This window comes from Phenylobacterium sp. (assembly GCF_030680185.1).
In the GTDB taxonomy this organism is placed as follows: domain Bacteria; phylum Pseudomonadota; class Alphaproteobacteria; order Caulobacterales; family Caulobacteraceae; genus Phenylobacterium.
In genome coordinates this window covers 111126-167202 of record NZ_JAUXVZ010000030.1, presented here as the reverse complement: position 1 = coordinate 167202, position 56077 = coordinate 111126, and the positions used below count along the sequence as shown (strand labels likewise).

At 68.4% G+C, this 56077-nt stretch carries 50 protein-coding genes and 1 other RNA gene (1 of these 51 running past the window's edge); 12 read left to right on the top strand and 39 right to left on the bottom strand.

All coding sequences use genetic code 11. The features are described 5' to 3' along the window. The 5 genes from ispG to Q8L83_RS06640 all read right to left on the bottom strand — a co-directional run. Nucleotides 1-1018, bottom strand: the 5' portion of a protein-coding gene (gene ispG, locus Q8L83_RS06660; protein WP_305285535.1) for a flavodoxin-dependent (E)-4-hydroxy-3-methylbut-2-enyl-diphosphate synthase. 125 nt of this gene lie to the left of the window's left edge; 1018 of the gene's 1143 nt are visible here — the first part of the coding sequence; its start codon is at nt 1016-1018; its stop codon lies off the left edge, out of view. 56 nt (nt 1019-1074) lie between these two features. Next, nucleotides 1075-2076 carry a RodZ domain-containing protein gene (locus Q8L83_RS06655; RefSeq protein WP_305285534.1) on the bottom strand — a complete coding sequence of 334 codons (1002 nt, stop codon included), beginning with the start codon at nt 2074-2076 and terminating at the stop codon, nt 1075-1077. Between the two features lie 150 nt (nt 2077-2226). After that, a complete protein-coding gene (gene ptsP, locus Q8L83_RS06650; protein ID WP_305285533.1) occupies nt 2227-4488 on the bottom strand; it encodes a phosphoenolpyruvate--protein phosphotransferase in 2262 nt (753 codons plus the stop codon). Nucleotides 4489-4575: 87 nt separating this feature from the next. Continuing rightward, nucleotides 4576-4854, bottom strand: coding sequence for a metal-sensitive transcriptional regulator (locus Q8L83_RS06645; protein WP_305285532.1), 279 nt, complete (start codon nt 4852-4854; stop codon nt 4576-4578). Between the two features lie 83 nt (nt 4855-4937). Next, nucleotides 4938-5576: a metalloregulator ArsR/SmtB family transcription factor gene (locus Q8L83_RS06640; protein ID WP_305285531.1), complete on the bottom strand. Its 639-nt coding sequence runs from the start codon at nt 5574-5576 to the stop codon at nt 4938-4940. A gap of 95 nt (nt 5577-5671) precedes the next feature. Here Q8L83_RS06640 and Q8L83_RS06635 point away from each other — a divergent pair, with 95 nt between their 5' ends. Next, on the top strand, nt 5672-7084 hold the full coding sequence (locus tag Q8L83_RS06635; RefSeq protein ID WP_305285530.1) for an MFS transporter: 1413 nt from the start codon (nt 5672-5674) through the stop codon (nt 7082-7084). On the opposite strand, the gene Q8L83_RS06630 is transcribed toward Q8L83_RS06635, so the two are convergent. Continuing rightward, nucleotides 7081-8331, bottom strand: a complete 1251-nt coding sequence (locus tag Q8L83_RS06630) for an aspartate kinase (protein WP_305285529.1) — start codon at nt 8329-8331, stop codon at nt 7081-7083. The genes Q8L83_RS06635 and Q8L83_RS06630 overlap by 4 nt on opposite strands. A gap of 157 nt (nt 8332-8488) precedes the next feature. Between Q8L83_RS06630 and ubiG the strand changes: the two genes are divergently transcribed. From ubiG to Q8L83_RS06615, 3 genes are all read left to right on the top strand, one after another. Next, nucleotides 8489-9247, top strand: coding sequence for a bifunctional 2-polyprenyl-6-hydroxyphenol methylase/3-demethylubiquinol 3-O-methyltransferase UbiG (gene ubiG / locus Q8L83_RS06625; RefSeq protein ID WP_305285528.1), 759 nt, complete (start codon nt 8489-8491; stop codon nt 9245-9247). A gap of 93 nt (nt 9248-9340) precedes the next feature. Further along, complete coding sequence (locus Q8L83_RS06620) at nt 9341-10279, top strand: alpha/beta fold hydrolase (protein ID WP_305285527.1); 939 nt, start codon at nt 9341-9343, stop codon at nt 10277-10279. 153 nt (nt 10280-10432) lie between these two features. Further along, nucleotides 10433-11518, top strand: coding sequence for a Zn-dependent alcohol dehydrogenase (locus Q8L83_RS06615; RefSeq protein WP_305285526.1), 1086 nt, complete (start codon nt 10433-10435; stop codon nt 11516-11518). Nucleotides 11519-11757: 239 nt separating this feature from the next. On the opposite strand, the gene Q8L83_RS06610 is transcribed toward Q8L83_RS06615, so the two are convergent. The 5 genes from Q8L83_RS06610 to ctrA form a co-directional block, all read right to left on the bottom strand. Next, the gene (locus tag Q8L83_RS06610) at nt 11758-12990 is read right to left on the bottom strand and encodes a TetR/AcrR family transcriptional regulator (protein ID WP_305285525.1); all 1233 of its coding nucleotides are present in this window, start codon (nt 12988-12990) and stop codon (nt 11758-11760) included. 83 nt (nt 12991-13073) lie between these two features. Further along, on the bottom strand, nt 13074-14447 hold the full coding sequence (locus Q8L83_RS06605) for a peptidoglycan DD-metalloendopeptidase family protein (protein WP_305285524.1): 1374 nt from the start codon (nt 14445-14447) through the stop codon (nt 13074-13076). A gap of 189 nt (nt 14448-14636) precedes the next feature. Then, nucleotides 14637-14993: an arsenate reductase (glutaredoxin) gene (arsC, locus tag Q8L83_RS06600; protein ID WP_305285523.1), complete on the bottom strand. Its 357-nt coding sequence runs from the start codon at nt 14991-14993 to the stop codon at nt 14637-14639. 43 nt (nt 14994-15036) lie between these two features. Further along, complete coding sequence (locus tag Q8L83_RS06595; RefSeq protein ID WP_305285522.1) at nt 15037-17433, bottom strand: M20/M25/M40 family metallo-hydrolase; 2397 nt, start codon at nt 17431-17433, stop codon at nt 15037-15039. Between the two features lie 159 nt (nt 17434-17592). Then, a complete protein-coding gene (ctrA, locus tag Q8L83_RS06590) occupies nt 17593-18288 on the bottom strand; it encodes a response regulator transcription factor CtrA (RefSeq protein WP_305285521.1) in 696 nt (231 codons plus the stop codon). Between the two features lie 328 nt (nt 18289-18616). Between ctrA and Q8L83_RS06585 the strand changes: the two genes are divergently transcribed. From Q8L83_RS06585 to Q8L83_RS06570, 4 genes are all read left to right on the top strand, one after another. Beyond that, on the top strand, nt 18617-19759 hold the full coding sequence (locus Q8L83_RS06585) for an SDR family oxidoreductase (RefSeq protein WP_305285520.1): 1143 nt from the start codon (nt 18617-18619) through the stop codon (nt 19757-19759). A gap of 102 nt (nt 19760-19861) precedes the next feature. Further along, on the top strand, nt 19862-21199 hold the full coding sequence (gene fliI / locus Q8L83_RS06580; protein ID WP_305285519.1) for a flagellar protein export ATPase FliI: 1338 nt from the start codon (nt 19862-19864) through the stop codon (nt 21197-21199). Continuing rightward, complete coding sequence (locus Q8L83_RS06575) at nt 21196-21609, top strand: flagellar FliJ family protein (RefSeq protein ID WP_305285518.1); 414 nt, start codon at nt 21196-21198, stop codon at nt 21607-21609. The genes fliI and Q8L83_RS06575 overlap by 4 nt, the downstream gene beginning before the upstream one ends. Next, nucleotides 21606-22679: an endo-1,4-beta-xylanase gene (locus Q8L83_RS06570; RefSeq protein ID WP_305285517.1), complete on the top strand. Its 1074-nt coding sequence runs from the start codon at nt 21606-21608 to the stop codon at nt 22677-22679. Before Q8L83_RS06575 ends, Q8L83_RS06570 begins: the two co-directional genes overlap by 4 nt. A gap of 15 nt (nt 22680-22694) precedes the next feature. Here the strand turns inward: Q8L83_RS06570 and Q8L83_RS06565 are convergent, their stop codons facing one another. From Q8L83_RS06565 to miaA, 17 genes are all read right to left on the bottom strand, one after another. After that, on the bottom strand, nt 22695-23090 hold the full coding sequence (locus Q8L83_RS06565) for a DUF4282 domain-containing protein (protein WP_305285516.1): 396 nt from the start codon (nt 23088-23090) through the stop codon (nt 22695-22697). Between the two features lie 113 nt (nt 23091-23203). Beyond that, entirely contained in the window at nt 23204-25291 is a 2088-nt protein-coding gene (gene flhA / locus Q8L83_RS06560) for a flagellar biosynthesis protein FlhA (protein ID WP_305285515.1), read from the bottom strand. A gap of 26 nt (nt 25292-25317) precedes the next feature. Further along, nucleotides 25318-26688 (bottom strand): sigma-54-dependent Fis family transcriptional regulator, encoded by a 1371-nt coding sequence (locus tag Q8L83_RS06555; protein WP_305285514.1) that lies wholly within the window; start codon nt 26686-26688, stop codon nt 25318-25320. Nucleotides 26689-26717: 29 nt separating this feature from the next. Further along, a complete protein-coding gene (gene fliN / locus Q8L83_RS06550) occupies nt 26718-27056 on the bottom strand; it encodes a flagellar motor switch protein FliN (protein WP_305285513.1) in 339 nt (112 codons plus the stop codon). Between the two features lie 19 nt (nt 27057-27075). Further along, nucleotides 27076-27726, bottom strand: coding sequence for a flagellar assembly protein FliH (locus Q8L83_RS06545; RefSeq protein WP_305285512.1), 651 nt, complete (start codon nt 27724-27726; stop codon nt 27076-27078). Then, on the bottom strand, nt 27726-28769 hold the full coding sequence (gene fliG / locus Q8L83_RS06540) for a flagellar motor switch protein FliG (protein WP_305285511.1): 1044 nt from the start codon (nt 28767-28769) through the stop codon (nt 27726-27728). The genes Q8L83_RS06545 and fliG overlap by 1 nt, the downstream gene beginning before the upstream one ends. Next, nucleotides 28766-30406 (bottom strand): flagellar basal-body MS-ring/collar protein FliF, encoded by a 1641-nt coding sequence (gene fliF / locus Q8L83_RS06535; protein WP_305285510.1) that lies wholly within the window; start codon nt 30404-30406, stop codon nt 28766-28768. The genes fliG and fliF overlap by 4 nt, the downstream gene beginning before the upstream one ends. A 172-nt stretch (nt 30407-30578) precedes the next feature. Then, nucleotides 30579-32711 (bottom strand): serine hydrolase, encoded by a 2133-nt coding sequence (locus tag Q8L83_RS06530; protein ID WP_305285509.1) that lies wholly within the window; start codon nt 32709-32711, stop codon nt 30579-30581. Between the two features lie 73 nt (nt 32712-32784). Then, entirely contained in the window at nt 32785-33564 is a 780-nt protein-coding gene (locus Q8L83_RS06525; RefSeq protein WP_305285508.1) for a C13 family peptidase, read from the bottom strand. Between the two features lies 1 nt (nt 33565). Continuing rightward, nucleotides 33566-34033 (bottom strand): PaaI family thioesterase, encoded by a 468-nt coding sequence (locus tag Q8L83_RS06520; RefSeq protein ID WP_305285507.1) that lies wholly within the window; start codon nt 34031-34033, stop codon nt 33566-33568. 8 nt (nt 34034-34041) lie between these two features. After that, the gene (locus Q8L83_RS06515; RefSeq protein WP_305285506.1) at nt 34042-34545 is read right to left on the bottom strand and encodes an SspB family protein; all 504 of its coding nucleotides are present in this window, start codon (nt 34543-34545) and stop codon (nt 34042-34044) included. Nucleotides 34546-34688: 143 nt separating this feature from the next. Beyond that, nucleotides 34689-35049, bottom strand: a transfer-messenger RNA (tmRNA) gene (gene ssrA / locus Q8L83_RS06510). Nucleotides 35050-35064: 15 nt separating this feature from the next. Further along, nucleotides 35065-35892 (bottom strand): hypothetical protein, encoded by an 828-nt coding sequence (locus Q8L83_RS06505; RefSeq protein WP_305285505.1) that lies wholly within the window; start codon nt 35890-35892, stop codon nt 35065-35067. Between the two features lie 8 nt (nt 35893-35900). Beyond that, entirely contained in the window at nt 35901-36449 is a 549-nt protein-coding gene (ilvN, locus tag Q8L83_RS06500) for an acetolactate synthase small subunit (RefSeq protein ID WP_305285504.1), read from the bottom strand. Beyond that, nucleotides 36449-36784, bottom strand: a complete 336-nt coding sequence (locus Q8L83_RS06495; protein WP_305285580.1) for a GIY-YIG nuclease family protein — start codon at nt 36782-36784, stop codon at nt 36449-36451. The genes ilvN and Q8L83_RS06495 overlap by 1 nt, the downstream gene beginning before the upstream one ends. A 242-nt stretch (nt 36785-37026) precedes the next feature. Further along, nucleotides 37027-38826, bottom strand: a complete 1800-nt coding sequence (locus Q8L83_RS06490; protein WP_305285503.1) for an acetolactate synthase 3 large subunit — start codon at nt 38824-38826, stop codon at nt 37027-37029. Nucleotides 38827-39015: 189 nt separating this feature from the next. Further along, a complete protein-coding gene (gene miaA / locus Q8L83_RS06485; RefSeq protein WP_305285502.1) occupies nt 39016-39936 on the bottom strand; it encodes a tRNA (adenosine(37)-N6)-dimethylallyltransferase MiaA in 921 nt (306 codons plus the stop codon). Here miaA and serB point away from each other — a divergent pair. Both serB and Q8L83_RS06475 read left to right on the top strand, forming a co-directional pair. After that, on the top strand, nt 39935-40828 hold the full coding sequence (gene serB, locus Q8L83_RS06480) for a phosphoserine phosphatase SerB (protein WP_305285501.1): 894 nt from the start codon (nt 39935-39937) through the stop codon (nt 40826-40828). The two genes, miaA and serB, sit on opposite strands and share 2 nt — an antisense overlap. Nucleotides 40829-40877: 49 nt before the next feature. After that, complete coding sequence (locus tag Q8L83_RS06475; RefSeq protein WP_305285500.1) at nt 40878-41549, top strand: HAD family phosphatase; 672 nt, start codon at nt 40878-40880, stop codon at nt 41547-41549. Between the two features lie 55 nt (nt 41550-41604). Here Q8L83_RS06475 and hflC read toward each other — a convergent pair whose 3' ends face one another. Continuing rightward, nucleotides 41605-42501 (bottom strand): protease modulator HflC, encoded by an 897-nt coding sequence (gene hflC / locus Q8L83_RS06470; RefSeq protein WP_305285499.1) that lies wholly within the window; start codon nt 42499-42501, stop codon nt 41605-41607. Further along, nucleotides 42498-43511: an FtsH protease activity modulator HflK gene (gene hflK / locus Q8L83_RS06465; protein WP_305285498.1), complete on the bottom strand. Its 1014-nt coding sequence runs from the start codon at nt 43509-43511 to the stop codon at nt 42498-42500. Before hflK ends, hflC begins: the two co-directional genes overlap by 4 nt. Nucleotides 43512-43845: 334 nt before the next feature. Between hflK and Q8L83_RS06460 the strand changes: the two genes are divergently transcribed. Further along, nucleotides 43846-45027 carry an Mrp/NBP35 family ATP-binding protein gene (locus tag Q8L83_RS06460; protein WP_305285497.1) on the top strand — a complete coding sequence of 394 codons (1182 nt, stop codon included), beginning with the start codon at nt 43846-43848 and terminating at the stop codon, nt 45025-45027. A gap of 18 nt (nt 45028-45045) precedes the next feature. On the opposite strand, the gene Q8L83_RS06455 is transcribed toward Q8L83_RS06460, so the two are convergent. The 6 genes from Q8L83_RS06455 to Q8L83_RS06430 form a co-directional block, all read right to left on the bottom strand. Continuing rightward, nucleotides 45046-46425 (bottom strand): MFS transporter, encoded by a 1380-nt coding sequence (locus Q8L83_RS06455; RefSeq protein WP_305285496.1) that lies wholly within the window; start codon nt 46423-46425, stop codon nt 45046-45048. Between the two features lie 118 nt (nt 46426-46543). Next, nucleotides 46544-47986 carry an MFS transporter gene (locus Q8L83_RS06450; RefSeq protein WP_305285495.1) on the bottom strand — a complete coding sequence of 481 codons (1443 nt, stop codon included), beginning with the start codon at nt 47984-47986 and terminating at the stop codon, nt 46544-46546. A gap of 172 nt (nt 47987-48158) precedes the next feature. Beyond that, nucleotides 48159-49064: an SDR family NAD(P)-dependent oxidoreductase gene (locus Q8L83_RS06445; RefSeq protein ID WP_305285494.1), complete on the bottom strand. Its 906-nt coding sequence runs from the start codon at nt 49062-49064 to the stop codon at nt 48159-48161. A 101-nt stretch (nt 49065-49165) separates the two neighbouring features. Beyond that, complete coding sequence (locus Q8L83_RS06440; RefSeq protein WP_305285493.1) at nt 49166-50119, bottom strand: HlyD family secretion protein; 954 nt, start codon at nt 50117-50119, stop codon at nt 49166-49168. A 3-nt stretch (nt 50120-50122) separates the two neighbouring features. Continuing rightward, a complete protein-coding gene (locus Q8L83_RS06435) occupies nt 50123-50869 on the bottom strand; it encodes an ABC transporter ATP-binding protein (protein WP_305285492.1) in 747 nt (248 codons plus the stop codon). Beyond that, on the bottom strand, nt 50866-52008 hold the full coding sequence (locus Q8L83_RS06430) for an ABC transporter permease (RefSeq protein ID WP_305285491.1): 1143 nt from the start codon (nt 52006-52008) through the stop codon (nt 50866-50868). The genes Q8L83_RS06435 and Q8L83_RS06430 overlap by 4 nt, the downstream gene beginning before the upstream one ends. 163 nt (nt 52009-52171) lie before the next feature. Between Q8L83_RS06430 and Q8L83_RS06425 the strand changes: the two genes are divergently transcribed. Then, nucleotides 52172-54244, top strand: a complete 2073-nt coding sequence (locus tag Q8L83_RS06425; RefSeq protein ID WP_305285490.1) for a S46 family peptidase — start codon at nt 52172-52174, stop codon at nt 54242-54244. 41 nt (nt 54245-54285) lie between these two features. Here Q8L83_RS06425 and Q8L83_RS06420 read toward each other — a convergent pair whose 3' ends face one another. The 3 genes from Q8L83_RS06420 to Q8L83_RS06410 form a co-directional block, all read right to left on the bottom strand. Beyond that, nucleotides 54286-54942: a DedA family protein gene (locus Q8L83_RS06420; RefSeq protein ID WP_305285489.1), complete on the bottom strand. Its 657-nt coding sequence runs from the start codon at nt 54940-54942 to the stop codon at nt 54286-54288. Nucleotides 54943-55086: 144 nt separating this feature from the next. Continuing rightward, on the bottom strand, nt 55087-55521 hold the full coding sequence (locus Q8L83_RS06415; protein ID WP_305285579.1) for a MarR family winged helix-turn-helix transcriptional regulator: 435 nt from the start codon (nt 55519-55521) through the stop codon (nt 55087-55089). Between the two features lie 83 nt (nt 55522-55604). Beyond that, complete coding sequence (locus tag Q8L83_RS06410) at nt 55605-56024, bottom strand: organic hydroperoxide resistance protein (protein ID WP_305285488.1); 420 nt, start codon at nt 56022-56024, stop codon at nt 55605-55607. Between the last annotated feature and the right edge of the window lie 53 nt (nt 56025-56077).

Below are 56077 nucleotides of genomic sequence, written 5' to 3'. Positions count from 1 at the left end.
TATAGACCATGCCCGAACCCTTGCCGCCGCCGGTGAAGCCCAGGTCGGTCATCAGGGCCTCTCCAGGGCCGTTCACCACGCAACCGATGATGGACAGGCTCATCGGCGTGGAGATGTGGGCCAGGCGTTCCTCCAGGGCCTCCACCGTCTTGATGACGTTGAAGCCCTGCCGCGCGCAGGACGGGCAGGCGATGATGTTCACGCCCCTGTGGCGCAGGCCCAGGGACTTCAGCATGTCGAAGCCGACCTTGATCTCCTCCACCGGGTCGGCGGCCAGGCTCACCCGGATGGTGTCGCCGATGCCGGCCCAGAGCAGGGAGCCCATGCCGATCGATGACTTGACCGTCCCGGTGCGCAGGGCGCCGGCCTCGGTCACCCCCAGGTGCAACGGGCAGTCGATGGCCTCGGCCAGCATCTGATAGGCGGCCACGGTCATGAAGACGTCCGAGGCCTTCACGCTGATCTTGAACTCGTGGAAGTCGTGGTCCTGGAGGATGCGGGCGTGGCTCAGGGCACTATCGACCATGGCCTGGGGGCAGGGCTCGCCATAGCGTTCCAGAAGTTCGCGCTCCAGCGAGCCGGCGTTGACGCCGATGCGGATGGAGCAGCCATAGTCCTTGGCCGCCTGGATCACTTCACGCACCCGGGCCGGGGAGCCGATATTGCCGGGATTGATCCGCAGGCACGCCGCGCCCGCCTTGGCCGCCTCGATCCCGCGGCGATAGTGGAAGTGGATGTCGGCCACCAGGGGAACCTTGGCCGCCTTGGCGATGGTCGAGAAGGCCGCGGTGGACTCCTCGTCCGGGCAGGACACCCGCACGATGTCGGCGCCGGCCTCTTCCAGCTGGCGAATCTGGTCGATGGTCGCCGCGGCGTCGGCCGTCAGCGTGTTGGTCATCGACTGGACGGTGATCGGGGCGTCGCCGCCCACCTCCACCGAGCCCACGCGAATCTTACGGCTGGCGCGCCGCTCTATCGTGCGCCAGGGGCGGAGATGGGTGTGATCGTGCTGGGTCATGCGACCCTCAAAATAAGCCGTCGCGCGCCGTTTCCCAAGCCGGGAAACATGACGGTTTAATCGCCGAGTCGGCTGAGGGGGGTCTGGGCGGCCGGCAGCAGGCCGCGAGTCTGTCCGTTCACGAACACCTGGAAGGCGGTCGGCTCGGAGACATCGATGACCAGTCCGCGCAGATCTGGCGCGCGGTAGGCTTCGCCGGCCGAGAGCTGGCGGGCGAAATAGACCTCGCCGTCGCCGCTGCGAACGATCAGCGCCGCAGACTCCCGCGCCTGCAGGACGATGGGGGAGGCCGGCGCGGCTGGCGCGCCATAGACCGTCCCGTCGGGGGTGAAGGTGGCCGGCAACTGGCTGAGGTCGGCCTCGGCCTTCGGCCCCCTGGCGATCTCACGGTTCGAGGCGATCACCGCATCGGCCGAACCGCCGGCGGCGGCGGCCACGTCGAGGCCGGGCGTTTCGTAAAGCTGCGGCACGGTCGATTCCACCGGCGGAGGCAGGGGCGCGCCCAGGGACAGCGGACCCTGCGGCTCGGCGCTGGCCGCGATCTCTTCGGGGGTGCTGGCCGGGGCTGTGACCGGGGCGGCGGGCTGCGCCTCGTTGATGCCCCGCTGGGCGAAGTTCCAGACCAGGATGGCGCCGATCACCAGCACGCCGGCCGTGATGGCCAGGCCGAGTCGGCTATCGCCGGTGCGGTGGACGCCCACGGGTTCGCGAAGGGGCTCGTCGCCGGCCGGCTCATCGGCCTTGAAGCGGGTGACGGCGGCTTCGGCCTCAAGGCCCAGCGCCTTGGCGTAGGCCCGCACATAGCCGATGGTGAAGGGGCGTGACGGCAGGTCTTCCAGCCGCATCTCTTCGATGGCGGCCAGATAGGCGCGTCGGATGCGGGTGGAATCAGCGACGTCCTGCAGGGACAGGCCGCGAAATTCCCGGGCCGCCTTGAGGGCGGCGCCAATGTTGGGGCCAGAGTCCAGGGTCGGCATATAGCTTTCAACGGCGCTGAGGGGGTGTGCGCCCTCAAGGCTCGGATTGAAGTCGGTGATCCGCCCAGTGTCGAGCGCCATGGCTGCTCGTCATCCCCGAAAAATAAATGCGGCCAGATAGCCGCCACCCGCCCCGTCCGTTTGACACGGATCTGTTAATTTCTCTTTTCCCATAACACGATAGCCGCAGCCGTTCAACGTCGAGCGAACGTTGATTCCTCACGGTCAAGCTTAGATCGACAGGTAGAGCTTTCGCGCCAGGGTCTCGATTTCGCCCCGCACCGAACCGCCGGTCCCGCGGATCAGGGCGCTGACCCCGCGGTGGGCCGCCTCCCGGTCGCAGGACAGCACCATCTGCTTCACGGGCCCGATTCCGGCCGGCGGCATGGACAGGCGCTCATAGCCCAGGGCGACCAGGGTGAAGGCCTCGAGCGGCCGCCCCGCCATCTCGCCGCAGACCGACACCGGCGTGCCCGTATCGGCGCAGGCCTTCTGGATCTCGGCCAGCACCCGCAGGGCCGGCGGCGACAGCGGATCATAGCGATCGGCCATGCGGGCGTTGCCGCGATCTGCGGCGAACAGGTACTGCAGGAGGTCGTTGGTGCCGACCGACACGAAGTCGGTCATGGGCAGCAGGGCGTCCAGGTGCCAGATCAGGGACGGCGCCTCGATCATGGCCCCGACATCCAGGCGAGCGGGCGCGGGCCGTCCGCGGCGCTGGGCCCAGGCCACCTCGTGATCCACCAGGGCGCGGGCGGCGCGGAACTCGTCCACGCTGGCCACTAGGGGGAACATGATGCGCAGGGCGCGGCCCCGGGCCGCGGCGATCAGGGCGCGCAGCTGCAGGCGCAGCAGGGCCGGGCGATCCAGGCCCATGCGGATGGCCCGCCAACCCAGAGCCGGGTTCTCCTCCCGCTCGGCCTCGAGATAGGGCAGCACCTTGTCGCCGCCGAGGTCCAGGGTGCGGAAGGTCACCGGCAGGCCGCCAGCGGCGTCCAGCACCCGGCTGTAGAGGGCGGTCTGGGCGTTGAAGCGCGGCAGCTCCTCGGCGACCATGAACTGGAATTCGGTGCGGAACAGACCGATCCCCTCGGCCCCGGTGTCGCCCAGGATTTCCAGGTCCACATCCAGGCCGGCGTTCATCAGCAGGGTGACCTTGACCCCGTCGCGAGTGAAGGCTGGGGTGTCGCGCAGCTTGGCGAACTCGGCCCGCCGCTGGGAGCGTACTTCGATCCGTGACCGGATCGCCTGGACCACATCGAGGCGCGGCCGCAGATAGGCCTCGCCGGTCTCCGCGTCGACGATGACCGGGTCGCCCTCGTTCACCCGGTCGCGCAGCCCATCCAGGCGCCCGACACAGGGGATATCCAGGGCGCGGGCGACAATGGCCGCATGGCTGGCGGGCGAGCCCTCCTCGAGCAGCAGCCCTTTCAGCTTGTGGCGGTCATATTCCAGCAGGTCGGCGGGGCCGAGATTTCGCGCGATGAGGATGGCGTCCTCGGGCAGCTCTCGCGCCACATGGCCGTCGCCGGACAGGTGGCGCAGCAGCCGGTCGGCCAGGTCTTCGAAGTCGTGCAGACGCTCGCGCAGATAGGGGTCGCGGGCCTGGCCCAGCCGGGCGCGGTGCTCCGAACGCACGCGCTCGACGGCGGCCTCGGCCGTCAGCCCGTTGCGGACGGCGTCCTCCAGCGAGCGGTTCCACCCCCGGTCGTGGGCGAACATGCGATAGGTGTCGAGCACCTCATAGGAGGCTTCCACCAGGCCGTGCTGGCCCTCCAGCATGTCGTCGAGCTGGGCCTGCAGGCTGGAGATGGCGCTCTTCAGCTTGGCCTCTTCGGCGACCACGTCGTCGGCCAGCAGCTGCGAGGGCGCCACCGGCGGCTCGTGCAGGACGGCAATGCCCAAGGCCAGGCCGTCGGAGAACCGGGCGCCCTTCAGCCGCTCCGAGCGGTGCGGCGCGATCTCGACGCCGGACAGTTCGTCCTCGGAGATCAGTTCGCCGGCGACCATTTCGGCCAGCACCATGGCGATGATCTGGACGTCCTCGACCTCGTCCTCGGTATAGACCCGCTCGGTGCGGTTCTGGACCACCAGGACGCCGATGGCCCGACCCCCGCGCAGCAGCGGGACGCCGAGGAAGGCGTGATAGGGGTCCTCGCCCGTCTCCGGGCGATAGGAGAAGGCCGGATGATTGGGCGCGTCGGCCAGGTTCAGCGGTCGGCCCAGGCGCATGATCTCGCCCACCAGGCCTTCGCCCGGGCGCATGCGCGTCAGATGGACGGCCAGGGGATCGAGGCCCTCGGTGGCGAACAGCTCCATCTCGCCGCCGGCGCGGCGCATATAGAGTGAGCACACCTCGGCGACCATGGAGCGCGCGATGATGCGCACCACCATGTTGAGGCGTTCCTGGGCCGGACCGCCGCGCTGGACCGCCTCGCGAATCTGCCGCAGCAGGCTCCGCTGACCCCGAATGACCGCTCCGGTCATCGCCATCTTGGCTTTGTCTCCTCTCCCTCGTCGTTTCCTAGCAGTATCGCACGTCGGATCGGAGACGGAATCCGATCGTGGGTCCAGGGCCGATCATCGCGTCGCCCGTCCGAGCAGTTCGATCAGTTCACTGGCCTTTCGCCGCTGCTCCTCGGCGTCGCCGCTGACGATGGCGCCTTCGATGCAGTGATCCAGATGGTCCTTCAGCACTTCGGTCTCCACCCGCGCCAGCGCGGCGCGCACCGCCTGCACCTGGGTGAGGATATCGATGCAATAGCGATCCTCCTCGACCATCCGTGAAATCCCCCGCACCTGGCCCTCGATGCGGCTCAGGCGGTTGGCCAGTTTGGACTTGGACTCTGCGTCCTTCATGGGGCGCCTCCGTTGGGAAGGGTCAACATAGCCCACCACGCACAGAGTGGAATGCCCCCGGGGGGTACGTTCGTCGACCGCGCCTAGGAGGCGGCCGCAATCCCTTCGGGCGTCACCAGATAGGCGCAGCGTCGCGCGCCCTGCAGGATGTGGTCGATCCGCTCCACCCGGGCCGGGGCCAGAAGGGTGCGGAACAGGGCCAGCTCCGAGCGGCAGAAGCCCTGGCAGACCTGGGCCGCGGCGCAGATCGGGCAGTGGTTCTCGATCAGCACATAGGTCCCGTCACCGGCCGGGGTCCATTCGGCCATATAGCCCTCGGCGGCGCGCAGGCTCGCCAGGCGCGTGAGGCGGGATTCCAGGTCTTGAGCGCCCTCAAGGGCTGCGGCGTAGGCTTGGCCACTGACCGCCTCGCGCCGGGCGATCAGGCGTTCGAGCCCGGCGGCGCCGAACTCCTCACGCACAGCCTCCAGCAACTCGACGCTGACCTGGGCGTGCGCGTCCGGGAAGCGGGCATGGCCGGCCGCCGTCAGCGCCCAGGTCTGGCGCGGACGGCCCACCCCGCCGCGCTCGGCCTCGCCCTCCACGAGACCGGCGGCGGCTAGCTTCTCCATCTGTTGCCGGGCGGCTTGGCGACTGACGCCAAGCTGCGCGGCCAGGGCTGCCGTGGTCGCTTCGCCGCGGGTCTTGAGCTGCAGAAGGATCTGGTCGGCGGAAGAGGGCATCGGCCTCGCGGAATTTGACAATTATCAGGTTGCGAAATCATCGCGACGCCGATAGCCAGGGTCAAGTCGATTTCGCAATCCAGAGCTTGCTAAAAATGTCGCCCGTCGTCGCCGCCGCTGTTCCTGGGAGTTGGAAGGACGTCCTGGCCGAGGGGCGCCTGGCCCAGTTCATCCTCATCTGCCTGGCGGTCTGGCTGCATGCGGCCGACAGCCTGGTCACCGCGACCATCATGCCCAGCGTCGGGGCCGATCTCGGGGGCTACGCCTATTTTGGCTGGGCCACGGCGGGCTTCCTGCTCGGCTCGGTGGTGGCCGGGGCCAGCGCCGGATGGCTGACCGGACGGGTCGGCCTGCGGCGGGCCTTCGCCTTCTCCGCCGCCCTCTACGCGGCCGGTTGCCTGATGAGCGCCGTGGCGCCGGATATCTGGACCTTCCTGATCGGTCGTCTGGTCCAAGGCGTGGGCGGCGGCTGGCTGGCGGGCTTCGCCTCGGTGGCGGTGGGTCTGCTGTTCCCCGACCGGACCCTGCCTAAGGTCTATGCCGTCATGACCGGGATCTGGGGGATCGCCACACTGATCGGTCCCATGCTGGGGGGCGTCTTCGCCGACGCCGGCCACTGGCGCTGGGCCTTCGGGGCCTTCGTGATCCAGGCCCTGGCTGTGGGGCTTGCCGCCCTCGTCCTGCTGCCGCGGGGCGAGAAAGGACAAGGGGGCGCCATTCCGGCGCGGCAACTGCTGCTGGTGGGCGTCGGGGTCTCGGCCATCGCCGGCGCCGATCTGATGGGCGGCTTCATGCTGGCCCTGGTCCTGGTGAGCGCCGGCCTCGCCATCCTGGTCTACAGCGTGCGGGTGGATGTCCGCGCGCCGGTCCGGCTGCTGCCGGTCAGTTCCGGCGACCTCGGCTCGGTGGCGGGTCTGGGCTTCGCCACCATGTTCCTGATGACCGCGGCCTCCATGGGTTTCACCGTCTATGGCCCGGCCATCCTTCAGGCGACCCGAGGCTATTCGGCTCTGGCCGCCGGCTATGTGATCGGGGTCGAGGCCCTGGCCTGGACGGTGGCGGCCCTGGCGGTCTCCAACCTCACCGGCGTCTGGCGCAGCCGCATGGTCCGCGCCGGCGCCATCTGCGCCACCCTGGGCGTCGCCATGTTCATCTGGGTGCTGACCGACGGGCCGCTGTGGTCGCTGCTGGCGGCGGCCATCCTGTTGGGGGCGGGCTTTGGCCTGTCGTCGGCCTTCATGAACCAGATGGTGCTGGCCGCCCTGCCGGCTGAAGAGCGCGGTCTGGGCGGCGGGGCGATCAATACGGTCCGGTTCACCGGCGCGGCGGCGGGCGCGGCGGTGGCCGGCGCCATCGCCAACCTGACCGGCTTCGGCGAAGGCCTGACCATCGAGACGGCGCGCTCGGCCGCCTATGCGGTCTTCGCCGTCGCAACGCCGGTGGCCGCCCTGGCCATCGTCACGGCCTGGAAGCTGACGCCCAAGGCCGAGGCTGAAGCCTTCGCCTAGAGCTTGTCGAGGCCGTAGGCGGCGTGCAGGGCGCGGACGGCCAGCTCGGTATAGGCCGCGTCGATCAGCACGCTGATCTTGATCTCGCTGGTGGAGATCACCTGGATGTTGACGCCCTTTTCCGCCAGGGCGCCGAACATGGTCTTGGCCACGCCGGCATGACTGCGCATCCCGACCCCGATCACCGAGACCTTGGCCACGTCCTCGTTCACCGCCACGTCGTCGAAGCCGATGGCGCTCTGGGCCTCGCGCATGATGTCGATGGTGCGGGCGGCGTCGCGCTTGCCCACGGTGAACTCCATGTTCGCCGTGTCCTGGGTGCGGGCGTGGCTCTGGACGATCATGTCCACATTCACATTGGCGTCAGCCAGCCGCCCGAAGATCTCCGAGGAGACGCCGGGATGGTCGGGCAGGCCGAAGACGCTGATCTTGGCTTCGTCGCGACTATAGGCGACGCCGCTCACGATGCGCTTTTCCAAGATCTCCTCCTCGTCGCAGACGATGGTGCCCTGGCCGGGCGCCTCTCCGGGTTCTACGAAACTCGATAGCACGCGGACGGGCATGTGCTGGGCCATGGCCAGCTCCACCGAGCGCGTCTGCAGCACCTTGGCGCCGAGCGAGGCCATCTCCAGCATTTCCTCGAAGGAGATCTTGGAGAGCTTGCGGGCCTTGGTCTCGATGCGCGGGTCGGTCGTATAGACCCCGTCCACGTCGGTATAGATGTCGCACCGCTCGGCCTTCAGGGCCGCGGCGATGGCCACGGCGCTGGTGTCGGAGCCGCCGCGGCCCAGGGTGGCGATACGCCCGTCCCGGGTGACGCCCTGGAAGCCGGCGATCACCGCGACTTCGCCGGCGTCCAGCGCGGCGGCCAGCTTTTCGGGCGGAATGTCCTCGATGCGCGCGCGGCCATGGGCGTCGTCGGCGATGATCGGAATCTGCCAGCCGAGCCAGGAGCGAGCCGACAGGCCCATATTGCGCAGAGTCATGGCCAGCAGGCCGGCGGTCACCTGTTCGCCGGAGGCGACCACGGTGTCGTACTCGTCGTCCGAGGGCGCGAGGCCCTGGGCGGCTGCGCCGGCGCCGTCGGTCCAGGCGACCAGCTCATTGGTCTTGCCGGCCATGGCCGAAACCACGACGGCCACGCGATGGCCTGCGGCCACCTCGGCGGCCACGAGGCGTCCCACGCGCCGGATGCGCTCGAGGTCGGCCACCGAAGTGCCGCCAAATTTCATCACAAGACGGGCCACGCCGGATCGACCCCCGCTAAAGAAGGCCGCTCTTCTACCGATGGCCAAGCCGCGCTGCAATGTAACATTCACAGGTCACGATCGCGCGCCGGCGACGACGGCGCCTCGTGACGGCCGGGCGCCTTACGCAAACCTCGCCACACGCTATATGTGACTCATGTCCGCCGCTCCCGATCTCCGCTCCAGCATCGACCCCGACGAAGTCGAGCGCTTTTCCCGCATCGCCGCCGAATGGTGGGATCCGCATGGCAAGTTCGCGCCGCTGCACCGGTTCAACCCGACTCGCCTGACCTTCATCCGCGACAAGGCCCTGGCCCACTTCGGCCGTGATCCCGTGGCGCGGCGTCCGTTCGAGGGGCTGCGCCTGCTGGATATCGGCTGTGGCGGCGGCCTGCTGTCGGAGCCGATGACGCGGCTGGGGTTCGAGGTGACCGGGGTCGACGCCTCTGAACGCAACATCGGCACGGCCAGCACGCACGCCGCCGAGCAGGGCCTGGTCATCGACTACCGCTGCGCCACGGCCGAGCAACTGCTGGCCGAGGCGATCGCGCCCTTCGACGTGATCCTCAACATGGAGGTGATCGAGCACGTGGCCGATCCGAGCGCCTATCTGCGCAGCTGCGCCCAGCTGTTGGCGCCGGGGGGGATCATGATCGTCGCCACCCTGAACCGCACCCTGAAGGCCCTGGCGCTGGCCAAGGTCGGCGCTGAATATGTCCTGCGCTGGCTGCCGGCCGGCACGCACGACTGGCGCAAGTTCCTCAAGCCTGACGAACTCCGCGGCTTCCTGGCCTCAGAGCCCGTGCATGTGGACGGTCCCTATGGCGTGGTCTTCAATCCCCTGACCGGCCAGTGGTCCACCTCTCGCGACAGCGAGGTGAACTACATGATGACGGTGACGCGGCCATCCTCATGACGCGATCTCGGTGACAATCCGACATGTCGGCGAACCGACTCATGGCTTGGGCGTTTCCTCCACCGACATGCACCGGACTGAAGGAAGATGAGCGTGGCGCGCAAGCGACCTAAGGGCGTGGTCGGGGTTGGCCTCGCCTGCCTGACCTCCACCGTACTCGGGCGCACCGAGCACGTGCCGACCTCTCAAGACTATCCCGAAAGCGTCGTCCGGCGGACCAGTTTCATGGCCGGCGGCGGCCTGGGCTGGCGGATTTCGGCCCTTGAGACGCCCCGGGAAACGCCGGCCCCCTGGAAGATCGTGGTGGTGACCGGTTCGCCCTCCTGGGCCGAGTATTGGGCGCCGGTGCTGGCCGCCCTGCCGCAGGACCGAGAGATGATCGTCGTCGATCGGCCGGGCTTTGGCGCGTCCGAGCCCGCAGACCATGTGCCGGACCTGGAGGTTCAGGCCCTGGCGCTGTCGCCGCTTCTGGAGGCCGCGCCTGGCCAGAGGATTCTGCTGGTCGGGCAATCCTATGGGGCGGCCATCGCCACCCTGATGGCGCGCCGGGGCTCGCGGCGGCTGAAGAGCCTCGTGCTGCTTTCGGGCTATTATGGCGAGCCGGGGCCTACGGCCCGTTGGCTGCTGGAGGCCGGCGCCAAGGCCATGGCCCTGATCCCGCGGGATCTTCGCCACGCCGTCCTGGAGGTCAGCGGCCAACCCGAGCGCCTGGCTCCCGTGCATGACGCCCTGCGCCGCCTGAACCTGCCGATCCACGTGGTCCATGGCGACAAGGACGACTTTGCCCCCCTGGACGCGGCCGAGCGTCTGGTGGCCGAGACCCGCTCGCGGCGGCCCATGCGGCTGGCCACGGTGGCCGGCGCCGACCATTTCATCAATGATGGTCCCGCCGAGGCCCTGCTGGCGACCCTGGAGGCGTGCATGCCCCGCCGTCGCCCGCTGCTGCCCGAAGGTCTTCGCCTGCCTGAGCTCGCCCTTCCGGACCTGGGTCGTATGTGGGCCTCGATCAATCCTGTGCGCGCGGCGACCTGACAACGCGAAAGCTGGCCGCCTCCCGGCGCCCGTTACGGGGAAAGGGACTTGGCCCCCGCGGGATGAACGGCGATAAGTCGTGCTGAAGGGAGGCTGGACACGGTCTCCTCATAACCGGCCCGATCAGCGGGCCCTCCATTGGGGAAGCACGACATGAAGGCCGCCGTTCTGCGCGAAGTGGGCAAGCCGCTTCAGATCGAAGACGTCCAGATCAACAAGCCCGGCCCGCACGAGGTGCTGATCCGCACCATGGCCGCCGGTGTCTGCCATTCCGACCTCCACTTCATCGAAGGCTCCTATCCGCACCCGCTGCCCGCGGTGCTGGGCCATGAGAGCGCCGGGATCGTCGAGCAGGTGGGCTCCGAAGTCCGCACCGTGAAGCCGGGCGACCACGTCATCACCTGCCTCTCGGCCTATTGCGGCCACTGCGAATCCTGCCTGACTGGCCGGATGAGCCTGTGCGTGTCGCCTGACACCAAGCGCGGCAAGGATGAGGAGCCGCGCCTGATGCAGAACGGCGCGGGCCTGCCGCAATTCCTGAACCTGTCGTCCTTCGCCGAGCAGATGCTGATCCACGAGCACGCCTGCGTCGCGATCCGCAAAGACATGCCCTTTGACCGCGCCGCCCTCATCGGCTGCTCGGTGACGACTGGCGTCGGCGCGGTGATCCACACCTCGAACGTCCGGCCGGGCGAGACGGTGGCGATCATCGGCTGCGGGGGCGTGGGCCTGTCGGCCATCAACGGCGCAGCCATCGCCGGGGCCGGACGGATCATCGCCATCGACATGGTCCCGGGTAAGGAAAACCTGGCCAAGGCCTTCGGCGCCACGGACTTCATCTGCGCCGCCGACGGCGATGCGGTGAAGACCGTGATCGAGATGACTCAGGGCGGCGTCCACCACGCCTTCGAGGCCATCGGCCTGGCCAAGACCGCCGAGCAGGCTTTCAACATGCTGCGCCGGGGCGGCACCGCCAACATCATCGGCATGATCCCGGTGGGGCAGACCATCAGCCTGATGGGCGCGGCCTTCCTCAGCGAGAAGCGCATTCAGGGCTCGATGATGGGGTCCAACCGTTTCCCCGTCGACATGCCCCGCCTGGTGGACTTCTACATGTCCGGCAAGCTGAAGCTCGATGACCTGGTTTCTCGCCGCCTGCGGCTCGACCAGGTCAACGAGGCGTTCGACGAGATGAAGCGCGGCGAAATCGCCCGCTCCGTCATCGTCTTCGACGCCTAGACGCACCCCTGAGGGCAGGCGGAGGTTCGCAGAGCCTCCGCCATTCCCCCATTAGGCGTGCGGCCTTGCTTGAAGGCCCGGCTATGACATTCTGCAAACTGAAGTTCGGTCAACGATGTTCCCAGGGGGGAGATCGGGCGCGGCGACAGTTCGCCAGCGACGATTCTGGGGGCGTCAGAAAGGGGCGGCGCAAGGCCGCCCCTTTTCTTATGCGCCTCTCATGCACCCACGGGCGCTGATCATTCCGGCGTAAAGAAGCCCAGCAGCGCAGGGCGCACATAGGCGGCCATCACCGTATCGACGGTGGCGTCCTCGCCCCAGTGCTCCAGCAACAGCACCGAATTGAACATCGCCATCACCAGATGGGCGCTGAGCAGGGGATCGACGGGCCGGATCGAGCCGTCGGCGATCCCGTCGCTGATGATGCCGGCGAAGGCGTTGGCGATCTGCTGGAAGCGACCGGAGATCGAACGGCGCAACTCGCCGGGCATGGCCGACAGGGCGAAGTGGCGCAGCATGCGGCCCCGCTCGCCGCTGGTCTGGTGGGCGGTCAGCGAGGCGGCGATCAGCCACAGGCGCAACCAGCCGGTTTCCTCGGCGCCGCCCCGCGTCCGCGCCTCGTCGATAAGATCAAAGGTGCGCTCGAAACAGGCCTTGGCCAGTTCATCCTTGTCGGTGTTGTGGTGGTAGAACGAGCCCTTGGTCACGTTCAGATAGGCCGAGATCTTGTCGACCGAGGCGCCGCGATAGCCTTCGCGGTTGATGATCTCGGTGGCCGCCACCAGGAAACGGTCGCGGGTCACCTCGTCGTTCAGGGCCGGCGGCGCGCCCAACTCCAACAGGGGGCGGTCGGGGCGATCCTGACCCGGCGCGGCCAGGCCGTTGATCATCACATCGGCCACCCGCTCGGCGATGCGGCCAAGGTCGCTGATGTCGTAGCCGGCGATCCAGGTGTCGGACCAGCAGAGCTGGTCCAGGATCAGGTGGGCGAGCATGTAGCGCCGCGGTCCCGTCAGCCAGGGCGCGTCGGTGGGGCGGAGCAGGCGGGCCAGGCGCTGGCGCAGGGCGCGATAGGCTTCCACCAGTTCGTCGTCTTCGGGCGCGGCGATATAGCTGATCTCGCCGAAGGGCAGCAGCCGCGGCGCCTCGCCCAGGATGATGTCCCGGCGGGTTTCGAAATAGGCCCCGACAAAGGCGCGCAGCCGGCTCTGCGGCGTGGCCTCCTGCTCGGCGACCTCCAGCATGGCGTTGAACCGCGAGAGGGTCAGCCGCATGCACTCGGCGGCCAGCTCCTCCTTGCGCTTGAAGTAGTAGGTCAGGCTGACGGGATGGAGATCCATCCGCTTGGCCACCGCAGCCAGGGTGAAGCCGCTGACGCCCTGGTCGATGAACACCTTGCAGGCCGCCGCAAGGATGGCGTCACGCCGGGCCGCATAGCGGGCGCGGGTGGTGGGGCGGGTCGCGACAGTCATGGCGCCTCCCAGTGCGACGAACACGTCACCCAACCTTAGGGGCGCACGCCAGAGTCGCAAAGCATGACGCTACGGCGCCCAATCTAGCGGCGCAGGTCGGCCAGGGCGACGGTGTCGGTCTTGGCCGCCGCCAGCTTGACGTCCTCGCCCGCCGGGCCGGCCTTGGCCAGCATGCTGTCGATGCGGGCCATCTTGGCCTTGAAGGCGTTCAGCTCGGCGCCGGCCAGAATGGTGCCCTGGGGCACCTTGGCGCCGATCGGGTTGACCCGCTGGCCGTTGCGCCAGACTTCGTAGTGGAGGTGAGGTCCGGTGGACATGCCGGTGGAGCCCACATAGGCGATCACCTGGCCCTGCTTGACCCGAACGCCCGGACGGATGCCCTTGGCGTAGCGCGAGGTGTGGGCGTAGCCGGTTTCCCAGCCATTGGCGTGGCGCAGGCGGACCCAGTTGCCATAGCCGCCCCAGCGCTTGGCTTCGACGACCACGCCGTCCCCGGCCGCGAGGATCGGCGTGCCCGTGCCGGCCCCGAAATCGACGCCTTGGTGGCTGCGGCGGAAGCCCAGCACCGGGTGACGGCGGGGACCGAAGTTGGAGGTGATGCGGGCGCCGTCGATCGGGGTGCGCAGCAGGAAGCCGCGGATGTTCTTCCCGGTCTCATCGAAATAGTCGACGTCGCCATTGTTGCGCTCGAAGCGATAGAACTTCACGCCCTTGACCTCGGCGTATTCCAGCTCGCCCGTCTCGACCACGCGGCCGGACTCGGTGACCTTGCGCTCGAAGACCAGCTTGAACTCGTCGCCGGCCTTGATGTCCCGTTGGAAGTCCAGCTTGTGGGCGAACAGCTTGACCACCTTGGAGGTGACCGAGGAGGTCGCCCCCAGCTTGGCGGCGCTTTCATAGAGCGAGCCGTGGATCTCGCCCTGGGCGACCGTGGTCTCGTTGCGGATGGCTTCTTCCATCTCGCGCAGGCGCAGGGCGCCGTCGAAGGTGCGCGACAGGGTGATCGCCGTGGCCGGGCCGGTGCGCAGGGACAGGCCGACCAGGCGGGCCTCGCCGGCCTCGCCCGTCTCGCCGCTCGGCCGGGCGATGGCGGCGTCGAAGGTCATGCCGGCCTTGATGTGAACGGTGTCCATCGCCTCGCCCAGGGTGCGGACGGCGCGGCGGGCTTCCTCGGAGGAGACGCCCGTGCGGGCCACGGCCGCCTCGAGGGTGTCGCCGGGCAGAACCTTCACCGCGACATTCTCCGGGCGGGCGAAGCCGGGCAGGGCCTCGGCCTGGGCGAAGGCCTCGTGCTGCAGCATGGCGATGGCGGCGGCGTCGAGCTTCTGCGGCACAGGCGCGGTGGCCTCGGCGGCCGTCAGCTTCCAGCCCAGCGCCAGGGCGCAGATGCCGCCAATCCCGACCATCAGGCGGGGCGTATAGCGCAGGGTAGGCCGTCTCGGATCGAACTCTTGCATCGTGCCCCCGGATTCCAACGACGCCACAGTCTGGGTCAACAGCGACCCGACACGACGGGATACAGCGAGTGGTAGGCTACGCCAGGGTCGTGTCATGCGGTTAACCGTTGGTAACTTTAGGAACATTGGTCGTTTTGTCGCGTCTTGGCGCGCCAGGGGAGAACCCGGTCGCCTCAACGCTGAATCTATTCACAGCAGGTTCAGAACCTGCTCGGCTGGACGGCACAGGGCCGCGCCCTTGCCGGTGGAGACGATGGGGCGGTTCACCAGGATCGGATCGCGGATCATGGCCGCGATGATCGCCTCGTCGGAGGCGGCCGGATCGGTGAGGCCAAGCTCGGCCGCGCGCGTCCCGCGTTCGCGAAGCAGGGCGCGAACGCCGCCGCCGGAACGATCTGCGAGGTCTTGCAGTTGTTCCTTCGTCCAGCCGGTCTTGAGATATTCGACGACGGTCGGCTCGACACCCTTTTCGCGCAGCAGCGCCAGGGTGTTACGCGAAGTTCCGCAGGCGGGGTTGTGATAGATCACCACGTCGGGTCGGCTCATGCTCAACCGATAGCCGAGCGCGCGCGTCGAACCAAGCTTCGCTTCACCAGGAAAACGCCTTTTCGCCTCGCGTAATGAGGGAATCCGACGTGTCGAAGGCCATGACCTTTGGGGGTCTTGGCGGCAGGGGCGTTGCGCTCGTGGGCCAGGACTCGGTGATGGCGCCATAGCGCACCTCCAGCCGTCCCTGCGCAGCGACCGGCGTAAAGCTGATCTGCAGGGGCTGGGTGTCGCCCGTCCAGCTCAGGCGGGCCCAGGCCCCGGGAGCGCCGAACAGGGGGGCGGGTTGGCCATTGAGCCGCACGTCGCCGACTTCGCCTGTCACGCGAACATCCATGACCAGGATCCGCGCCGCTGGGGGCGCCGCGGCGGAGAACACCAGCCGCCCGCCCCCGCCATCCAGCTCAAGGCTGGGCGACGGCAGATTCAGCATCGGCGCCGGGGTCGCCCAGACCGGCCCCCGGGGAAGCGGCGGAGCTTCGAGGCGCGGCACGTCGCCGTCGGGCGCATTCAAGGCGCGGCGGCTCCAGTCGGAGAGGGTGGGGGCGGCCTCGACGCGATAGGCCTTATCGGCGGTCTGATCGACCAGGTAGTAGGCCAGGGTGGCGCGGGGGTGGCGCTCGGACCATGGCGGATCGACCCGCATCAGCGCCAATAGGGCGAGGCCTGAGCCCAACACCAGCAGGGCGGTGACCCGTCCCGCGCCGCCGATCTTGGGGTGCGCGAAGGGCCACAGGAAAAAGGCGGCCAGCCAGGCGGTCAGGGCCAGCAGCTCAACCATGTCCAGGCTGACGAACACGGCATGGGCCATGCCGGCCAGCCAGCCGAGGCCGGCCCCGCACAGGATGATCAGGGCCAGGCGAAGCCCCAGGGGACGTCGCTCCCCGAGCCCGCTGAGGGCCGCGGCGCCGGCGGCCACGAGCATCGGCCAGGCAATCAGGAAGGCGGTCGTGGGCGCCAGAATCTGGAGAGCGATCGCGCCAGCGACGCCGCTCGCCAGCAGGCCCACCCAGGCGCTGCTCCGCTCGGCCGCCCGGCCGAAGGCGGCCAGGGCGATGACGGCGGCGGTCACGCCCAGGGCCAAGCCCACAAGGTCCCAGTCGCCGAAGATCTGACATCCCAGGGCCGCCGCCAGGGGCGCGAGGGCGGTGGTCAGGCGCATGCCGCCCTTGGCGAGCGCCGCCGCCGCCAGCAGCACGACCCCGAGGGCCAGCAGGATCAGCACCGCCTCGAAGCGCGCCGCCTGGGCCAGCAGAAGATGCTGTTCCAAGAATCCGAAGCCGGCGCCGCTGGCTCGGCGGGCGAACCGCAGCACGATCGCGCCGGCGACCAGAACATAGAGCCCGGCCAGGACGCCCTGGCCGGCGTCGAGCCAGCGCAAGGGCGTACTGCTTTTCCGTGCCTGGAGGCCGGCCAGGGTCAGGAGCAGGATCGCGGCGGCGATCACCGCCCAGCCGACGACGGGCGGATAGGCCAGCATGTGGCCGGCAAAGGTCCTGGCGTAGACGCGGTTCGGTCCCTGGCCGGGCAGGGTGTCGGAATAAGCCACCGCGACGGCCGCCGCCAATGACTGATCGCCCAGGTCCTGGACCGAGCGCGCCGACAGGTTCTCAACGGTCGATGTCGGGCTGTGATAGTCGAACTGGCGGCCGACAAAGGCGTAGTTCAGGCCGGGAATTCCCTGACGCCGCGGAACCGAGAAATCGGTGTCGTTGGGCATCTGCTCATAGGCGAACACCGCCAAGGCGTTGGACGGCGATCCCGGCGAGGTGCGGATGAACAGGTCGATGGTGGGGCCGTTGTCGGGGCCGGTCTCGAACATGTTGGCCCGCCCGGCCGAGCCGCGCGCCTCCATGTTGATGACGAAGCCGATGCGCGCGGCCAGGGGATCGTTCTGGAAGAAGGCCTGGGCGCCCAGCAGGCCCGCCTCTTCGCCATCGGTCATGATCAGGACCACGTCGCGCTCAGGCTGACCACGGGCGCGGAAGGCGCGGACGATCTCGAGCGCCGCAGCGACGCCGGCGGCGTCGTCGGCCGCGCCGGGGGAGCCGGCGACGCTGTCATAGTGCGCCATCAGTCCCAGGGCCGGCGCCGCGGGGTCTCGTCCCGGCAGGACGCCGATGACGTTCTCGACCCGTCCGCCCGACATGTTGGTCCGTCCCGAATAGACGCGGGAGCTGAAGGGACGGTCCACGACGACCCTGGGCGACAGGCCCAGGGCGGCCATGCGGCTGGTCAGGTGATCGCGCACCGCGAAGTTGGCCGGGGTCCCCGTGGGATGGGGGGCGCGTGCGATGACCTTGATGTCTTCGAAGGCTCGGGCGCTGGAGAAGGCCTCGGCCGGGGCGTCGGCCGGCAAGGGACGCGGGCCCTGTTCCCCAAGCCAGCCCAAGGCCAGCGCCAGGGCCAGGCAGGCCGCCAGGGCGATGGTGCGTTCCATGCGTCACGTCCTCGCGCTCGTCCGGCGGGAACCCTAGCCGTTTTACGCGGCATGGCTACGCTCTCTCGCCCCCGCCGCGAGGGAGGCGAACGCAAAAACGCCCGCCGGAGGAGCGGCGGGCGTTTGAAGTGCGACGTCTCAGAAGCGCTGGTCTCGGCCTCAGGCCGCGACGGCGGACTCCTGCGGGTCGCGCAGCACATAGCCACGGCCCCAGACGGTCTCGATGTGATGCTTGCCTTCAGCCGCCGCGGCCAGCTTCTTGCGCAGCTTGCAGATGAAGACGTCGATGATCTTCAGTTCGGGCTCGTCCATGCCGCCATAAAGGTGGTTCAGGAACATTTCCTTGGTGAGCGTGGTGCCCTTCCGAAGGGAGAGCAGCTCAAGCATCTGGTATTCCTTGCCGGTCAGATGAACGCGCGAGCCGTTCACCTCCACCGTCTTGGCGTCCAGATTGACCAGGATGTCGCCGGTCCGGATGACCGACTGGGCGTGGCCCTTGGAGCGACGGACCACCGCATGGATTCGGGCGATCAGTTCGTCCTTGTGGAAAGGCTTGGTCATGTAGTCGTCGCCGCCGGCGCCGAACGTCTTGACCTTAGTGTCGATCTCGGCCGTGCCCGAAAGGATCATGACCGGGGTGTTGATCTTGCCGACCCGCAGGGTGCGCAGCACGTCCATGCCGCTCATATCGGGCAGGTTCAGGTCGAGCAGGATGAGGTCGTAGTCGTAGATCTTGCCCAGATCGACGCCTTCCTCGCCCAGATCGGTCGTATAGACGTTGAAGCCTTCTGACTTCAGCATCAGTTCGATGCTCTGCGCCGTGGCGCTGTCATCCTCAATCAATAGAACGCGCATGAGTCCCTCCTCGAACGACAGCGCAGCTTGATGGTCGGCACATTCACAGCCACCTCAAGCCCTCCCGGTAATCTTGCGGGCGAGTTAATTTAAGACCGGTTAATAGTGAAAGGCCTCTGAGCAATTCGTTAATCCGATTTCAGAATCAGAGGAAGGCCGCGGCCGCGGCGGCGAGTCGCGGTCCAGTTGAATCTTTCGTGATTGGACGGGGGCGGCGAACGCTGAATCGCGGTCGCTGGTCCGGCGTTGGCGCCGTTTTGGGGGAACAGGACCGAACCCAGGCCGTTGGAACAGGCAAGCCCGCCCATCGAAAACGCAAGGATTTGCCATGCCCGCCAAGCTGAAGCCCCTGTCCGAACAGGTCATCGTGATCACCGGGGCCTCCTCCGGCATCGGTCTGGCGACGGCGCGCAAGGCGGCCAAGGCCGGAGCGGCGGTCGTGCTGGCCGCGCGGAACGAGGAAGCGTTAAAGGCCATCGCCGAGGATATTAACGTCGCGGGCGGCCGAGCCCATGCGGTGGCGGGCGATGTGGGCGATCCGGCCGACGTGGAAACCATCGCCCGGGCGGCGATCGCCCGGTTCGGGGGCTTCGACACCTGGATCAACGACGCCGGCGTCGGTCTCTACGGAAATTCGGACGAGGTTCCCATCGAGGATCACGAGCGTCTGTTCCGCACCAACTATTTCGGCGTGGTCAATGGATCGCTGGAAGCGGTGAAGCATCTCAAGAGCCGTCGCTCGGGCGGGGCGATCATTAATGTCGGCTCGGTGCTTTCGGACGTCGCCGTGCCCCTGATGGGGGCCTATGCGGCCTCCAAGCACGCGGTGAAGGGCTTCACCGACGCCCTGAGGATGGAACTCGCCCGGGCCAAGACCCCTGTCAGCGTCACCCTCATCAAGCCCAGCAGCATCTCCACGCCGTTTGCGGACCATGCGCGCAACTACATGGACAAGGCGCCCCGCGTGCCGCCGCCGGTCTATGCGCCGGACGTGGTGGCCGACGCGATCCTCTATGCTGCGGTCCATCCCGTGCGCCACCTGACGGTCGGCGCGGGCGGTCGGCAGATGGCGCTGCTGGGCGGCGGCGCGCCGGGCGTGGCCGACAAGCTGTTCGCCTTCGCCATACCCAAGCTGTCCAAGCGCAAGGGCGAGAAGCCGCTGCGCGACAATCTCTATGAGGCCGGCGTCGATGGCCGCTCGCGCACCGACGCCTATGGGGGCCGACGCTTCAGCGTCTACACCCGGGCTCAGCAGCATCCCGGCCTGGTCCTGGGGGTCGGCGCCCTGGCCCTGATCGCCACGGCGGCCTATCTCGGCCGTGGCCCCATCGCCCGCAACGCCCGTCCCCTCGCGGCCAGGGTGGCGCGGCCCGTGGTCGCACGCGCGGCCATGCGCCGCCCGTTGACGACGGCGAAACTCGCTGTGCGCCATCCCCGCAAGGCTTTGCGCCTCGCCGGCGCCCTGCGCTGAGGTCAGGCGAGGCCCAGCGTTAAGCCTGGGCGTTCACCAATCTTCACGCGAGATTAAGCCCAGCAGGCGACCCTGGAAATCAGTGATTTCCGGGGGCCAACCTTGCGTAGTCTCGTCGCCGCCGTCGAGCGTATCGATCCTCTGACTGTCTCCGGCCGCGTGGCCGCCGTGAACGGGCTTCTCATCGAGGCCCGCGGCGGGGTGACGCGTCTGGCCGTCGGCGCCCGCGCCGAGATCGAACGTCGTGGCGATACGCCCCTGCCGGCCGAGGTGGTCGGCTTCCGCGACGCCCGCGCCCTGCTGATGCCGTTCGGCCCCGTCGAAGGCGTGGCGCCGGGCGCCGAAATCCGTATCGAGCCCGGCGGCTCCACGGTGCGCCCCACCAAGGCCTGGCTTGGCCGCATCATTGACGCCTTTGGCCAGCCGATCGACGGCAAGGGGCCGCTGCCCCAGGGGATGGCCGCCTATCCGCTGCGCGCGCCGCCCCCGCCGGCCCATGCCCGTGACCGGGTGGGGGCGCGGCTGGATCTGGGCGTGCGCTCCATGAACGTCTTCACCACCTGCTGCCGCGGCCAGCGTCTGGGGGTCTTTGCGGGCTCCGGCGTCGGCAAGTCGGTGCTGCTGTCCATGCTCGCCCGCAACGCCGACTGCGACGCCGTGGTCGTCGGCCTGATCGGCGAACGGGGCCGGGAAGTCCGCGAGTTCATCGAGGAGACCCTGGGCGAAGAGGGGCTCAAGCGCGCCATCGTCGTGGTCGCCACCTCCGACGAGCCGGCCCTGAAGCGCCGCCAGGCGGCCTATATGACGCTCGCCATCGCCGAATATCTTCGCGACCAGGATATGGAAGTCCTCTGCCTGATGGACTCCGTCACCCGCTTCGCCATGGCGCAGCGCGAGATCGGCCTGGCCGCCGGCGAGCCGCCGACCACAAAGGGCTACACCCCCACCGTCTTCACCGAACTGCCCAAGCTGCTGGAGCGGGCGGGGCCGGGTCCCATCCGACCGGACGGAACGCGCGCTGGGCCGATCACCGGGCTCTTCACCGTGCTGGTCGACGGGGACGACCATAACGAGCCGATCGCCGACGCGGTGCGAGGCATCCTGGACGGGCACATCGTCATGGAGCGGGCCATCGCCGAGCGCGGCCGCTTCCCGGCCATCAACGTGCTGAAATCCATCAGCCGGACCATGCCCGGCTGCCATCAGCCGCATGAGCGCCAGATCGTCACCGCCGCCCGCCAGACCCTGTCGGCCTACGCCAATATGGAAGAGCTGATCCGCATCGGCGCCTATCGGCCGGGCTCCGACCCGCAGGTGGATATGGCCATCGCCCTCAATCCCGCCCTTGAGGCCTTTCTCGGCCAGGACAAGGACGACACCACCAGCCTCGATGACTCCTTCGCGGCCCTGGCCCACATCCTGGAAGGCGCCGCCGCATGAGTTGGGCCCAGTCCCTCGTCAAGCTCTCCACCTATGAGGTCGAGGTGCTGCAAAAGCGCATGGGGGAGATCGCCCAGCGCCGCAACGACGCCGAGATGCGCCTCCTGATGCTGGAGGCCGAAAGCGAAGCCGAGACCCATAACGCCCGCATGAGCGCCGAGGCCGGCATGTACCTCATCGGATTCCAGGACGGCCTTCGGGCGCGCAGGACCGCCATCCTGTCCGAACTCGCCGACCTGGCCCTGGAAGAGCAAGGCGCCCGCGACGCGCTGAACGGCGCCTTCGAAGAGCAGAAGAAGTACGAGCAGGTGGCCGAGGAGATCCGGGTGACGCGTCTGCGCGAACTGGCCCGCCGCGACGCCGCGGTGATGGACGAGATGGGCCTGCGCCGGGCCGCAGGCGCCCGGTGATCCTGCCCTCGTCCCTCTATGGCTTCAGCCGGCGGGGCTTTCTGGGCTCGGCCCTGGCGCTCGGCGCCTGCCAGCCGGCCGCCCAGTCGCAGACCCCGGTGGCCGCCCTGCCGCCGCTGAAATCCATCGCGCCCTTTCCCGTCGGAACCGCGGTCCAGGCGGGCCATCTCAACGACCCGGCGCTCGCCCGGCTGATCGTCGCCCAGGCCTCCCAGCTCACGCCCGAGTGGGAGATGAAGATGGAGTACATCGTCCGCGACGATGGGACCTTCCGCTTCGAGGCGCCGGACGCCATCGCCGCCTTCGCCCGCACCCACGGCCTGGGGCTCTTTGGCCACACCCTGGTCTGGTACGCTCAGACCTCTCCGGCCTTCGAGCGGCTGGACGAAGGCCGGGTGAGCTTCGCCCAGGCCTATCGTAACTATATCCATGCCGTGGTCGGGCGCTATCGGGGCCAGGCGGTGGGCTGGGACGTGGTCAATGAGGCCGTCGCCGAGGACGGCGAGGGCTGGCGCGACAGCCTCTGGAGCCAGAGGCTCGGCGCCTTCGACCACATGGTGCTGGCCTTCCAGAACGCCCGGGAGGCCGACCCGAACGCCCGGCTGTTTCTGAACGACTACAATCTCGAACTGCTGCCGAAGAAACGCTCCACCTTCCTGCGGCTGGTGGAGCGGCTGCTGGCGGCGGGCGCGCCCCTCGACGGGGTCGGCACCCAGACCCACGTGGCCGCCGACCAGACGCCGGGCGAGATGGCGCGCACGGTGGCCGAACTCGCCCAGTTCGGCCTGTTGGTCCATGTCTCGGAATTCGATGTTTCGATCAGTCGCGCCCAGGGCTTGATACCCAACCGCGCCGATCTGGAGCGGCGCCAGGCGGCGCTCTATGGCGAAGCCGCCGAGGCCTTCATGGCCCTGCCGCCGCAGCAGCGTTTCGCTTTCAGCTTCTGGGGCCTGCGCGACAGCGAGTCCTGGCTCAAGCGCGAGGACGCCAGCGACACGCCTTTGCCGTTCACCGCTTCGGGGGAGCCGAAGGTCGCAGCGGCCGCCTGGGCGAAGCAGATCGGCCTCTGACCGCCCCTTGCGGCTTTACATGCCAGGCTGGGGCGGACGCGGCGCCGTCGTGCGGGCTGGCGCGGCGCGTTCGGCGTCGGCCTGCTGGCGCAGCACGTGCAGGTCGTCGCTCAGGCGGAAGATGGCCACATAGAATTCGCAGAACGAGCGCCACAGCAGCACCAGGGCGCCGACAACCAGCAGCCCGGCCACCAGCACGGGAATGGCGAGCATCAGGCCCATGACGCTGTCTTCGCGCAGGGCCACGCCGACGGCCGCGCCGATCGTGCCGAATGCCCCCAGGGCGATGACGCCCAGACCCGCCCAATAGATCAGGTGAATGACCGTATTGGTCATCAGCCGGTCGAAGGTGAGGAGGTCCCAGAACAGGGACGCGCCGGCGCCGCGCTTCGATCGGGATTTGCTGGCCATTCGTCATCCACGCATTTCAGGACTTGATCGCGTCCCGGCGGCAAACCGCTACCAGCCGAAGACGTTCCCGGCAACTTTGGAAAAGCGCCGCCGTGGCGCGCCCACGTCACGCCTCAGATCGTACCCAGGGTTTTCAGGCGGGCGCGGGGGTGGACCTCGTTCTGGCTCATCACCGGGGTCTGGCCGCGGAAGCGCTCGATGATCGAGCGCACATAGGGGCGGATGGCCGGGCTGGTCAGCAGGACCGGCGACTCCCCCGACAGGGCGGCGCGCTCGAAGACCTCGCGCACGCCGCGGATGAACTCCTGCAGGCGCGACGGCGCCAGGGCGAGCTGCTTCTCCTCGCCGGGTCCGATCAGGGCGTCGCTGAAGGCGTTCTCCCATTCCGGCGACAGGGTGACGATGGGCAGGGCGCCGTCGTCGCCGCGATAGGCGTAGGAGAGTTGGCGAGCCAGCCTGCCGCGGACCTGCTCCACCAGCATGGCCACGGAACTGGTGTGCGGCGCAGCCTCGCCGATGCCTTCCAGGATGGCCGGCAGATCGCGGATCGAGACCCGCTCGCGCAGCAGGGCCTGCAGCACCCGCTGGACGGTGGTGGCGGTGACGGTGGCCGGGATCAGGTCGTCCACCAGCTTCTTCTGCTCGGCCGGCAGGTCCTTCAGCAGCTTCTGCACCTCGGCATAGGACAGGAGCTCGGCCATGTTGTCCTTGAGGATCTCGGTCAGGTGGGTGGTCAGCACCGTGGCCGGATCGACGATGGTGTAGCCGCGGAAGGTGGCTTCTTCTCGCAGGGCGTCGTCGATCCAGGTGGCGGGCAGGCCGAAGGCGGGCTCGCGCATGTGCTCGCCGGGGATTTCCACCTGGCCGCCCCGGGGGTCCATGGCCATCAGCGAGCCCAGGCGCACCTCGCCCTCGCCGGCCTCCAGTTCCTTGATGCGGATGCAATAGCCCTGGGAGGGCAGGCGCATATTGTCGAGGATGCGGACCGAGGGCATGACGAAGCCGTACTCCGACGCCAGCGTCCGGCGCAGGGCGCGGATCTGGTCGGTCAGCCGGCGGCCCTCCAGGTCGTTGATCAGGGGCAGGAGGCCATAGCCGAGCTCGATCTTCACCTCGTCGATGGCGAGCGTCTCGCTGATCGGTTCTTCCTGCGGTTCGGTGGCCTGCTCCATCACGGGGGGCGGCTCGGGCTCCAGGGATTTCCGCCCGCGGTAATAGGCCAGGGCGCCGGCTCCGATCGCCACCGCGGCGAAGGGCAGGACCGGCATCCCCGGGATCACGGCCAGCACGCCCGAGGAGGCGGCCACCATACCCAGGCCCACCGGGTTCATGGCCAGCTGCGCCACCAGCGCCTTGTCGGCCGAGCCCTCGACGCCGGCCTTGGAAACCAGGAAGCCCGCGGCGATGGAGATGATCAGGGCCGGGATCTGGCTGACCAGGCCGTCGCCGATGGTCATGATCGTATAGGAGGCGGCCGCCTGGCCGACCGGCAGGCCGTGCTGCAGCACACCGATCAGAATGCCGCCGAGAATGTTCACGGCCACGATGATCAGGCCGGCGATGGCGTCGCCGCGGACGAATTTCGAGGCGCCGTCCATGGCCCCGAAGAAGGTCGATTCCTGCTCCAGCTCCTTACGCCGACGCTTGGCCTCGACCTCGTCGATCATGCCGGCCGAGAGGTCGGCGTCGATGGCCATCTGCTTGCCGGGCATGGCGTCGAGGGTGAAGCGGGCCGCCACCTCGGCGATCCGGCCGGACCCCTTGCTGATGACCACGAAGTTCACGATCACCAGGATCATGAAGACGATCACCCCGATGACGAAGTTGCCGCCCATCATCAGGTTGCCGAAGCCCTCGATGATCTTGCCGGCGCCTTCGGTGCCCTCGTGGCCATGGCCGAGGATCAACCGGGTGGAGCCGATGTTCAGCCCCAGGCGATAGAGGGTGGTGACCAGCAGCACCGTCGGAAAGGCGCTGAACTCCAGCGGCTTCTTGATCAGCAGCGAGGTCATCAGGATCAGGACCGAGCTGGTGATGGAGAGCACCAGCAGGGCGTCGAGCAGGATCGCCGGAATCGGCAGGATCAGCAGGACGATGATGCTCACCGCCCCAAGCGCCAGGGCGACTTCCCCGCGGGCCAGCCAGCCCAGCATCTCGCGGGCGGTGGGCGCCGGGGCGCGGGCGCTGGGAAGGTCGGCCATCAGCTGCTCTCTTTACTCGGGCGGGCTCAGGCGGCGTTGGCGCTGGCGCCCTGGGGCGCGGGCACGGCGACCCCGGCCTCGGTATATTCCTTGAGCTTGTTGCGCAGGGTCCGGATCGAGATGCCCAGGATGTTGGCCGCATGGGTGCGGTTGCCGGCGCAGTGCTCCAGGGTGTCGAGGATCAGCTGCTGCTCCATCTCGGCCACGGTCTGGCCGACAAAGCTGCGCTGGGCGGCCTCGGCGGCGAAGGTGGCGGCCTGGGCGGTGCGGGCGCCGGCGTCGGCCGGCGCCAGGGGCTGGCCGTCCGGCAGGCGTACGGCCTCTTCCGTGATCTCGTCGCTCACCGAGAGCAGCACGGCGCGGTGGATGGCGTTTTCCAGCTCGCGCACATTGCCCGGCCAGCGGTGAGCGACCAGGCGACGCCGGGCCTCTTCCGACAGGGCCTTTTCGGCCATGCCGTTGGCGGCGGCGTACTTCCTGGCGAAGAATTCGGCCAGGACCAGGATGTCGCCCGGACGTTCGCGCAGGGCGGGCAGGCGCAGGTTCACCACGTTCAGGCGGTAGAGCAGGTCTTCGCGGAAGGTCCCGTCCTTGACCGCCTGGGCCAGGTCGCGGTTCGAGGTGGCCAGGATGCGGATGTCCACGCGGACAGGCTTGGCGCCGCCCACCCGGTCGATCTCGCGCTCCTGGATGGCCCGCAGCAGCTTGGCCTGCAGTCGGGCATCCATCTCCGAGATTTCGTCCAGCAGCAGGGTGCCGCCATTGGCCTCTTCGAACTTGCCGATGCGGCGGGCGAGCGCGCCGGTGAAGGCGCCCTTCTCGTGACCGAACAGCTCGCTTTCCAGCAGGTTCTCGGGAATGGCGGCGCAGTTGACCGAGATGAACGGCTTGGTGGCCCGGCGGGACTTCTGGTGGACGTAGCGGGCGACCACCTCCTTACCCGAGCCGCTTTCGCCGGTGATCAGGATGGAGGCGTCGGACCCCGCCACCTGGTCGGCCAGCCTCAGCACCGCCTGCATGGCCGGATCGCTCACCACCATGGGGCGGTTGTCGTCGGCGACCGCGGCGAGGACGGCGGCGATCAGCTCAGCGTCCGGCGGAAGGGGGATGAACTCCTTGGCCCCGGCGCGGATGGCGGCGGCCGCCCTGACCGGATCGGCGCCCACGCCGCAGGCCACCACCGGCACGCGGATGCGCTCGGCCTCGTTGGCGGCGATCAGGGCGGCGATGTCCAGATCGTAGTCCACCAGCAGCAGGTCGGCGCCCTGGCCGGCCCGCAGGGCGTGGGTGGCCTGCGCAATGGTCTCCACATGGCTCACCTTGGCGCCGGCGCTCATCGCCATCTTCACCGCCGAGGAGAGCTGTCCGTCCAGTTTTCCGACGACCAGAAGCCGCATGTTCAAATCTCCTTACGCGTCAGGCCGCCCTAGGCCTGCGTGTCGCCGTCCTTGATGATTTCAGTCATGGTCACGCCCAGGCGTTCGTCGACGATGACGACCTCGCCCCGGGCCACCAGGCGGTTGTTCACATAGATGTCGATCGCCTCGCCGACCTTGCGGTCCAGCTCCAGCACGCTGCCCGAGGCCAGCTGAAGCAGCTGGGCGACGGACATCTGGGCGCGGCCGAGAACGGCCGAGATGCTGACCGGGACGTCGAAGACCGGCGCCAGATCGCTGGCGGCCTTTTCCTCGATCTCGTGCCCGAAGTCCGGCAAGGGCTGGTCGCCCGGCCCCAACTCCTCGAGCTTCAGCTCATGATCCGACATGACTTGGTCCTTTCTCCGGTCAGGCGTCGCCGCCGGGAATGAGGGGTTCGGCGTGCAGGCCCTCAGAGGCCAGGGCCGCTTGCAGCGCCTCTGTCACCCTCTGGGCCGCCGCGGCGGGATCGAAACGGGCGGCGCCGTCGCCGAAGTCCAGGGCGAAGGCCGCGGGCGCCGCGCCTGGGTCGCTGCGAACCTGGATCTGGCCGGCGAAACCGATGGATTGCGCCGCCTGGGCCAGCAGGGGCTCGAGGCCTTCGGCGAGGGCCGGCGACACCGTCACCACCAGGCGCGGGACGCTTTCGATTTCCCGGGCCAAAGAGTCCAAGGCCGCCTGCAGGGGCGCACGGGGGAAGGCGTCGAGGGCCGCATCTGCAATGGCCTGGCCGCAGGCCAGGGCCAGTTCGGCCGACCCGATCCGGTGGTCATGGGCCACCTCGGCCAGACGGGGCAGGGCGGCCTGGCAGGCCTGGGCCAGATGGGCCAGGGCCTGGGCCTGCTGCGCCTCCACCCGGGCCATGGCCGCGCGTTCGCCCTCGGCATAGGCCTGGGCGCGGATGGCCTCGACCTCTTCCAGCGGATAGATGCGCTTGGGCCGCGCGGACGCCTGGGCCACGGCGCCAGCGTCGTCAAAGACGGTGTCGAAGTCGAACTTGCGCGGGGCGGGACTGGTCATCAGTAGATCAGCTCATCATCGCCGCCGGCGCCGGCCAGCATGATCTCGCCCTTGGCCGCCAGGTCCTTGGCCACCTGAACCATCTTCATCTGCGCCTGATCGACATCCTTCAGGCGGACAGGTCCCATGCCCTCCATGTCCTCGCGCATGATCTTGGCCGCGCGCTCGGACATGTTGGAGAAGAACATTTCGCGCAGGGCGTCGGACGAGCCCTTGAGCGCCAGGCCAAGCTGATCCTTTTCGACCCCGCGCAGCAGGGTCTGGACACCGCCCGGATCGAGTTTGGAGAGGTCTTCGAAGACGAACATCAGGGCGCGGATGCGCTCGGCGCTCTCGCGGTTGCGCTCTTCCAGCGCGGCCATGAAGCGCGACTCGGTCTGGCGGTCGAAGGAGTTGAAGATGTCGGCCATCATCTCGTGGCTGTCGCGCTTGGAGGTGCGCGCCAGGTTCGACATGAACTCCGTCCGCAGGGTCTGCTCGATCTTGTCGAGGATTTCGCGCTGCACGGGCTCCATGCGCAGCATGCGGGTCACGCATTCCAGGGCGAAGTCTTCGGGCAGGGCGGCCAGGACGCGGGCGGCGTGCTCACCCTTCACCTTGGACAGGATGACGGCGACGGTCTGGGGGTATTCGTTCTTCAGATAGTTGGCGAGGACCGCCTCGTTCACATTGCCGAGCTTGTCCCACATGGTCCGACCCGCCGGCCCGCGGATCTCTTCCATCAGCGCTTCCACCTTGTCGGAAGGCAGGAAGGCCTGCAGCAGCTTCTGGGTCTGCTCGAACGATCCCATGATGGTGCCAGCGCCGGACATGCCCGACACGAACTCCACCAGCAGGGCCTCGACCACATTGGCCGCCACGGTGCCGAGGCTGGCCATCGCCTGGGAGACTTCCTTGATCTCCTCCTCGTCCAGGTTCTGCCAGATGGTGGCGTGATCCTCGCCAAGCGCCAGCAGGACGACGGCGGCCTTTTCCGGGCCGCTCAGCTGGGCCGGATCTGTAATGGACTTGTTTCGGCCGCCGCCACGCACCACGAGACTCATGCGGATTCGTGCAGCCAGCTACGCAGGATCGCGACCGACTGCTCCGGATTGGTGTCGACGAAATCGGCGACCCGTTTGACCGACGAGGCCTTCACCTGGCCCTCGATGCGGGCGATGTCGATCTTCTGTTCCAGGGCGTCAGGCCCCGGCAGGGCCAGGGGCTGACCGGTCTCGGGATCGACCCCCACATGGACGGTCTGGCCATCCGGCGTGGTGGTGACCACGCGGGTGATGGTCTGCATCGGCAACCCGCCCGAGCCGCCGCTGGCGCTCTTGAGCAGGGGGCGGACCACGAAGAAGACGATCAGCAGGGCGACAATGGCCAGGATGGCGAGCTCGATCGCCCGCATGATGTCATTCTTGTCGAAGTCGGTCAGCGGATTGGAGGCCTCCACCCCGCCGAGTTCGGCAGGCGCGTCGAAGGGCATGTTGACCACGGTCACCTGGTCGCCGCGCTCTTCGTTGTACCCGACGGCGGTGCGGACCAGCTGCTCGATCCGGGCCATCTCCTCTTCGCTGCGGGCGGCGTATTCGCCGGGCGCGCCGTTCTCGCCGGGCGGGCGGACGCCGTCGACGGCCACGGCGACCGACAGGCGCTGGACCTTGCCGGGCTCATTGACCTCGGTGCGGACCGTCTTGGAGATCTCGTAGTTGGTGGTGGATTCCGTGCGGCCGCTGGCCGAGGCCAGGCCCGCGCCGGCCTCCGGCCCGCCCAGGCCGCCTGGGATATTGGCGTCGGCGGTCACCATGCCGTTGTTGTTGGCCTCGTTCTCGTTGGCGCTTTCCTCGACCGTCTGCTCGGAGCGCACCACCTGACCGTCAGGGTCAAAGGTTTCTTCCTGCAGGGTCACCCGCGCCAGATCGAGTTCGGCGGTGACGTTCACCCGCGCCTTGCCGGGGCCGACGACGCTTTCCACCAGGGCCTTGACGGTCTTGGCGATGCGCTGCTCGACCTCGCTCTTGCGGCTGTCGGCCATTTCGCCGGCGAAGCTCTCGCCGCCGCCCGACAGGGTCTTGCCGTGCTGATCGACGACGGTGACCCGGTCCGGCGTCATGCGCGGCACCGCGCCGGCCACCAGGTTCTGAACGGCGCGCACCTGTTCGGGGGTCGGCGCGCGGCCGCCGACGCCCATGGTGATCGAGGCCGAAGGCTCCTCGGCGGCTTCTTCGAACAGTTGACGCTTGGGCAGCACCAGGTGGACGCGGGCCGAGGTGACGCCGTTCAGGCTGCGAATGGTGCGGGCCAGCTCCCCTTCCAGGGCGCGCTGGCGGTTCAGCTGCTGGACGAAGTCGGTCTGACCAAGCGCATTGGAGTTGTCGAAGATTTCATAGCCCACCGAGCCGGCCGTCGGCAGGCCCTGGCTCGACAGGAGCAGACGGGTGGAGGCCACCTCGTCACGGTTGACCAGGATGGTCGAGCCGTCGCCCTTGACCTCGTACTTCACGCGGGCCTGCTCCAGCGCCTGGGTGATCGACCCGGCCTCGCGCATGTCAAGATTGGAATAGAGCAGGGCCTTGGGCTGGCCCAGATTCATGGTCAGGGCGATCAGGGCGGCGGCCACGCCGGCGCCGATCCCGAGAATGGCCGCCAGACGGCCGATCCCGAATCCCTGCAGGGCCCCAACAAACTGGTTCAAGGCGCGTCCCACCCCAAAACGGTGCGGATGACGCCCAAACTGCGCCGCCCGCTAGGCAGGATTTACCCAGTTGATGGTAAACGCGGCGTTTAAGAGTGCGGGCTGCGAGGCTTAACGGCGAAAAAGGCGCCGGGGCGCAATGTCGCACCCGGCGCCCGTCTCTGTCGGGGGTCTAGCTGCTCCAGGGCGTCAGGGCGCCCCAATGGAACAGGACGACGGCGAAGGCGGCGTAGATCAGGGTCGTGGCGGTGAAGCCGAGCTTGCGAAGCACCGGCCAGCTATCCAGACGCCGGCCGCCGCGCCAGATGCTGATCAGCGAGGCCAGGGTCGCGATGGTGAGGGCCGAGGCCACCAGGGCGCAGGCCGAGGCCAGGATCATCCGCACGCCAGGCCAGGTGTAGACCACCTGGGCGGTGTCGCCGGCGCCGGCGACCCAGGAGACGAAGAGGCCGACGGCCAGCAGCCAGAGGACCGCCTGGATCGTCTGGATCAGGCTCGCCTGACTCTGGATCTGGGTCTGGCGCAGGTCACGCCGGTTGCGCAGGGCCAGGCCCACCAGGGTGGAGACCGCCGCGATCACGCTGAGCGCCGCCAGCCAGGCCAGCACCTGCGGCTGGCTCCAGAGGCCGACCCGCTGGAAGCGGGCGTCGTTGAACGCCCCCCGGAAGCTGTGGGCCTTGCCGTTTTCGATATTGAAGACCAGGCGCTGGGCCCCTGTGGTGGAGATGAAACGCCCTTCGGCCGGGGCGCCGTCTGGAACCCAGGTCTGGGTTCCGCCAAGGCCGCTGGCGGTCAGCCGCCCGTCAGAGGTCACACGGACGCTCGTCCCGGCCATGATGAAGCCCACGAAGCGCTCCAGGCCAACATAGGCCCTCCGGGTTCCGAGGTAGTGGCCGTTATAGACGCTCCCCAGTCGGGCCAGCTCCGGCGAGCCTTGCTGAGGCCGGGCTTGGGCGGGGCCGTAGAACTGGCTGACCACAGCGCCGGGCAGACGGGTGGCGAGCTCCGCGCCGTTCTCGGTGTTGACGCTGACGAACACGCCCAGATCGAGCTCGGGGACCACCACCATGTTGGAGGCGAAGGACAGGGTGCCGCCGGCATGCCCATAGCCTTTCCGGCCGCCGGGCAGGGCGTAGGCGATGAAGCCATGGGGCCAGTCGTTCACCCCGGCTTCGTTGGGGCGCAGAGGCGTGCGGAAGGCCCGCGCCGCGGCCGGCCCGAAGATGCGGTTTTCTCCGTACACGCCGTCATTCAGCAGGACGATCATGTAGCGGGCCATGTCGGCGGCCGTCGACGAGGCCGATCCGGCCGGCGCCAGGTGGCCGAGATATTCGAAGGGCCGGGCCTCGAACCCCCCCGCCGGCGTCCAGCGGAAACCCTCGGAAACGTCCCGCGCCAGGGTCTCGGGCATGGGGGCGGGGATCCCCTCCCGTGGCGGATGGGGTTCGCGGAAGGTGGTGCGGCTCATGCCCAGGGGCCGGGTGATCTGGGTTTCGACCAGCTCTTCGAACGGCCGGCCGGTCACATAGGTCAGGGCCTGGCCGGCCAGGCCGACGCCATAGTTGGAATAGGTCGGAAAGAGGCCAGGCTCGCGAACCCGACGCGGGCGCTCCTGGCGCAGATACTGGGCGATCGGCCGCTCGCGGTTGAAGTCGCGCTCCATGAGCTGGCCGAGCGTCCGATCCTCGAAGCCCGCCGAATGGTCCATCAGGTGGGCCACCTCCACCGGCTGGGCGAAGCCCTGGTCGCGGATCTGGAGCTGTTCGGGCAGGTAGAGATTGACCGGGGCGTCGATGCGGATTCGCCCGGCCTGGATCTCGTTCATCAGCAGGATCCAGGTGAAGGTCTTGGAGATCGAGCCGATGCGGAAGAGGGTGCGGTCGGGATCGACCGGACGCGCCGGGCTGAAGCTGGCATGGCCATAGCCCTTCTTCAGGACGACCTGTCCGCCCTGGACGACCGAGACCGTGACGCCGGCGATGCCGTCGCGGGCCATGGCCGAGCCGATCACGCCATCCAGATAGGCTTCCAGCTGTTCTGGGGCCACCGTGGGCGCGGCGAGTCCCACAGCGTTTTGGCCGGCGGGGCTGCTGAGCTCTCCGGGCGCCGAGGCCGTCGGGCCTGTCGCCGGGCCTGTCGAAGGGCGCACCGTCGAGCGGACCGGGGCCGGGGCGCGGGACGCAGCCTTCGGGTTCAGCTGCTCATAGGGGATGGGCGCGCTGGGCAACTGTTGGGCCCCGCTGGCCATGGGCAGGCACAGGCTCGCCATGAGGACGGCCGCCGCAGCCTTGGGCAAGATGCGCATCAAGCAGGACTCACTGTCAGATTTCCCCGAAAACCTCTTCTAGGGCGCCCAGCCGGAGCCTCCAAGATGGTGTTCAGGGCGTGGCGGGCGCGGTGAAGGCCAGCAAGGGCAGAAGCGGTCGAAGCTGCGGTCCAATCCAGATCTGCGGTTCGGACGGCGGGCTGACGCCCTCCTGGATTTCCCGGGCGGCCACACAGGCGCGCACCTCCGGGGCCAGGACGGCGAAATGGGCGGCGCCCTTCAGGACCTTCAGGAAGCAGTCGTCGAAATAGGGGTAGGTGTCGGCCTCGCCGCAGCCGAACGAGGTGCGGTCAGGGCGCGCCGCGGTCAGGATCATGCGATTGGGCTTGGCCAGGGCCGGGACGAACACGCCGGAAAAACAGGCGGAGACCACGACAATGGTCGGCTTGGCGCCGCAACTGCGGTCGATCATCAGCCCAAGGATGTGTGGGGGCAGGATCACCTCGTCCACGACAACGCCCTGGGGATCGCCATGGGAGGTGAAATAGACCACGCAGCCCGGCGCCTGGGCGGACTGGGCGCTCAGGGTCTCGTAGATCGCCTTGGCCGTCGCCTTCCGCGCGATATCGGACTCTGGCCGGACGGAGAACTGAATGATGCGGCCAGGATCAAAGCCGCGATCGGACAGACCGGCGGCGATATCGCGGCGCGCATTGTCAAAGGCCTGGGTGGGACCGCCGCCGGCGCCGCGCCAGTCGCCGGCCACCACCACAGCGGTCCAGGTATCGAAGGGGCTCGGCGTCTCGGCGCGCGCCGATGAGGTTGCGGCCAGGACGAGCCCGATGGCCAGGGCGCAAATCTGAACGATCAGACCTGCGCGCCGGCCCGCCATGTCAGCTCTTGTAGGATTTGAAGGGGGTGGGCAGGGCCGTCCCCGTCGCCTTGGCCAGCAGCCGGCCATCGGAGTCGTAAAGCTCGCCCTCGGTGAAGGCGATGCTGCGGCCCCACTTCACCACCTTGCCGATCCCCTTGATCTCGCCGGGCATGGCGGGACGCAGGAAGCTGGTCTTCATCTCCAAGGTCGGCGCCACATGGGTCATGCCCGAGGCGACCATGCAGGCCACCGACATGGCCTCGTCCAGCATGGCGCAGAGATAGCCCCCCTGGATTTGCTTCATGGGGTTGAGCAACAGCTCGGCCTTGGCGTCGAAGGCGACCTCGACCGACTTCTCGGCCTGGCTGACGGCCACCATCCGGAACCCCAGGGTCTGGGAGCCCGTGGGCTGGTTCTTGGTGCGCAGGAAGCGCGCCAGTATGGCCTCGTCGGTGAGGGCTTCAGCCTCGGGGGCGACGTCGGTCATCGAGGTCCTTACTTCTTGCGGAACTGGTCGAGGGAGATGACTTTTTCGGCCGGATCGACGGGCTCGTCCGGCGGGGTGGGCTCACCCTCGGCTGCCGGCTCGGCGGGCTTGAGGCCGGCCGCGGGCTGGACGCCGTCGGCTCCAGCCTCGAACTGCAGCAGGAACTGCACGCTCGGATCATAGAACCGCGTCACCGCCGCATAGGGCACCGAGACCCGCTTGGGCTGGCCGCCGAACTTCAGGGTGACCGAGAAGAAGGTCTCGCCCGGCGCCAGGTCCCAATACTGGTGCTGCAGGACGATGGTCATCTCATCCGGATACTTCGAGAGCAGGTCCACAGGGCCGGACACGCCCGGCGCGTCGGTCTTGAAGGTGACGTAGAAGTGGTGCGCTCCGGGCAGGCCTTCGGGCGAGGCGGCGCGCTTCAGGGCGGCCTTGACCACCCCGCGCAGAGCCTCCTGGGCCATCGCCTCATAGTGCATCTGGTCTTGGGCCGGCGGCTCCTGGGCCATGGGGTCTCCGGGGGTGGGCGCTGCAAAGGTCAGAACCTAGCGCGTGGCGCGCGGGGCGCAAGGCGGCGCGCGCGGCTGGGGCATGTTCCGGGCGATCTGACGCGCCGGCGACACGTATGGCGGCTAGAAAACGAATGAGGGAAGGTGGAGGGGTTCTGTTGCAAGGCCCCCTCCCGGCCCCGCCTAGCGCTGCTAAGACACTAGGAGTTTAGGTCGAAATCTATCGGACCGCTTACGCAGCCAGACGGACTTCTTCAGCGAAGTTATCGTTCGCATTTAGATTAAGGCCCGAAACGGTGGGCCAAGCCGAGAGAAAGCAACACCTTTAGACGTCTGTCGATGCTGATCGGCCCCAGACTTCCCGGCGATACCCGAGGAAGGATTTGGTGGAGCCGCCGGGAATCGCACCCGGGTCCAGTCCGCTTATGACGTGCGCGTTTATCTCCATAGTCCGGCGAACCGGACAGGTTGAATATAGGGCGGCGCCCGGCGGATTTGAAGGGCTTTCGCGCGGGACGCCTAGGAGGCGGGCGGCCGATCGGCCGGTTTGATCCGACCGCCGCCGGCGATCAGCGTCTCATAGGCGGCCTTTTCCCGGGAAAAATCGGCGCCCCGGGTCAGCAGCACGTCGATCCGCGGCTCGTGGCCCATGGCCGCGCCGATGGCGGTCTCCAGCAGGTCGGCCACCTCGCCGACCTCGGCGGGATCGCAGTCGCGCCGCAGCACGCCGCCGCCATCGTCCGTCAGCCGGACCAGATCATAGGCCACGCCGTCGAGACAGATGGAGCCGACGCTGGCGTCGCCCTCCTGGGCCACGGCGTCCCGGGGGCTGTTCCAGGCCGGCGCCTTCGCCAGTTCGAGAATGCGGCTGCGATAGCCGGCGGGAAGCTCGGCGTCGAACCCCACCCGCCGGGCGATATCGGGCTCGCAGCAGGCCCGGCCGGCGCGAACCTGGACGAAGGCCTTGCCGTCCCGCCGAGCGGTCAGGCGGATCACCATCTGCTCGACGCTGTTGGAGGGCCTTCGCCAGACCTCGATCATGGCTTCGCCGCCATAGACCACCTGGGTCTGCAGGGGCGGCAGGCCCCAGAGGCGATAGAGGGTGGGTTCGATCGGGCTGGTGACCGCGGCCGGTCCGCTGCGGGGCAGGCGCCGGCGGGCCATGGGATCGGCGGCGTCGGGCGGGGCGGGGCGCTCGTCCTCCCACCAGCCCCTGGGATCTGGCGGCGGGTAGGGCCAGGCTGCGCCCGGGGAGCCCTCGCTCGGCGTTTGGGCGAAGCTCGGGCTGGCGGCCAGCAGGCTGAGGGCCAGCCCCAGGATGACCGGCCGCATCGTGATCGCCGCCATGAAAGCTCCTACATGCCGTCTGCGCCCCGCGTGATGGAAAGCACGCCGGTGCGCGACAGTTCCACCAGGCCAAGGGGCCGCATCAGTTCGGCGAACTTGTCGATCTTGTTGGGCGCGCCGGTGACCTCGAAGACGAAGCTCTCATGGGTGGTGTCGATCACCCGGGCGCGGAAGATGTCGGCTACCCGCAGGGCCTCGACCCGCTCGGAGCCGAGGCTCTTGACCTTCACCAGGGCCAATTCGCGCTCCAGGCCGTTGGGATCGCGGGTCACGTCCTGGACGTGGCGGGTGGAGACCATCTTCTCCAGCTGAGCCTCGATCTGGCCCAGCACGTGGGGGGTGCCGCGGGTGACGATGGTCACCCGGCTGGTGTGGGCGTTGCGGTCGGTCTCGGCGACCGTCAGGCTCTCGATATTGTAGCCGCGGGCGGCGAACAGCCCGACCAGCCGGTGCAGGACGCCCGGCTCGTTGTCCACGAGCACGGCGAAGGTGGCGAGGTTCTCCACCTCGGCCTTGTGGTCGAGGTCATAGACGGAGGCGGGCTGGGGATCGGGCATCAAGGTCTCTTCTCTGGGCTCGGCCGTTCAGGTGTCACAGGCGCAGGCCGAGGGCAACTGCGAGCTGGATTGCGTCGACGGGCGAGGGCGCTGACATTTGCCCAGTCACCCTCAACCAGTGCTTCCTTCTTTGCGCGCGACCAACCCTTGATCTGCCGCTCGAAGGCGATGGCGTCGGTGATGCGTTGGAACTCTTCGCACCAGACAAGGACGACTGGGCGACGCCGCTGCGTATAGACACCGCCCTCGCCAGCTTGGTGCTGTCCGACGCGTGTCTGGACGTCGCCGCCGCGGTGCGAGCCGACATAGTATGAGCCATCGGCGCACTTCAGCATGTAGACCCAGGCGCTCATGCGGCCGCCCTCGTCCTTCGAGGCCCGCTACGCGGGCGCCTCAGGATGAGGGCGACTGGAACGCCCCGCCTCACGGCCTCACAAACCCCCCTCATCCTGAGGTGCGAGCGCAGCGAGCCTCGAAGGACGCAGGGACTGGCCGAAGTGTTTCTCATTCGTTCCCAGTCTGCCGCAGGGTGCGAGGGGGTCAACTTCGATGTCTGCGCCTCGAAGGACGCAAGGCCTCACACCAGCCGCTTGCCCGCATCGTCGATGATGGAGCCGAGGTCGCGGGCTTCCTGGGCCAGGATCATCTCGTTGTGCGCCTTGCCCGACGGGATCATGGGGAAGCAGTTCTCTTCCTTGGTCACCCGGCAGTCGAACAGGACCGGACGGCGGACGGAGATCATCTCGGCGATCTTGTCGTCCAGCTCGCCCGGATGCTCGGCCCGCAGCCCCACCGCGCCGAAGGCCTCGGCCATCTTCACGAAGTCCGGCAGGCTTTCCGAATAGGAGTGCGAATAGCGCTCGCCGTGCAGCAGCTGTTGCCACTGGCGGACCATACCCATCCATTCGTTGTTCAGGATGAAGATCTTGATCGGCAGGTCGTACTGAATGGCCGTGGCCATTTCCTGCATGGTCATCTGCACGCTGGCGTCGCCGGCGATGTCGATGACCAGTGAGTCCGGGTGGGCGATCTGCACGCCGACGGCGGCGGGCAGGCCGTAGCCCATGGTGCCCAGGCCGCCCGAGGTCATCCAGCGGTTGGGGTCCTCGAAGCGGAAGTACTGGGCGGCCCACATCTGGTGCTGGCCGACCTCGGTGGTGATGTAGACGTCCTTGTCCTTGGCGTGGTGATACAGCCGCTCGACGGCCAGCTGCGGCTTGATCAGCTTGGAGTCCGGCGCATAGGCGAAGCAGTCGCGGGCCCGCCAGGCCTCGATCTGCTTCCACCATTCGTCCAGGGCGGTCTTGTCCACCGACAGGCGCATGGATTTCCAGGCGGCGATCATGTCCTCCAGCACGCTGGCGGCGTCGCCGACGATGCCGACATCGCAGCGGACGTTCTTGCCGATGGACGAGGCGTCGATGTCCACGTGGATCTTGCGCGAGGTGGGCGCAAACGCGTCCAGCCGGCCGGTGACCCGGTCGTCGAACCGGGCGCCCAGGGCGACCATGACGTCGCAGTCGTGCATGGCGTGGTTGGCCTCGAAGCTGCCGTGCATGCCCAGCATGCCCAGCCACTTGGGGTCGGACGCCGGGAAGGCGCCCAGGCCCATCAGGGTCGAGGTCACCGGCGCGCCGGTCAGTTCGGCGAACTCCCGCAGCAATTGCGCCGCCCGGGGGCCGGCGTTGATCACGCCGCCGCCGGTATAGAGGATCGGCCGGCGCGACTGGGCGATCATGGTGACGGCCTCGGCGATGCGGCCGGCGTCGCCCTTCACCTGTGGGCGGTAGTCATGGGCGTGGGTGACGGCCTTTGGGCCCTGATAGGCCGCCTTGCCGAACTGCACGTCCTTCGGAATGTCGATGACCACGGGGCCGGGCCGGCCCGAGGTGGCGATGTGGAAGGCCTCGTGCATAATGCGCGGCAGGTCGTCGACGTTCTTGACCAGATAGTTGTGCTTGGTGATCGAGCGGGTGATGCCGATCGTGTCGCACTCCTGGAAGGCGTCGGTGCCGATCAGGTGGGTGGCGACCTGGCCGGTGATGACCACCAGGGGAATGGAGTCCATCAGCGCATCGACGATGCCGGTGACGGCGTTGGTCGCGCCAGGACCCGAGGTGACCAGGACGACGCCGGGCTTGCCGGTGGAGCGCGCATAGCCCTCGGCCGCATGGGTGGCGCCCTGCTCGTGGCGAACCAGGATGTGACGCAGCCGCGGCTCGGCGAACAGCGCGTCATAGATCGGCAGCACCGCCCCGCCCGGATAGCCGAACAGAACCTCTACGCCCTGGTCGAGGAGCGAGCGGACGACGATCTCGGCGCCGCTCATCATCTCGGTGTCGGCTTCGGGGGCGGTGATGGTCTGGTGGGCGGTCATGGCAGTGGCCTTCTTTAGGCTGGCCTTCAGGGCAATAAAAAAGGCCCTCGGGGGGCCTTGGTGCAAGCGACCTCGTTCGCGCCGATCGAAATCGGCCCGGCTAAGGTCGCCACTCAAGTACGGTGCGGACGCGCATGCGCGTTCTCCAGATATAAGATTTCCCGCTCTTCGCATGCTCGCGGCAGGGCGTCAAGGCGCGCTAAGCGCAAGAAACTGCCTCCATTGGTCTTCCGCGGTCGTGGCCGAAATCCGCGGCCAGTCCGGCGTCTGGTTGCGGAACCAGGTGGCCTGGCGCTTGGCGTAGCGGCGGGTTTCCTGTTGGGCGGCGGCAAGCGCCTCGTCCCGCGTCATCTCGCCCGCCTGCCAGGCGGCGATCTCCCGCAGCCCCAAGGCCTTCATCACGGGGAGGGTCGGTTCGAGCCTCCGGGCGACCAGGGCCGAAACCTCGTCCGCCGCCCCGGCGTCGAACATGGCGGCCAGGCGCGCGTCGCAGCGGGCATAGAGCGTCTCCCGCGGCGGCTCGACGACGACGCTCCGCCAGTCGTTGGCCGCCAGCGGCGCCGTGGTGGCGGCCTGAAGATCCGAGAGCGAACGGCCGGCGGCCAAATAGACCTCCCAGGCCCGCACCAGCCGCTGGCGGTCGCCGGGCGCGATCCGGGCCGCCGCTGCCGGATCGATGTCGCCGAGGCGAGTCCGGAAGGCGACCTCGCCCAGGGCCTCGAAGTCACCTTCCGCCCTGGCGCGCGTCTCCGGCGGGGCGGCGGGGATGTCGGCCAGACCGTGGGTGAGGCTGCGGAAATAGAGGCCGGTGCCGCCCACCAGGATCGGGCTTAAGCCTCGGCTGCGGATATCGGCGATGATCGGCAGGGCGGCGCGGCGCCAGGCGCCCACCGACCAGGCCTCGGCGCCGTCGGCGACGCCAAACAGGTGATGCGGCGCCTGGACCATCTCATCGGGCGTCGGCCGCGCGCTCAGAATCCTCAGGTCGCCATAGAGCTGGATGGAGTCGGCATTGACGATCTCGCCGCCGATTTCCCGGGCCAGGCGCAGGGAGATCGCCGTCTTGCCGCTTGCCGTCGGCCCGCCGATCAGCCAGATGCGGGGCTCCATGGAAATCGCTCTCACCCTCGTCAGTCCGCAGGAGACCGCGCTCGCCGCGGCCACCGTCCAACTCACCCAAGCGCTCGCAGGCGCGCAGGCCCGCGTCAAGGAACCCCGGCCCCTGGGGCCAAGCGCCGTCGACCTGTCGGTGGAGGCCGCCGCGCTTGAGCCCGTGCGGGCCGCCGCCCAGGCCGCCCTTTCGGAGATGCCGGTGGATGTCTGCGTCCAGCCCTGGGAAGGGCGGCGCAAGCGGCTGCTGATCGCCGACATGGATTCGACCATCATCGGCTGCGAATGCATCGACGAGCTGGCCGACTTCGCCGGCGTCAAGGACAAGGTCTCGGAGATCACCGAGCGGGCCATGCGCGGCGAGCTTGATTTCGAAGCCGCCCTGCGCGAGCGGGTGGCCATGCTGAAGGGCCTGCCGCTGACGGACCTGCAACGGGCCTATGACGAGCGGGTGGTTCTCAACCCCGGGGCGCGGACCCTGGTGCGCACCATGGCGGAGAACGGCGCGCGCTGCGTCCTGGTGTCCGGCGGCTTCAGCTTCTTCACCACCCGGGTGGCGCAGGCCGCAGGCTTTCACGCCCAGCGGGCCAACACCCTGATCGAGGATGGCCAGGTTCTGGCCGGCGAGGTGGGCGTCCCGATCCTGGGACGTGAGGCCAAGCTGGCGGCCCTGCGCGAAGAAGCGGCCGGTCAGGGCCTGGACCTGGCCGCGACCCTGGCGATCGGCGACGGCGCCAACGACCTGGCGATGATCGAGGCTGCGGGCCTGGGCGTGGCCTATCGGGCCAAGCCAGTTGTGGCCGCCCAGGCTCACGCCAAGGTGGATCATGCCGACCTGACCGCGCTGCTCTACTTCCAGGGCTATGCCGCGACGGACTTTGTCACCGACTGAAGCCAACCTTGATTTCGCTGGCTGCGCGGCCTGGGCTAAGAGCCAGCCCATGACGCTTCCCCGCCCCTGCGCCGCCGTCGTGTTCGACATGGACGGCCTGCTGATCGACTCCGAACGCCTGATGCTGCAGGCCATGGAAGGCGCGGCCCTGGCCATCGGCCGGGACATGCCCTTTCCAGTGTTCCAGAGCATGGTCGGCCTGACCCATGCGGCGAGCGACGGCATCCTGATCGACCACTTCGGCGAAGGCTTCGTGCTCGACGACTATGTGGCCGATGTCCGGGCGCGGTTCGTCGAGGCGCACAAGGCCGGCGTCGCCCTGAAGGCCGGCGTCATCGAGATGCTGGACCACCTGGACGCGGTCGGGGCGCCTCGGGCGGTGGCCACCTCGTCGCGCATGAGATCGGTGGAGACCCATCTGGGTCACGCCGGACTGCTCTCGCGGTTCGACGCCTTCATCACCGCCGAAAGCGTGACCCAGGGCAAGCCGCACCCGGAGCCCTATCTGAAGGCCGCCGCGGCGCTGGGCATGGATCCCCGCGACTGCATCGCCCTGGAGGACAGCCATAACGGCGTCCGTGCGGCGGCTGCGGCCGGCATGATGACCATCATGGTGCCTGACATGCTCGAGCCCAATGACGAGATGCGCGGCCTCTGCGTGCGCATCGCCCGGGACCTGCACGAGGTCCGCGACCTGCTGGCCGTCATGGTCGGCAAATGAAAAGCCCCCGATCCGGCTAGGGATCGAGGGCTGATCGTCTTGGCGTCGTCGGGGCTTATCGCGTCCCGCCGGGACCCCGCTCGAAGTAGCGGAAGAATTGGCTGTTCGGCGAAAGCACCATGGTCGCATCCCCCTGGCCGATCGACGCCTCATAGGCCTGCATCGAACGATAGAAGGAGGCAAATCCCGCGTCGCGGCCGAAGCTCTGGGCGTAGATGCGCGTCCGCTGCGCATCGCCTTCACCTCGGGTCTGGTCGGCGATTTCCTGGGCCGTGGCCAAGGTGATGGTCACTTCCTTGTCGGCCTCGGCGATCCGCTCGCGCTTCTGCTGCTCACCGACGGCGCGGATCTGGGCGGCCTGCTGCTGGCGGGCCGTCTCCATCCGGCGATAGGTGGCCGCCATGTTTTCCTGCGGCAGGTCGGCGCGACGGATGCGGACATCGATCACCTCGATGCCCAGCCGCGAGGACGTGGCCCGGGCGCGAACATCGGCCAGGGTGTTGGCCATGACCCCGCTGCGGGCGCCGGAGATGATGTCGCTCGACGTGGCCGAACCCAGAACCTGGCGAAGGGACGAGTTCACCAGCCGCTGGATGCGGTCGCCGGCCGTCCGATCGTCGCGCAGGGTGCGGTAGTACTGCAGCGGATCGCTGATCCGGTAGCGGATGAAGGCGTCCACCACCAGGCGCTCCTGGTCGGCGGCGATGACCTCTTCCTCCTCGGTCTCCAGGGCGATGTTGCGCTTATCGAAGCGCAGCACCTGTTCCATGAACGGAACCTTGACCTTGAGGCCGGCGGTGGCTTCGGGCCCGGCGTTGACGACCCGCACGGGGTCGCCCAGCCGGACGACGATGGCCTGTTCGCGCTGGTCCACCACGAACAGGGTGTTGGCAAGGACGATGAGCGCCACCACCGCGGCGATCATGAAGGGGATATAGCGGCGATCCATCATTGGCTGCTCCTCGCGCCGGGCGCCGCAGAGCCGGTTTCGGCGGGCGTGGCGCTGGACGCCGACGGGCCGGTGCGGGGCCGGAAGACGTCCGGCGGCAGGATGATCGGCGCGGTCGCGCCGTCGGAGTCGACGATCACCTTGTTCGAGTTCTGCAGGACGCGCTGCATGGTCTCGATATAGAGGCGCTCGCGGGTCACCGCCGGGGCGGAGCGATACTCGGCGTAGATCTGGTCGAAGCGCGAGGCCTCACCGGTGGCCTCACGGACAGCCTGTTCGCGATAGGCTTCGCCGGCCTGGGTGATGCGCGCAGCGTCACCCTTGGCCTCGTTGACCACCCGATTGAAGTAGGCCTCGGATTCGTTTCGGGCCGACTCTGCGTCCTGGCTGGCGTTGAACACGTCGCGGAAGGCCGCGATGACCTCCGACGGCGGGTCAGCGTTGCGGATCTGAACCTCGACTACGCTCACGCCGGCGCCCCATGAATCCAGGGTCTGCTGCATCAGCTCTGCGGCCTGGGCCTGAACGGGGCCGCGGCCGCGGGTCAGGATGTAGTCCAGGGCCGAGCGGCCCACCACTTCGCGCATGGCGCTTTCGGCGACGGCCTTCACGGACTCCTCAGGATCGCGGATCGTGAAGATGAAGCGCGGCGCATCGGCCACACGCCAGGTCACGCTGAACTTCAGGTCGATGATGTTCTCATCGCCCGTCAGCATGAGGCTTTCCTGCGGGTTGGCGGCCTCGGACGTGCCGCCGATGTCGATGCGGTTCAGCGAGGTGACCGGCACCTTCTCGACGCGCTCGATGGGCGAGGGGAGGCGATAGTTCAGGCCAGGCCCCGCCGAACGGGAATAGGAGCCGAAGGTGGTGATCACCGCCTGCTCGTTGGGCTGGACCAGATAGAGGCCCGACAGCGCCCAGAGCGCGAAGGCGATGGCCGCCACCGCGGCGATGGCGCCTGGGCGGATCTGGTCTCCGCCAGGCCCGCCGAAGAAGTTGCGCATCCGCGCCATCAGGCGCTCCAGCAACTGGTTGAGGTCGGGCTGGGGGCCACGGGGTCCGCGAGGGCCGCCGCCGGTTCCGGGGCGCCTTGGGCCTCCCGGACCGCCCGACCCGCCGGAACCGCCACCTTGTTGTGGCGGATTTCCCCAGGGGCCGGGGTTTACGTTGTCATTCCAGGGCATTCTTTTTGTGCGTCGTCTTTCTGGGTCGCGTCGTCGGGGGACGTCGGGTGTGTCGGCGTATCTCGGCGCGGCCGCGATGTTGGGTCCGCCAGGGCGGACTTGTAAACCGGCGCTTACAGCCGGATATGAGACGGCCAAGCCGCCAAAGCAAGCCGAAGCCGACATGAACACATCACGCCTGCCTGACCGCGACGCCCTCCTGGCGCTCCTCGATGGGGTCCGGGACCCCCAAAGCGGCAAGGGGCTGGTCAGCGCGGGCCTGGTCCAGGGGCTGTCGGTGCGGACCGGCCGGGCGGGGTTCATGATGGAGGTGGCGCCAGGCCTGCTGGAGCTCTACGAGCCCGTCCGCCTCGAGGCCGAGCAGGTCCTGCGCCAGGCGCCGGGGGTCGAGCAGGCCCAGGTTGTGCTGACCAATTTCGACGGCCCCGGCGGCGGGGCGGTCGCGGCCGCGCCGCCCGCGGCCGAAGAGGCGCCGCCGGCGCCGGGCGTGACCCGGGTGCGCAAGGGCGCGCGCTTGGCCAATGATCCCCAGGCCGCGCCCTCGCCGCCGCCCAACGCCGCCAGGCCTGCCCATGTGCGCCGGGTGATCGCCGTGGCCAGCGGCAAGGGCGGGGTGGGCAAGTCCACCGTGTCCGTCAGTCTTGCGACCGCCCTGTCGGGTCTGGGCCTGCGGGTCGGCCTGCTGGACGCCGATGTCTACGGACCGTCGGCCCCGCGGATGCTGGGGGTCGATGGCGATCCGGAATACCATCCCGAGAAGAAGCTGATCCCCCTGGAGGCCTGGGGCATCAAGGTCATGTCCATCGGCTTCATGGTCGATGAGGGCGCGCCGATGATCTGGCGCGGGCCCATGGCGTCCTCGGCCGTGCGCCAGATGATGCACGAGGTCGCCTGGGGCGAGGCCGACGCGCCTCTGGACGTGCTGGTGGTCGACATGCCGCCTGGCACCGGCGACATCCAGCTGACCCTGATCCAGAAGATGAAGCTGGACGGGGTGGTCATCGTCACCACGCCGCAGGAAATCGCCCTGATCGATGCGCGGCGGGCCGCCTCAATGTTCCAGAAGACCGGCACGCCGATCCTGGGCGTGATCGAGAACATGGCCTATTTCGCCGATCCGGCCACGGGCGTGCCGATCCCGATCTTCGGGCAGGGCGGCGGCGCGGCCGAGGCCGAGCGCCTGGCCGTGCCCATGCTGGGCCAGATCCCGATCGACGTGGCCCTGCGCCAGGCCTGCGATGATGGCCGGCCCCTGGGCGTCACGGCGCCCGACAGCGGGCCGGCGCGGGCCTTCCGTCAGGCCGCCGAGATGCTGCGTACGCGGCTGGGCCTGGCCCGGGGCTGATCCGGGCCAGGCGAAGCGTCAGGCCGCCGCGTTGTCCCGGGCGTCCAGGGCGGCGCGGATGGCGGCGTGCTTTTCGGCGTTCATGCCATAGCCGAAGAAGCAGGCGCCGCCGATCAGGACGAAGATGATCGGGGCGAACAGGTAGCACATCTCCAGGCCGAAGATGGCCGTGGCCGTATTGGTGGCGTTGTCGGCGGCGTTGTAGCCCACCAGCGACAGCACCGGGAAGATGATCCCCACCGAGATGGCCGCGCCGACCTTCTGGGTGCTGGTGACCATGGCGTAGAGCAGGCCGACCTGTTCCTTGCCCTGCTCCAGTCGGATGGCGTCGCCGACGTCGGCGACCATGGCGCGCACCAGCACGACAAAGGCGCTGGCGGTGAAGCCGACGGCGAACATGCCGATGGCGGTGGGCAGGAAGGCCCCCTTGGGAATGGCCATCAGGATGGTCTGGAACACCGCATAGGCCACCGTGGCGCCCATCAAGGTCTGGTGCTTGCCGAAACGCTGGGCGAGCTTGGCCCAGACCGGCGCGCCGAGCAGGCCGGCCCCGATGAAGGGCACCAGCAGGATGGAGACCTGAGCGTAGTTGAACGCCTTGGCGTCGTGGAAGAAGAAGACATAGATCGCCGCCGTCGTGCCGGGGCCAAGCGCCAGGGCGAGGTCGGCCAGGATCAGGCGGATCATCTCCGGCCGCTTCAGGGCCTGCCAGTATTCCCGCAGGTCGAAGGTTTCGGCGGCGTTCTTGGGCGCGACCTTTTCCGGCGACAGCAGGACACAGAAGGCCGTGGTCAGGGGAATGCCGACGATGATGATCCAGCCGATGGCCGGCATGCTGTCGGCGGAGCCCGGTTCGATGGCGCCGCCGGTCAGGGCGGGCAGCAGCAGCAGGCCCACGGCGCCGGCCACGCCGACGGCGTGCATCCAGCCATAGACCCGCGAGCGCTCGTCATAGCTGGTGGCGATGGCCGAGGCCCAGGCGGCGTGGGCCAGGGTGACCACCGACAGGGCGGCGTAGATCACCAGCAGCCAGAGGATCAGATAGCCCTCGCCGGCGCCGACCGGCGGATTGAACAGCTTGTAGGCCCCGAACATCATGATCGGCACGCCGCCGATCACCCAGGGCCGATAGCGGCCGATCGGGGTGCGCGTGCGGTCCATCAGGGCGCCGACGATGGGGTCGAAGGCGATGTCGATCAGGCGCACGATGGTGAAGGCCGCGCCGACCGCGATCAGGCTGATGCCGATCTCGCCGGCGAAGTAGCGCGGCAGGAACACGCCGAGCGCAAGCGCCAGGACGGCCAGCGGGATGCCGGTGCTCGAAAAGGCCAGGACTGTGATGAGGGGTAGACGGCCGCCGCCGCGGGGCGCGGTTGCGCCCAGGGTTGAAGCACTCACTGGAACGTCTCCAAATCTATCATTTTGGCGCAAGCTTGGCTGCGCGATTATGCAGTCAAGCAAACGCCCGCTTGCGGCGGCGCGCAAGCGGGCGTGAAAGATATAACGGCGGTTGTTTTCAGGTCTTGCGAGGTTCGACCAGGGGCGTGGGGATCGAAGGTTCGCTGGCCAGGGTCTCGATCACCGGCGCGTTGTCATAGAGGGCGTCGCGCTCGTCCAGCTCGCGGCGGATCTCGCTGTGGCGGTCTTCGCCCAGCTTGTAGCCGATGAAGCAGAGGCCCCCCAGGGCGACAAAGAAGATGGGGCCGATCAGGAAGGCCATCTCCAGACCGCGCACGGCCTCGGCCGAGTTGGTCGCCCCGTCTGTGGCGTTGTAGCCCACGCGGTCCAGCACGGTGAAGGTCAGGAAGACCGCAAACGCGCCCGAGATCTTCGAGGTCAGGGTGGTGATGGCATAAAGCAGGCCCGAGCGCTCCTTGCCCTGTTCCAGGCGCACCTCGTCGGCGACATCGGCGGTCATGGCCCGGGTCAGCACCTGGAAGCCGGCCGCCAGGAAGCCGGCGGTGAACATCTGGAAGGCGCCGATCAGCATGTCGCCCTTGGGCAGGAAGGGCAGGAGCACAAGGGACAGGGCGTAGCCGGAGGTGGCCACCATCACCGCGCGATGCTTGCCGATCCGCATGGCCAGACGACCCAGCAGGGGCGCGCCGCCAAAGCCCGCCACGATATAGACCGCCAGCAGGGCGCTGGCCTGGCTGGTGGTGAAGCCGCGGCTGTCGGTGAAGAAGAACAGATAGAGGGCGCTCATCCAGCCGGGGCCGAGCGAGAGGCAGAGATCGGCCAGAACGATCCGGCCCATGGAGGGCCGGGCGATCAGCCGCCAGTATTCCTTCAGCTGGAACTTCTGCTGGCCCGGCACGTCGGGCGAGATCTTCTCGGGCGTCAGGGCGACAACCAGCCAGACGGCCAGGGGCGTCAGGATCAGGACGAACCAGCCCATGGCCGGCACGCCCTGGGCCTCGTCGCGGCCAAGGGCGGCCACGATGAAGGGCATGAGCAGCACCAGCAGGGCGCCGACCACGCCGACGGCGGTCATGATGGCGAAGACGCGGGAGCGGTCATTGTACCGCGGCGCCAACGTCGCGGCCCAGGCGGCGTGGGACAGGTGCAGGATCGAGGTGCCGATATAGAGGATCAGCAGCCAGAAGATCAGCCCGCCGACCCCGCCTGAGGGCGATATGAACAGCATGAAGATGGCCAGCATCAGGATCGGCGCGCCAATCATGGTCCAAAGGCGATAGCGGCCGAACCGCGTCCGCGTCCGGTCCATCGCCATGCCCAGCAGGGGGTCGAGGGGAATGTCGATCATCCGCACCAGGGCGAAGGCCGAGCCCACCGCCAGCAGGCTGATGCCGATCTCGCTGGCGAAATGCCGCGGCAGATAGACCGACATGGCGATGGTCAGCGCCGAAAGCGGCAGGCTGGTGCAGGCGAAGGCGAGGATCGTCGACAGCTTGAGCTGTCGCGCAGGGGCGGGCGCGGCCGCATCGGTCTGTGCCACTCTGGCGTATCTCCCATTGGTCGGCGACGCCTCTGGCGGGCGTAGTTCCGACTTTCAGGTTACGCGCGTTCACCTAGGTCAAGGCAAGGGCTTTCCGCAGGCTTGGCCAGAAAGCAGAACGGGCGGCCCTTGCGGACCGCCCGTCGCTTGATTTCCAAGCTGTCCGGCGCGTTTAGCCGCCCGACATCTTGCGGAAGAACTTCTGGCTCTGTTCGCCGCCGGCGTTGTAGGCCTGCTGGCCCTCGGGGTCGGAAATCTTGGACCAGTTGTCGCGGACTTCTTCGACCGAGAGGCCGCCCTCGCCCAGATAGACGCCTTCGGTCTCATAGATGCGCGACAGGGCGAAGGCGCCCGCGCCGGCGGTCAGGATGGCGCCCGTGGGGGCCTCTTCGGAGCAGAGATAGACCACGCCGGGGGTCACATATTCCGGCTTCAGGCGCTCGAGCACCGCGGGCGGCATCAGGTTCTCGGTCATCCGCGTGGCGGCCACCGGGGCGATGGCGTTCACGTGGATGTTGTTCTTGGCGCCTTCGAGACGCAGGGTGTTCATGAAGCCGATGATGCCCAGCTTGGCCGCGCCGTAGTTGGACTGGCCGAAGTTGCCATAGAGGCCCGACGACGAGGTGGTCACCACGATGCGCCCGTAGTTCTGCTCGCGCATGATCTCCCAGGCGGCCTTGACCGGCTTGACCGTGCCCATCAGGTGGACGTTCAGCACCAGCTCGAAGTCGGCGATTTCCATCTTGGCGAAGGACTTGTCGCGCAGGATCCCGGCATTGGCGACGATGACGTCGATGCGGCCCCACTGGTCCATGGTCTGCTTGATCATGTGGGCGACGCCGGCGTCGTCGGTGACCGACGAACCGTTGGAGATGGCCTCGCCGCCGGCCGCCTTGATCTCGTCGACCACGGCGTCGGCCGCGCTCGAGGAGCCGCCCGAACCATCGACCGAACCGCCCAGGTCGTTGACGACGACCTTGGCGCCGCGCCGGGCCAGTTCGAGCGCATGCTGACGGCCAAGCCCGCCGCCCGCGCCGGTCACAATGGCCACTTTGCCGTCGAAGCGGATGTCCGCCATGGAAGTCTCCCAAGTCAGGTGAAGGAATTGGCGCGGTTGTGCGCGGCTGACCCCTTCTCCGTCAAGGCGTTGGCGCCAGGCAGGGCGGCGGAGGGAACCCTTTAGCTCGCCGTCGCAGCCCCAGGGCGCAGGAACTTCACCAGGACCCGCTGGCCGACCAGGAAGGGGGCGCCGTCGGCGCTGACCACCACCTCGACCACCCGCTCGTCGGCCCGCTCGGTGGGATCGTCGGAGACCAGCTTACGGGCGCCGAACACAGCCGCCCGGCGCAGGACCTGCCCCTTGAAGCTTTTGGACGGATCGGCCTCCGAGGCGATCTCCACGGTCTGGCCGATCGCCACGTGCGGCAGGGCGCCCTCGGCGATCTCGGCCCGGACGATCCGCTCCCCGGCCGGCTCAAGGTCGAACATGTTGGAGACGTTCAGGGTCGAGGCGCCTGAGCCCGGATTGGCGTAGCGGCGCACGATCACGCCGTCTGCAGGGGCGCGGATCATGGTGAGCTCGAGATTGTAGTTGGCCTCGCCCAGGCGCGCCTCGGCGGTGGCGACCGCAGCCCGCTGCGCGCGCAGCCTCGCCTGGGCCTGGCGGATGCCGTCCTGGGCCTGGTCGAGGCGCTGGCCGGCGACGAAGTTGGACGGCGCCAGGCTCTGCAGGCGCTCGTACTCGCGGTTGGCGGTGGAAATCTCCACCTCGGTCAGGGCGATCTGGGCGCGGGCCTGCTCCACCTCGGCCCGGGCGCGGGCGGCGGACAGGCGGGGCTCGTCGTCTTCCAGCCGGGCGAGGATCTGGCCCTCGGTCACCCGATCGCCTTCCTGAACCAGGACCTCGCGGACGACGCCGGCGCTGCGGGCGGCCACCTGGATCAGGCCGCCTTCGACGTCGGCCTTGCCGTTGGCGATGGCGACATAGGGGCTGACCGGGGCGGCTTTCGCCGCAGCGGCTGCGGCGGCCTTCTTGGCGTCGGCCTGGGACTTCAGGAACAGGCCCCCGCCGCCAAGCGCGAGCACGGCGACGAGCGCAATCCAGAGGACGGGACGGCGAAGCAGGGCGGTCATGGGTCAGGCCTCGGTGAGTTGAGGTTGGGAGGCGGCTCCGTCCGGGGTCACCCGCCGGTCGTCCAGGATCTCGCCGTCTTCGATATGGATGATGCGGTCGGCATAGGCCTCCAGCCGCGGGTCGTGGGTGACGCAGATCACCGCGGCGCCATGGTCCTTGGCCGCCCGCTGCAGGAGCTTGATGACGATCTGGCCGTTCTCGCCGTCCAGGGCCGAGGTGGGCTCGTCGGCGAACAGGAGCTGCGGCGCCTTGGCCAGGGCCCTGGCGATCGCCACCCGCTGTTTCTCGCCGCCCGACAGTTCGGCGGGGCGCTGGTTCAGCCGGTGGCCAAGGCCCACCTCTTTCAGCGCTACGGCCGCGCGCTCGCGGGCCTCGGCCTTGGACAGGCCCGTGTGCTTGAGGACGGTGGTCACCTGCTCCATGGCGGTGAGCGCCGAGAACAGGTTGAAGCCCTGGAAGATGAAGCCGCAGTGATCCAGCCGGAAACGGTCGATGCGGCCGGTGGGCAGGGACCAGAGATCCTGGCCCAGGGCGGTCACCTGGCCGGCGTCGGGGCGCAGCAGCCCCGACAGCGCCGCCACCAGGGTCGACTTGCCCGACCCCGACGGCCCCATGACCATGGTCAGGTCGCCATGGCGGGCGTCGAAGTCCACCGACTTGAGCACCTCGATATAGGACCTGCCGGTCTTGAAGCGCTTCGACAGGCCCGTGGCGCGGATGGCGTCTTTCTTGTGGGGCGCAGAGGTCATCGCAGCAGGTCCGCCGGTTGGCTCTTCTTCAGGACGCCCAGGGACATGAGCCCCGAGGCCAGCGAGATGGCGAGCAGCAGGATGGCCACGCCGATCACCCAGCCGGCGGGGAAGCCCATGGGCAGGCCCGCGCTCCTGGCCAGCAGCGAGACCAGGAAGGTGAACACCGCCGTGGCCGCCAGGCCCACCAGGCCGACCCAGAAGGACAGCTCCAGCACGATCAGCCTCAGGGCGCCCATGGAGACCCCCAGGGCCCGCAGGCTGGCGAATTCCTTGATGTTGGCCATGATCGCCCCGCGCAGGGTCTGGGAGGTGATCCCAACCCCGATCAGGAAGCCGAGGAAGACCGAGAAGCCGAGCATGATGCCGATGATCTGCTCCTTCATCAGGGCGCCCTCATTGGCCTGGGCCAGCTCCTGCCGGGTCCAGGCGCGGTAGCGTCCCTCGGCCACGGCGTTGAGGTCGTCGCGGACCTGGACAGCGCGGGCGGCGTCCTTAATCTGGACCATCAGCGGCCCGACCTTCTCGCCGTCGTCGGACATGCCGAGCAGCCGCAGGGTGTCGCGGGACACCACGACCGAAGGCTGGTTGATCGAGGGATAGCCGTCGAGGAAGGCGCGGACGGTGACGGTCTTGCCGTTGATGGTGGCCTTGTCGTTCAGGGTCACGCCGAGCCTGGCCTGGGTGCTGCGGTCGATCACCGCGGCGAAGGGCTCCAGCAGAGCGATACGCACATCCTCAGGGTAGTCGACCGGCAGGGTGACGGCGCCGGGGATCGGATCGACGATGTCGAGCTGAATCCATTGGGTGACCTGTTTTTCGCCAGCTTCGGGCGTGTTCATCCAGCGGCCGCCGGAGCCATCCAGGCTCGCGACCTGGACCACTTCGGGATGCAGGTACATTTCCGGCGCCAGGCGACGCGGCAGGCCGTTGGACCCGGAATTGATCAGGCTCTCGGACTTGGCCGGCAGGACCATGATCTCGGCCCGCGACCGGTCGATGGTGGCGGTGGCCGCCTGGACGATCCCGGTGAACATGCCGACCTGGGCCAGGATCAACAGGCCCGAAAAGGCCAGCGCGATCACGGCCGCCAGATACCGGCGCCATTCATAGATCAATGTGGCCAAAGCCAGCGACATCCCGGTCCCTCCTCGCCTGCAAGGAGTGGCCGGGCCGAGCCTGCAACCCAAGTTAATTCGAGGTAAGGCGGGGCGCCGACCGTAGCCAGCCAGGGCTTGCGCTGTTACCCCGGTTACAGGTGGGCCCTAAAGGGCCCGGGACGCCCAAAGAGATCCGAGCAAGATGAAAGCAGCCCTTCTCGCCGCCAGCGCTTGCGGCGCCCTATTTTCCCTGAGCGCCGGCCAGGCCCAGGCCGACGAAGGCATGTGGACCTTCGACAACTTTCCCGCCGCCAAGGTTCAGGCCGCCTATGGGGTGACCATCGACCAGCCCTGGCTCGACCGGGTGCAGGCGGCGTCCGTGCGCCTGACCAACGGTTGCTCGGCCTCGGTGGTCTCAGGCGAGGGCCTGGTCCTGACCAACCATCACTGCGTGGTTTCGTGCGTGCAGGACCTTTCCAGCCCCGAGACTGACTATGTGCAGGAAGGCTTCCTGACGACGGGGCGTGAGCAGGAGCGCGCCTGCCCGGGCCAGCAGGCCGAAATCCTGACCGAGATCACCGACGTCACCGACACCATCCGCGGGGCTGGCGAGGGCCTGTCGGGCCAGGCCTTCAACCGCGCCCGCGACGCCGCCGTGGCCAGGCTGGAACAGGAGACCTGCGCCGGCGATGAGCGCTATCGCTGCCAGGTGGTGAGCCTCTATCGCGGCGGGCAGTACAAGCTCTATCGCTATCGCCGTTATGACGATGTGCGCCTGGTGTTCGCACCCGAAATCGCCACGGCCTTCTTTGGCGGCGACCCGGACAATTTCAACTTCCCGCGCTTCAATCTCGATATGGCCTTCCTCCGCCTCTACGAGGACGGCCAGGTGGTCGAGACGCCGGAACATCTGACCTGGGTCTCCCGTGCGCCGCGGGAAGGCGAGCCGGTCTTCGTGTCCGGCAATCCCGGCTCCACCGACCGCCTGCTGACCGTGGCCCAGCTGGAGAGCCAGCGCGATCTCGCCATTCCGGTCAGCCAGTTGCAGCGGGCCGAGCTGCGCGGCCGGCTGATCCGCTTCTCGGAGGAGAGCGCGGAGAACAAGCGCATCGCCACCGACCCGCTGTTTGGGGTCGAGAACAGCTTCAAGGTCTTCTTCGGGCGGCAGTTTGCGCTCAATGACCCGGCCTTCATGGCCGAAAAGCGGGCCGCCGAGGCCGAACTGAAGGCCAAGGTCGCCGCCGACCCCGCCCTGGCCCGCCAGATCGGCGATCCCTGGAGCGAGATCGAAGCCGCCCAGGGCGCCTACGCCGAAAACTATCTGCCCTATCGCCAGATTGAGGCGGCGGCCGGCGGCGGATCGAGCCTGTTCGGCTATGCCCGCACCCTGGTGCGTGCGGCCCAGGAGCGGTCCAAGCCCAATACCGAGCGCCTGGCCGAGTACTCCGAAGCCCGCCTGCCTCTGGTGGAAAAGCGCCTGCTGGACGTCCGTCCGATCGACAAGCCGCTGGAGGAGATGTTCCTCAGCTTCTGGCTCTCCAAGACCCGGGAATATCTGACCACCGACGATCCGGCGACCCAGCTGCTGCTGGGCAAGGATAGCCCCGAAGGTCTGGCCGAACGGCTGGTGGCGCAATCCCGGCTCGATGACCCGGCGGTGCGCGAGGCCCTGTGGAGCGGCGGCATGGCGGCCATCGAAGCCTCCGACGATCCGCTGATCCAGCTGGCCCTTCGGATGGATCCCATGGCGCGGTCCCTGCGCGAAACCTGGGAGACGCAGGTCGAGGCGCCCACGGCGCGGGCCGCCGAGCGTGTGGCCGCCGCGCGCTTCGCCGCCTATGGGGACGAGGTCTATCCGGACGCCACCTTCACCCTGCGGCTTTCCTATGGCCAGGTTCAGGGCTGGACCCATAGGGGCCGCACCATTCCGGCGACCACCTCCTTCTCAGGCCTCTATGAGCGGGCGACGGGCGCCGAGCCCTACGCCCTGGCGCCGCGCTGGATCGCAGCGCAGGACAAGCTGAACCCGGACACGGTGTTCAACTTCGTCACCACCAACGACATCATCGGCGGCAATTCGGGCTCGCCGGTGGTCAATGCGCAGGGCGAGGTTCTGGGGGCGGCCTTTGACGGCAACATCCACTCCCTAGGCGGCGACTATGGCTATGACGGGACGATCAACCGCACGGTCGTGGCGGCCACCTCGGCGGCCACCGAGGCCCTGGAGAAGGTCTATGGCCTGACCGGTCTGCTGGACGAACTGCTGGATCGTTGAGGTGAAGTCTGCGGGCGGGGCTCTGCCCCGTCCGCCAAGACTCAAGCCCCTGGGGCGTCGAGGATCGGAATGCGGCGCTTGGCGCGTTTGCGCACGAGCCGCCAGCCCACGGTTCCAATCGTGCCGGCCACGACCAGGGCGATCAGGCCCAGCGTCAGCGGATCGACGTGGTCGAGGATGTCGAGCTGCTCCAGACCCTTGGCGGTGAGATAGCCAGGCGCCAGGGCGGCGAACACCCAGATCACCGCCGAGAGCACATTGGCGATCTGGAAGTCGCGGATCGACATCCGCGCCATGCCCACCACGGCGGGCACGAAGGCGCGCATCGGACCGATGAAGCGGCCCACATAGACGGTGATCACGCCATACCGACGGCAATAGAGGCGCGTCAGGGCGAACTGGCGGCGGTAGCGCTTCAGCCAGCGGTGGCGCAGCACGCGCATACCCAGCTTGCGGCCGATGAAAAAGGAGATGGCGTCGCCGATGATCGCGCCGGTGATGCAGCCCAGCAGCACCGAGACGGGGTCGAGAACGCCGGTGGCGAGCAGGCCGCCCGTCAGCACCAGCATCGGCGTCGCGGGAATGAAAGCGCCCAGAATCACCAGGGATTCCAGCATGATGAACAGGCCCAGCACGAGGCCGGCCCAACCGTGATTGACGCGGATGAAGTCCGCGACCGGCTCGAGCATGGATTCCATATTGGGTTCCCGTGGACGTCTGGCGCGGGCATGGCCGGGCGTCGTGGCATTCTAGTGGCAAAATCTGTCAGCGGGTTAAAGGTCGCCCGTTTCGGGCGTCATGCTTTCGCCGCGGCGCCACAGAAGTGCGCACATGGCTCGAGCTCAGGAGCCGGACGTCTTCGTCGGCGTCTGTGCGGCGTCCAGGCGCTGCTGCAGCGCCCCGAGGGCCTCGCGCAGGGCGCCCAGTTCGCCGAGGTCGCCGCCCAGCCGGCAGATCACCTCGCCCGGGATGGGTTGGGCCTTTTCCCGCAGGGCCGCGCCTTGATCCGTCAGGGAGATGATCACCCGGCGCTCGTCCCGGGGGTCTCGGGTGCGGACCACCAGGCCCTGGGCCTCCAGCCGCTTGAGCAGGGGGGTCAGCGTGCCGCTGTCGAGATCCAGCGCCTGGCCAAGCTCGCCCACGCTGCGGGGCGCGGTCTCCCACAGGGCCAGCATGACCAGGTACTGTGGATAGGTGAGGCCAAGCGGCGCCAGCAGGGTGCGGTAGAGCCGGATCACCCGGTTGCTGGCGCCATAGAGGGCGAAGCAAAGCTGCAGGTCGAGGCGAAGGGGATTGACCCCTTCGCCGTTCGCGCCCGTCGCCGGGCCCGCGCCTGAAGCTCGTCTGGTGGCGTCCTGGTTCACCGCACCGTCGTGGTCAGCTGCACGTCGATATTGCCGCGCACCGCATTGGAATAGGGGCAAACCTGGTGGGCTGTCTCCACCAGTTCGTGGGCCGCGGCCTCATCCAGGCCTTCGATCTCGGCGGCCAGGGCGACGCCCAGGCGGAATCCGCCGCCATCCTTGGGGAAGAGCTGGACGGTAGCGGTGACGGCGGCGTCCTTCAGGCCGAGCTTCTGCTGGCGGGCCACATGGCGCACGGCGCTCTCGAAGCAGGCGGCGTAGCCGGAGGCGAAGAGCTGTTCGGGATTGGCGCCGTTGCCGCTGCCGCCCAGGGCCTTGGGCATGGCGAGGTCGGCCTTGAACTGACCATCGGCGGTTTCGACGTGGCCTTCACGGCCGCCGACGGCGCGGGCGCTGGTTTCATAGAGAGGGGTCATGGGGAGCTCCTTTTCAACCTGAAGCAATTAAATTGTGCACAATGTAATATGCG

Excerpts from the sequence above, each read along its gene's own strand:
- Q8L83_RS06420 (WP_305285489.1), bottom strand. The coding sequence starts at position 54,942 with ATGGAATCCATGCTCGAGCCGGTCGCGGACTTCATCCGCGTCAATCAC.
- Q8L83_RS06605 (WP_305285524.1), bottom strand. The coding sequence starts at position 14,447 with ATGCAAGAGTTCGATCCGAGACGGCCTACCCTGCGCTATACGCCCCGC.
- Q8L83_RS06475 (WP_305285500.1), top strand. The coding sequence starts at position 40,878 with ATGACGCTTCCCCGCCCCTGCGCCGCCGTCGTGTTCGACATGGACGGC.
- ctrA (WP_305285521.1), bottom strand. The coding sequence starts at position 18,288 with ATGCGCGTTCTATTGATTGAGGATGACAGCGCCACGGCGCAGAGCATC.
- flhA (WP_305285515.1), bottom strand. The coding sequence starts at position 25,291 with ATGGCCGACCTTCCCAGCGCCCGCGCCCCGGCGCCCACCGCCCGCGAG.
- ilvN (WP_305285504.1), bottom strand. The coding sequence starts at position 36,449 with ATGCCCGATCCCCAGCCCGCCTCCGTCTATGACCTCGACCACAAGGCC.
- Q8L83_RS06565 (WP_305285516.1), bottom strand. The coding sequence starts at position 23,090 with ATGGCCAGCAAATCCCGATCGAAGCGCGGCGCCGGCGCGTCCCTGTTC.
- Q8L83_RS06495 (WP_305285580.1), bottom strand. The coding sequence starts at position 36,784 with ATGCTGAAGTGCGCCGATGGCTCATACTATGTCGGCTCGCACCGCGGC.
- Q8L83_RS06445 (WP_305285494.1), bottom strand. The coding sequence starts at position 49,064 with ATGGCGGACATCCGCTTCGACGGCAAAGTGGCCATTGTGACCGGCGCG.
- hflC (WP_305285499.1), bottom strand. The coding sequence starts at position 42,501 with ATGATGGATCGCCGCTATATCCCCTTCATGATCGCCGCGGTGGTGGCG.
- Q8L83_RS06610 (WP_305285525.1), bottom strand. The coding sequence starts at position 12,990 with ATGACTGTCGCGACCCGCCCCACCACCCGCGCCCGCTATGCGGCCCGG.
- Q8L83_RS06410 (WP_305285488.1), bottom strand. The coding sequence starts at position 56,024 with ATGACCCCTCTCTATGAAACCAGCGCCCGCGCCGTCGGCGGCCGTGAA.
- Q8L83_RS06595 (WP_305285522.1), bottom strand. The coding sequence starts at position 17,433 with ATGGAACGCACCATCGCCCTGGCGGCCTGCCTGGCCCTGGCGCTGGCC.
- Q8L83_RS06490 (WP_305285503.1), bottom strand. The coding sequence starts at position 38,826 with ATGACCGCCCACCAGACCATCACCGCCCCCGAAGCCGACACCGAGATG.
- Q8L83_RS06655 (WP_305285534.1), bottom strand. The coding sequence starts at position 2,076 with ATGGCGCTCGACACTGGGCGGATCACCGACTTCAATCCGAGCCTTGAG.
- Q8L83_RS06635 (WP_305285530.1), top strand. The coding sequence starts at position 5,672 with ATGTCGCCCGTCGTCGCCGCCGCTGTTCCTGGGAGTTGGAAGGACGTC.
- ptsP (WP_305285533.1), bottom strand. The coding sequence starts at position 4,488 with ATGGCGATGACCGGAGCGGTCATTCGGGGTCAGCGGAGCCTGCTGCGG.
- fliN (WP_305285513.1), bottom strand. The coding sequence starts at position 27,056 with ATGTCGGATCATGAGCTGAAGCTCGAGGAGTTGGGGCCGGGCGACCAG.
- Q8L83_RS06585 (WP_305285520.1), top strand. The coding sequence starts at position 18,617 with ATGCCCGCCAAGCTGAAGCCCCTGTCCGAACAGGTCATCGTGATCACC.
- Q8L83_RS06530 (WP_305285509.1), bottom strand. The coding sequence starts at position 32,711 with ATGCGCATCTTGCCCAAGGCTGCGGCGGCCGTCCTCATGGCGAGCCTG.
- arsC (WP_305285523.1), bottom strand. The coding sequence starts at position 14,993 with ATGAGCCGACCCGACGTGGTGATCTATCACAACCCCGCCTGCGGAACT.
- Q8L83_RS06460 (WP_305285497.1), top strand. The coding sequence starts at position 43,846 with ATGAACACATCACGCCTGCCTGACCGCGACGCCCTCCTGGCGCTCCTC.
- Q8L83_RS06645 (WP_305285532.1), bottom strand. The coding sequence starts at position 4,854 with ATGAAGGACGCAGAGTCCAAGTCCAAACTGGCCAACCGCCTGAGCCGC.
- Q8L83_RS06555 (WP_305285514.1), bottom strand. The coding sequence starts at position 26,688 with ATGCGGCTTCTGGTCGTCGGAAAACTGGACGGACAGCTCTCCTCGGCG.
- Q8L83_RS06505 (WP_305285505.1), bottom strand. The coding sequence starts at position 35,892 with ATGGCGGCGATCACGATGCGGCCGGTCATCCTGGGGCTGGCCCTCAGC.
- Q8L83_RS06440 (WP_305285493.1), bottom strand. The coding sequence starts at position 50,119 with ATGACCGCCCTGCTTCGCCGTCCCGTCCTCTGGATTGCGCTCGTCGCC.
- Q8L83_RS06520 (WP_305285507.1), bottom strand. The coding sequence starts at position 34,033 with ATGACCGACGTCGCCCCCGAGGCTGAAGCCCTCACCGACGAGGCCATA.
- Q8L83_RS06430 (WP_305285491.1), bottom strand. The coding sequence starts at position 52,008 with ATGTCGCTGGCTTTGGCCACATTGATCTATGAATGGCGCCGGTATCTG.
- miaA (WP_305285502.1), bottom strand. The coding sequence starts at position 39,936 with ATGGAGCCCCGCATCTGGCTGATCGGCGGGCCGACGGCAAGCGGCAAG.
- serB (WP_305285501.1), top strand. The coding sequence starts at position 39,935 with ATGGAAATCGCTCTCACCCTCGTCAGTCCGCAGGAGACCGCGCTCGCC.
- Q8L83_RS06640 (WP_305285531.1), bottom strand. The coding sequence starts at position 5,576 with ATGCCCTCTTCCGCCGACCAGATCCTTCTGCAGCTCAAGACCCGCGGC.
- ubiG (WP_305285528.1), top strand. The coding sequence starts at position 8,489 with ATGTCCGCCGCTCCCGATCTCCGCTCCAGCATCGACCCCGACGAAGTC.
- Q8L83_RS06575 (WP_305285518.1), top strand. The coding sequence starts at position 21,196 with ATGAGTTGGGCCCAGTCCCTCGTCAAGCTCTCCACCTATGAGGTCGAG.
- Q8L83_RS06545 (WP_305285512.1), bottom strand. The coding sequence starts at position 27,726 with ATGACCAGTCCCGCCCCGCGCAAGTTCGACTTCGACACCGTCTTTGAC.
- Q8L83_RS06435 (WP_305285492.1), bottom strand. The coding sequence starts at position 50,869 with ATGACCTCTGCGCCCCACAAGAAAGACGCCATCCGCGCCACGGGCCTG.
- hflK (WP_305285498.1), bottom strand. The coding sequence starts at position 43,511 with ATGGCGCGGATGCGCAACTTCTTCGGCGGGCCTGGCGGAGACCAGATC.
- Q8L83_RS06615 (WP_305285526.1), top strand. The coding sequence starts at position 10,433 with ATGAAGGCCGCCGTTCTGCGCGAAGTGGGCAAGCCGCTTCAGATCGAA.
- fliG (WP_305285511.1), bottom strand. The coding sequence starts at position 28,769 with ATGAGTCTCGTGGTGCGTGGCGGCGGCCGAAACAAGTCCATTACAGAT.
- Q8L83_RS06425 (WP_305285490.1), top strand. The coding sequence starts at position 52,172 with ATGAAAGCAGCCCTTCTCGCCGCCAGCGCTTGCGGCGCCCTATTTTCC.
- Q8L83_RS06515 (WP_305285506.1), bottom strand. The coding sequence starts at position 34,545 with ATGGCCCAGGAGCCGCCGGCCCAAGACCAGATGCACTATGAGGCGATG.
- Q8L83_RS06525 (WP_305285508.1), bottom strand. The coding sequence starts at position 33,564 with ATGGCGGGCCGGCGCGCAGGTCTGATCGTTCAGATTTGCGCCCTGGCC.